The sequence below is a fragment of the Rhodococcus sp. NPDC059969 genome (assembly GCF_042738325.1).
In the GTDB taxonomy this organism is placed as follows: domain Bacteria; phylum Actinomycetota; class Actinomycetes; order Mycobacteriales; family Mycobacteriaceae; genus Rhodococcus_F.
Genome location: NZ_JBHWUF010000010.1, coordinates 170,068 through 225,610 on the forward strand (window position 1 = coordinate 170,068; position 55,543 = coordinate 225,610).

The window sequence follows — 55,543 nt, forward strand, 5'->3', positions numbered from 1 at the left end:
ACGGGACATCTTCCGTAGCCGGCTGTTTCGTTTCTATCTGGTGGGTGGCGCAAGTGCTGGTGTGTATCTGCTGCTCTTCCTGATCCTCCGTGTTTACTGCGCATCGCAACTCGCGAATGTGTTGGCGCTGTTGATCTCTGCGATAGCGAATACAGCGGTGAATCGGCGATTCACATTCGGGATTCGTGGTACCGCAGGAATCATCAGGCAGTATCTGCAAGGACTGGTCGTCTTCGCTCTGGGATTGGTGGTGACCAGCGGCGCACTGTTGGTGCTGCATTCCCGAACAGCGGAATCTTCTCGGACGCTGGAGGTGTCAGTTTTGATTGCCGCGAACGTGATTGCCACGATCGTGCGGTTCCTCGGGCTACGACGAGTATTTTCGGGTGCGCATGTCCCTCGCGAGTAGTGGTCAGCGGGTGTGTGGTCCTTGTTCGATGTCTCGTTTGATGTTTTCGAGGGTTTTCTTGATGTTCCCACGTTGAAAATCGGCGAAAGTCTTGCCTCCTGTGGCGATCTTGTCGAACATGTTTGCCGCGAAATCGGGCCATGCCCGCCGGTCGTCAATCCATGTCTCCGTGACCCGCGTCCCGCCGGCGACCGGCTCGAACCGGTATCGCCACGTTGCGATGGCTGCGGGAATTCGGGGCCTGGAGATGCCGATCTTGTGTACTCGAAATTCGAACAGTCGTCCGCTTTCCGCCGCGGTCACTGTGCACTGCGTGGTCCACCGCGCGCGCCCACGTTTGTTGTGGCCGTCGAATCCCATTCCTGGGTACGCTTTTGCCCGGCGTATATGCATGGATGCTCCCAGATTTTCCGGACTCCACGTGCCCATGCGCGTCGGATCACTGATGAGGTCGTACAGGGTCGAAGGCGCTTCTTCGATCACGATGTTGTCGGATATCGTGTATTCACGTGCCATGTCGTTCACCTTTGTCGTCGAGGGTTAGGCAGAGCTTCCGTGGTTGAGCGAGTGTACGGTCCTGCGGAATTGGCTTGTCGGTGAGCAGCGGGCCGCAACAGCGCGAAGATCGGCCAGGTAATCGACATCGCGCAGCGTCGCCACAGGCAATACCCGTACTCCGATGTCTCTCAGCGCTGCTCTGGTTCGCTCACCGGTGTCCGGCCGCGAAGTGGGGACGGTTGCAATGGCAGCGGCAACGACTGCGTTTTGTACGCCGAGCACCCACCAGCCGCCATCTTCGGCCATTCCGAGTACCGCTGTAGGAGAGCTGCATTGCAGCGTTCTTCCCGCGTGCAACAGCAGCTGCGGTGTCAGTTGCGGTGTGTCCATGCCGATCTGGACTATCGGTCCGCTGACGATCGCAGCGGTGTCAGAGTGCGCGTGAGCGAGACGGTGACCGAGATCGTGTCCACGTTGCTCGATGACGATGAAGTCCTTGAGTGCATCTCGAACGTCGTCGCCTCGCACCGCGTCGGCGAGGTCTCCGGTGATCGCGACGATCCGGTTTCCTGCTGGGACTGCCGCGACGACACGCAATGTGTCGAGCAGAGCGGCGGCAGCGATTTCCGCAGCAGCAAGATCACCGACGTCTGCCGCCAGTCGCGTCTTCGCCAGCCCTGGTACCGGTGCCTTCGCCACCACCAGAACGGCGAAGTCGTCGTGGTTCGGTGTTGTAATCATCCGATCACCTTCCAGAAGTCGCGAATCGCTCGGATCGTGCCCAACGGTGATCCGGACACTTTCGAGTGGCCGGCGGTGCGGTTCCGGTAGGCGATGTCCCGCTCGGTGACTGTCCAGCCGGCAACAGCGGCCCGGACGAGAAGCTCGAGAGGATATCCGGATCGACGATCGGTCACTCCGAGATCGATCAGTGATCGCGTTCGGGCCACCCGGACAGCCCCGATGTCGTGCACGGGTAGCCGATATTTCGTGCGCAGTCGCGCGGCGACGAGCGCGTTTCCCCAACGCGCGTGGAGCGGCCACCGGCAACCGCGTTGCGGGATGCGTCGTCCTACGACGAGGTCGGATCCGGCCAGGTCTGCGATCATTGCAGGCAGTTCCCGTGGATCCATCGAACCGTCGCCGTCGAGTACACACACCACAGGAGTGGTCGTGGCCAAGATTCCGGTGTGGACAGCTGAGCCGTAACCGGGCACCGGCTGGCGCATCACACTGGCACCGTGGGCACGTGCGACCTCGGCGCTTCCGTCGGTGGAGTTGTTGTCCACCACTATCACCGTGTATCCGTGAGGTATAAGGGCGAGCACGCCGGGAAGCGACCCGGCCTCGTCCAGGCACGGAATGACGACGGTGACGTCGGCCGGTTCGATTGCGGCAGCCTCAGACATGTGGAGGCCCCGCAATCTCGCAGTCTCGTAACGCCATCGTCGCGAAATCGCGAAGTCCGTTGGCCGGCATGATGCTCGCCCGAAAACCCAGCTCACTCTCGGCGCGCACAGGGCTGGCCACCACATGCCGGACATCTCCGGCCCTGTAGTCGCCTGTGATCGCAGGGGGCGGCCCTCCGCAGGCTTCGGAGAGCACGTTAGCGACGTCACCGATGGTGATCGGCTGTCCGGAGCAGATGTTGAAGGCACCGAAGCCGGGCAGCTGTGCCTCGATGGCAGCGACATTGGCGCCCGCCACGTCACGAACCTCGACGAAGTCCCTCGTTTGCTTGCCGTCCTCGAATACTTGCGGTGCCTGACCGGATTCCAGGGACGAGCGAAACATGGCGGCGACTCCGGAGTACGGAGTGTTGCGCGGCATGAATTCTCCGTAGACATTGTGATAGCGCAGCGCCGTGACCGAGCCGCCTGTCGACAATGCCCAGGCGAGAGCGTAGTTCTCTTGGGCGAGTTTGCTTGCTGCATAGGTGCTTCGGGGCCGGAGCGGAGCCTCTTCATCGACCGCTTCCCAGGTCAATGGTTGTCCGGTGACCGGGTCGCGATTGTCGAACATGCCCGCGTCCAGATCCTGCCGTGTGCGTGCAGGCGGAATCACCGTCACACCGGCGGCGTTGCGGTAGCGGCCGTCACCGTAGACAACCATCGAGGAACCGAGAACCAATCGCGTGCAGCCTGTTCGGTGCATCGCGGCCAGGAGGACGGCGGTTCCGAAATCGTTGTGACTGGCGTAGGCCGGGGCGTCTTCGGCATCGACGCCGGCTCCCACGACCGCAGCCTGATGACAGACCACATCAATCTCCCGGAGCACGTCAGTCAAGGCATCGGCGGATCGTACGTCGACGACGTTGATCCCCCGAGGTGTTCGGGGTGCGCTGCCGTGAGCGGAGGGCAGCAGCGCGTCGACGGCAACCACCTCGTGCCCCCGCGCTGCGAGGGCGGTGCGGATATGTCCTCCGATGAAGCCGGCTGCGCCGGTCAACAGCACCCTCATCGCGTCGGCAGTTCGATGGGGAGCGTGACTCCGTCGTGAACTCGGCAGCTCTCGCACGAACCGTCTGGTGCAGCGCTGATCGAGGCTCTGACCAGCTTTTTGAACGGTCCGAGGTTGCGCTCGAACTCGGCGAATACATCGATGGCACGCACCCCGTCACCGGCGTCGATGCCGGCGTCGAGATCGGTGACGAGTCCGATGGCGACGTAGCACTGCTCGAGCTCACGCGCCAGTACCGCTTCGGGGTGTCCGGTCATGTTCACCAACGTCCATCCCTGGCGGGCATACCATTGGCTTTCTGCGCGGGTGGAAAAGCGCGGGCCTTCGACGACCACCATCACGCCACCGTCGATTGTGTCGGGTTGCATTGCTGCGCTACGCAGTTGAGGGCAGTACGGGTCGGCGAATTGGACGTGCACGCCACCGTTGTCGAAGAACGTCTGTGCGCGGCCGCTGGTCCGATCCACGAGTTGGTCGGGCACCACCACTGCGCCCGGCCCGAGGTCTGCGGTCAAGCTGCCGACGGCGCACGGCGCGAAAATCTTTCTGACTCCGAGCATTCGCAGCGCCCACATGTTCGCGCGGTACGGAACGGTGTGCGGAGAAAATTCGTGGTTGCGTCCGTGTCGCGGTAGGAAGGCGACTCTGCGTCCTTCGACGTCTCCGACCGTGATTGGGGCGCTAGGGGTTCCGTACGGCGTGACTGGTGTGACGTCGATCGAGTCTGTGTCGAAGAAGGAATAGAAGCCGCTGCCTCCGATCACTGCGATGTCAGCAAAGGGGAGGTCGTGATCGCTGGTCTTCGTCATCGTGTGTCCTTAGGTGTGTTGTTGTCCGGGGTCTCGCGGGGTTATTCGCGTCACCAGTTGGTGAGGACGAGGTGGTTGATCGCCAACGCGGTGCTTGCTTGTACGGCCAACCAGAATCGGTGTGTCTGGCGTGGCAACAGCGCGGGCGCTGTCAGGATCCACATTTGGAAGGGCAGCCAAATGCGTTCTGTTTCGGCTTTGCTCAGTGCGCTGAGGTCGGCGACGATCACCGCAAGTAGGCCGGCGAGTGCCATCACGTTGACCGGGGAGAGGGCGCGAAGTTTCGACCACGTCAGAACCCGTGGCAGCGCCGCGGCGGAGGCAAGGCCCACCGCGCAGATGAGTGAGGCGAAATTCGCCCATCCCCAGTAGGCGAACGGCCGCGAGGATGCGATGCCTTGGTAGTAGCGCTCTTGGACGAGGAAGTAGCCGTCGAACCACCAGAACCCGTATGCGGTGAACACACCCGCCACCGCGAGGGCTCCCATCGAGGCGCCGATCAGAGGCCTGGCCGTGCGACTGACCACAAGTACGGCGACGGCAGGAACCGCCATCAGGGCGAGCCCGTAGTTCAGGTAGACACCCCACCCGAGCAGGACGCCTGCCGCAACCGACGACAGGAACCAGCGCCGGCCGCTTCCGCGTGCGGCGACGGCCAACAAAGCGATACCCCACGCGGCCACTCCGGCGAACAGTGCATCTGCCGAGACCGCCAACCAGATCGCCGCGGGCGACAAAGCCAGAAAAGGCGCCGCGCGGCGTGCCATGGTCTCGTCCCCGAGCGCGCGCACGGCGACGATCACCGCCGCCGCCGCACTCGAGCCCACCGCCACACACAGCGCGGATGCCCACGCACCTCCTCCAAGCCCGATCCGGTCGAGCCACACGAAAGTCAGCACCGCGGCCGGGGGGTGGCCGGAGACGTGTGTCGTCCACGAGTCGGGCTGGAAATCGAGTATCCGATCGCTGAATCCGGCAAGGGCGGAAGGGATATCCGTGATCCCGGGTACCTCGTGCAGATACTCATCGCGTGAGGTCAGCCGGCCGGCGAATCCGCGCTGCCACCCGTCGATCATCGCCAATGACATCGCCCAGATCGCGGAGGTTGCCCAGGTGCTCAGGACGAGACGGCACCACGGGAGCGCTGCGGCGACGCGCGGCCCCCACATCACGACCGCTACCGCCACTACGAGGGCGATCGGGGTGCCCCAACCGAGGTGGGCATCGACGAACCCGAAGAGCGGATTCGCGTCGGAAAAATCCTTGTAGGACTCGGTCGTGTTGTCGAGGATTGGGGTCACCGAGCCCAACCCGAGATGGGGCACGACAAACGCGGCCACTACAAGCATCAGGGCCAGTGCTGCACCGACGAAATCGCGCAGGAGAAAGTTGCGTGTGCCGTGAGTCGGTATCACTGCGGACTCGATGCTGTGAGCCAGACGAAACATCGATGGCCTACCTCCACCGTGCGAGCAACTCGCAGTCCCGCGTCGGTAGCGATCGCGGGGACGGCTTCCAATCCGACGGTGGCCCAACTGAACCAATGTCCTTGTAGAACGTCGGTTTCCCACCTCATCTTTCCGACCCGGATGCCATGTGCGGCGGCCGGCGGTTCCACTTCGGCAATGACGACGCCGCCCGTTGCGAGGAGTGTCGCCGCCCGGCGCAGTACCCGTAGTGGGTCTCCGTCGATGCCGATGTTTCCGTCGGCCAACAGCACGTGCGCCCAATGCCCCACGAGCGGTAACGGATCGAAGATGTTTCGGTTGACCGCATGTGCTCCGCGGCTGATCGTCATCGCCACTGCGATTTCGGAAGTGTCCACGCCCAGAGCGTTGACCCCTCTCGCTGTCAAAGTTGCGGTGAGTCTTCCTGGGCCGCAGCCGAGATCGAGAGTGGGGCCGGTGCAGTGTGCCAGCATGATGTCATCTGCGTGTCGGTCAGCCGGTGTTGTGCGTGTGTCGCCCATCCAGCGTTCGAGCGGTGCCTCTCGGCGGATGCCGGAGTCGCTTGTCATCCAGCACGGGAGTCCTTTGCCGGCGCGTTGAAACACGACATCTGTCGACACCGGGTCTACGGCTGATGTGATTGTCCGTGTCATGGTGCACCTGCTTTCGTGCTTCGAAGGCTTTCAATGGCAAGTCGGGCGGAATACGCAAGTGCACTTGCTGCGAACATCGCTGCTGAGAGAAGCAACCAACGCGCAAGAAACGGCTCCTGCGTCAATCCTGTGGCGGCTACGTAAGTTGCGCTGCCTTGCTTGATGATTCCGGGGAAGAACAGGACGAATGTCAAAGCCGTTCCTAGGCAAGGGACCCGGATGTAGTTGATTGCAGGCACCGACGTCGGCCGCGTAACGCGGCGGCCTCGCAGTGCGTCGATACCAGCCGAGAGTGATCTGTCTGCGAGTGCATAGAGTGGAAACAAGATGAAGTCATGAGCGATGAGTGCGCCGACGAACCACACTGCGATCGACTGCCACCACACTCCGGTGTTCCAGAACGCGTCCGGACCGGTGACCATGACCGCGTACCCGACGAGCGCGAAGCACAACAGCACTGCCAGCAGATGAAGCGGGTTCGCGCCGTAGAATCGGATGAACCTTTTCATCTCACGCCCCCCTGAACGCGATGGACTGCACCCATTTGGTGTTGTGTACCCCGGGCAGAGCAGGCACGATGATCCTGGCGGGGTAGCCGTGATCGAGCGAGAGATCGGCGCCGTTGACTCGAAGAGCGAGCAGCGCGTCCGGATCAGTGGCCTGGTTCCCTTGCAGCGTTGCCGTGCTGAACGGGCCATTGCGTTCGAGCGAGGACACGAGAGCCGAGTCGGGCTGCGGCACACCGGCTATCACGGCTAGATCGCGCAGGCGCACCCCACTCCAGTCCTCGGTCGTCGACCATCCCTCCACACACGCGATGGGAAGCTGAGCACTGTGCTGGGACATCGCCAACAATGCGGTGCGGCTGAACTCCACGGGCGGTCCGCTCCCGCTCACCGTCAGTCTCCAACCATCACCGGTCTGATCGTCAGTGATCTGCGCGGCGGATGCCGTCCTGTTGATCTGGAAATCGTTCGGCCCCGTCCCGTACGAGCGTCCACGTGGCAGCAGCAGAGCTGCCGGTCGCAGAAATCCGCCCACCGTTTGTCCCACCGACAGCACCCCCACCAACAGAGCGCCACCGCCGACCAAGGCGAGCACTCCACGGCGGCTGATGGTCGCCGGAGCGGGTTCCTCTGTCAGCAAACCAGTTTCGTCGTCGTCTTCCGGCCGAGTGTCGGCGAGAGAGGTACGCATTTCCGCGCGGAACGAGCGCCGACGCAGGGACCGAATCATCGTCGGGATCTTGATGACGACGTGGGTGAGGAAGCCGGCGATGAACACCCACGCACCCCAATAATGTGCGGTGTAGAAGCTGAACCCGAAAATGTAGTCGTACTGGATGTTCAACACGCCGGTGATGATTTCGAAGAGAATTCCACCGACCAACGCGATCAGCGACAACCGTTCGAGCGCCTGAGCCGGCGTACGAACTGGCGGGAATACGAACAGCTTCGGTATCACCGACCACAGCTTTGCCAAAACAATAGGTACCAGAATCAACCCGAGGCCCACATGCAGGCCCTGAGTGAGTCGGTAAAGCCAGGGCGGCCGCGTCGGCCACTGAAAATACGGCAGGCGCAGCCAACCGACATCACTGGGCATTGCCTGCCCGAATTGGGGACCGTACGCGATGAAAGACAACAATCCGGTGATGATCACGATCGGCAGACCGATCAGCAAGACGGCACCAAATACCGAGGTCAGCCACGGACCTCGGACGGAACTCCGAGGCCGCAACCGCGAAGGCGCGAAGGAATTGAAGAATTCCTTGACCTTCGCAGTTACGAAACTCATCGGATTACTTCGTTGCGATCGTGATGGTGGCGATACCGACCAGCAAGCCCGGAGTCACTGCATCGGTATTGAAGGTCTTGTTCAACAAGGCCGCAGCGTCAGAGGAAATCTTCACCTCGGTACCCTGCAGGATCGCGGTGTCGTTCGGACCTGTTTGCAGCGGCTTCAATGTCCGACCGTTGAGGTCGAACAGGACGGCGTCGCTCGCCGCCGGAGCGCCGTTGACCAGCACATCTCCCTTGAGGATCGATGTACCCGGATCGATGTCGAAGTTGGTCAATTCGACTGTGGTGGCGCCGGCGGCCAATGAGAGACCGCTACCGTCGTGCAAAATCTTTCCCTGCACGTAGGGATCCACGGTGCCAGGCGTCCAGTACTTCACGTTTCCGCCGGTGATGGGGAAGCTGATCGAGCCATCTGCCAGCGTGGCCGATCCCACGACACCGGGAGTCAAACCGAGGGTCGTGAGAGCTCCCGTGAAACCTGCATCGAGCTTGACGGCCGTGCTCACACCGGTCAGGTTGTCGACCTCGGCGGCCGGCGGCGGTTGCGTCGTCGTTGCGGCGGCAGAACTCGACGACGTCGATGTCCCGGAGTCGCCGTTCGATGAACACGCCGCCAAGGGAGTGAGCACCAAAGCTGCGGCAGCCACCGCGACGAGTGATTTGCGGTAGTTGATCATAATATTCAACCTTCCATATCTACAATGAGTGTCGGAAGGCATTCGGCGCCGATACGGTTGCGGATTGGCCAAGCAGAAATATTTGGTTCCATCGAAATATTTCAAACCCAAAGAATTAGATAAGTCGACGCAAAGAAAATGCAATATTGAGTTTGTTATTGGGAAATTTGGGTACACCGATCGGTGAAATCCGATAAAATTTCATATTCGATTATCATCGAGTAGTGACGAGCATTAGCCGCGCCCGACGCAAAATAGTAAGACGTCGCCCTGAAACAGGTGCACGCGATCTCCACGGCAAATCAGGAAATGTGGAGCGACCGCAGCGTCGACGAATAGTCGGTCGCATTCAAACCATGCTCGATGGCGACGCTGCAGCGATGTTCGGAGTCCGACCCAGACGAAGACACCGGGAATGCACCTACCTCGCAAAGGCACTCGGATCGGATGTTTTCAGACGAGTAACGATCACGGGTCCCGAGGCGTCAGTATGGGTAGGAAACAGTGTTCTGGCACGCAGCTCCGACCCACAGAAGGCTGAGAGTGGGCTCAGCCTGCATTTGTCTCAAATTGGCAAAAATGCAGGTGTTTGTCTCGAAATCTCATGATGTCCGATTTTTGTATCATCATCGAGATATGGCGGCAGAATTCATTTGCGCGACGACCGACCACAACTGACCAGCCACGTGATTGTGTGTAGCTAGTCAGCCGAAAGGTCGGCGATATCAAGCTTGGCGCGCGGCAGCATGGGCGCCGGCAACCCGGCCGAACGCCAAGGCATCGGCGATATGGAATCCACCGTCCTTCGCCGCGCTGTACGTGGAACTGACGGCGCCCGCCGCATACAGTCCTGGAATCGGATTGCCGGCAGTATCGAGAACGCGGGAATGACCGTCGCGGCGCGGTCCGCCGTTACTCCAACCCAGCAGTGGCGGTGCGGCGACGGCGTAGAACGGAGCCGTGGCCACCGGGGCCAACGTCTCGGGATTGCGACCGAACGAATGATCTACGCCGTCCGCGCACGCCTCGTTGTAGCGTCGCACGCTCGTTTCCACGACGGTTGGGTCCAGTCCGAGCTTCCCGGCGAGTTCGGTGAGCGTGTCTGCCTTGACGATCCATCCCTTGTCGATCTCAGCTTGATTGTCCGCACTCCACTCGTACCCTTCGTCGAGAACTCTGTGGCCGACGGGCAGTGCGTCGCGACCGGGGCTCAGTTGTCCAGCCAACCTCATCGTCTCGTCGAAGACGATGTTCATCGGTTGCACTGGAAAGTGTTGGTAGGAACCTTCTCTGAACACATGACCGTGCCGCATTTCGGCCGACTCGTCGGTGAAGCGTCGACCTTCCCGGCTGAGGAACACATAGTTGTGGGCATTCCACAGCGCCAGGAAGAAACCCGTCGGATTCTCGGGATCACCAGGGATTCCCGTAATGGTCATCATGTTGTTCATGTGCCACAGATCTGCGCCTACCGCTTGCGCCATGCGGTGACCGTCGCCGGTAGCCGATGGTGAGCCCCAGATCTTCGGATTCTCCAGGCGCAGGTAGTCGCGCACCATCGTCGGATTTGCTTCGAATCCTCCGGTGGCAAGGACGACACCCCGGCGCGCCTGGATCTGCGAAGTTTGTTCACCCGAACGGATCTCGACTCCGGTCACCGCTCCGGATTCATCCGTCAGGAGTCTGGTGGCCTCGGTGTCGAAAAGAGTTGTGATGCCGCGTTCCGCGAGAGCGGAGACGAGGAACCGGTAGAGAAGTTCATTGCCCATCTTCCCTTCGACGGTGTCCATCCCTGCGTAACAAGAACTTCCGTCGAGTTCGGCGAACTCTGCTGTGGAATGGAAATCGCCGGTCATCGCTACAGTTGCACCCAGACTGCGGAGCCAGTCGGACAGCCCGTGAGTGTTCTCGGCCCAGGCATCGATGACGTCGTCGGCAACGGGGAACTCCCCGTTCAACGAACGCAGGAAGGTTCGGGCGGCAGCGGGGTCCTGGTTGACGAACCATCCACTGCCGGACAATCGAGTGTTGCCGCCCGCGGAATCGGGTCCGCTCTTTTCCAGAATCACGATCGATGCGTCGTCGGCGTGCGCTTGGAGCGCTGCGGCCGATCCGGCAGCGCCCGATCCGATGACGAGTACGTCGACAATGTTATCCATGTCACAGAAGGTATTGCGGAATGGTGGTGCGGCGAACTCACCTTCCCGATGAGCGAGAAAGCCAGTGGTCGACGCCGCAGAGACGCCGCCCCGCAGGCACGTCGGGGGCCAGGCGAGGTGTATGCGTTCAGTGCGTCAGGGGTAGCGCCAAAAGTGCGATATCGCGCTGTGACATTTTCGAGACTCTAGCGTTACAGATCTGGATGTGTTGGTGAAACCTGCCGTTGGCAGAGTTCGTCTGGAACGCAGTGACCGACACGGTTGGTTATCCGAAGCACAGTGTTTCATCGCTGATTCCGGCGGTGGGGCACGACGAGTCCAGACAAGAGGGTTTCATGACTACGATCAACGAACGTTCTTCAGCTGCAAATGTTCTCGATCTATTTGACAGCGCCCTCCGAGAAGGGCATCGGTACAGTATCGACGTGGAAAGCTACACCCCTTCGTATGCGGTATTGAGGCTTTCCGGGGAATTGGACATGGGTCAGCGTGTGGAATTGGTGCATGCTCTCGACCGACTTCTTCTGGTCGGCACCGATATTCACGTCGATCTCTCCGGCGTGACCTTCATGTCGTCCGGAGTGGCGAATGCCGTTGTCGATGCTGCGGGGCGTGGCAACAACCGCATTCGCTTGTTTGCCCCGACGCGAGCGGTCTCCATGATTTTTCAGGCTCTCGGCGCCTCCGAACTCATTGCGGGCGATGCCACGTCGACCGCTGATGCACTCGGTGCTTGAGCCGGAAACAAATCCCACGAACGATGTGAAGTGAGCAGCGCTCGATACGCGTTGACTTGGTTCCTGGTCTGATCTGCGTCTCGATGTGCATTTTGCGGCGCGGGATCAGGTTGTCGTCACCGGGTTGCGCCGAGATTTGCGATAGTCTCGTTCAGTGTCGAGCAGCCGGCGCCGCCATCGACGCGTCCGGCCGCATGAACGCTTGGTGGTCCCGACTCGTAGTGAAGAGCCACACCATGGCGAATGACACCAACCACGGTTCGACAGCGTCGAATCCTCCGATCACCCTGTTCTCCGATGTGATTGGCCTGGAAGTAAGCATGCAGTTCGCACCGATACGCCGCCTCGACGACAACGCACTTGCAGGTGTCGAGCTGCAATTGCGTGGGCCTGACAATTCCTCTCTGTGTTCGGCGCATGCCCTTCGCCGCGCCTCGCAATTGATGCAGCAACGCTCGGAATTCGACAGTCACAAACTGACCATGTCCCGTACTGCACTCGCATGCACCGTCGCGGATCGCCTGCCGTTACTGGTGGCCGTCGACTCGGCTTCCCGCGCAGCTCTGAACGCTCCTGGTATCGAAGGAGCGACGAGAAATCTGCAACGGATCGTCATCACGGTTGACAGCGCATCGGTGCTTACCGATCCCCACAACTCTCTGGCAGTGATCAGAGAAGCCCGCGCGGGCGGGCGTCTGATTGCACTCGACGGCGTCGGCATCGACAGGCACTCGGCGACACTTCTGTCTTTGGTTGAACCCGACATCATTATCACTTCCGCTGAATTGCTTTCCAAGGCAGCATATTTCGAAGTCGGAACGACAGTGCACGCGCTCGGCGCCTACGTCGAGCGATCGAACGCGATTATCCTTGCCGAGGGTGTCGACTCGGAATCGTCCCGTCTTGCCGCAATCACCATCGGAGCCACATACGGAACGGGTGAGTTGTATCCCGCAGTCGCCGATCCGAGTTCATTGTTGTCCGAACCGGTCGTCGCGATGCCCGATACTCCGGTGTGGAGTGATCCCATCCCCGAAGTGGGCACTCCCTACTCGATCGTGTCTGCTCACAGCCAGATCCGGCGCGGTACCAAGCGTCTGTTGATCCAACTGAGTAAGTCCCTCGAAGCACAAGCCGCCACATCGGGTTCCTCGATGCTTGTTCTGGGCACTTTTCAACAAGCCGAGCATTTCACTGCATCCACAACTGCACGGTGGCGTCATCTCGCCGATACCGTGGGGTTTGCCGGTGTCTACGGTGTCGGTCTGTCCGTGATGCTCGACGGTAAAGTTCAACACGCACCGCTCGAACCGGGTGATGATCTCGTCAACGAGTGGACGGTCGTCACTCTGGGGCCACACCATGCCGCGATGCTGTCGGCGCGAGATCTTCATGACAACGGTCCAGATCTCGAACGGACCTTCGACTTCGTGCAAACCTACGATCGCACCAGTGTCACCCAGGCAGCGCACTCTATTCTCCGTCGCTACCCCAAGACGAATTCGTGAACCCAGTACCGATGTCCTCGAAGTTCGCCGCGAGCGCTGCTTGACCGGCGATCGTGGCTAAGGATTGGACGGGCGCCGCGCAAGACGTCTCTTTGCTGCAGTGTTGAGTAGATACCTTTCGGCGACCGTGTAGTCCGTGACGGTTGCGCCATCCGGCGTTGTGGTGTGGGTGAGCAGTTCGAGATAGCGGCGACGGAAGATATGGGCGTCTGATTCTGCAAGTAAGAACTCCGCCGCTGCGACGACCTCTGGTTTCGGAGCAGCGTGTGTGTGCCGGTTTCGGGCAGGCTGAGTGCTCATGTTTGCCTCTTGATTTCGAAAGCTTCTGTGCCGGTGGCCATGTGCAAGGAGATCTTCGTTTCATCACCGGTCATGAGAAGTGGTGAGTAGCTTCAGATCGATCGGCTGTCCGTCGGGGGAACGGCATTTGTGCCGCCTCCACCGAACGGTTCCCAGGCACACCAGTGCACCTTGTCTTCGAGTCGGTTCTGGAGAACTTCTTGGCATGCATCGGATCCGAGGACTGCGACCCATCGTCTACCGGCCATCGAGAACCACGGGGCTTCGCCGCAACGATCCCAGCCGTTTTTGTATCAAAGCAAGAGGTTCGCGGATGTATTCGAAAAGTTTGATCTATTCCGGGTAGTCCCGAATTGCCTGAGATGGGACGCAAGCGCGACAGGATGGGTGGAGCAGCCAGGATCTTCGACATCACGTACCTGCCTTCCGTTTACATCTGACAGTGATTCCTGTCAGATTGGGCAGTCTGCGTCACATTCGCGTCGTCTGTCAACATCGACACGCTGCTTCTCCGACACTCCGCCGGTATGCCGGTCTGAGTGGTGGGCAGCGGGCATCGCTTCAGCGTGAAGCTTCCTCGCCGCAGGACTGGAAGTCTGTGCTGCCGCGGCAGACAGGGGGCGACCGTGACCGCCAGCGGTTTGCATGCCAAGCTGACAGAGCGATATTTCTACGAGAGTTTCACCAGTAGAGACCCACTCCTCCAGCAGTTTTCGACGGAATCGTCGACGCGGCTGCACTCTGTACGGCGACCGAGCTTGGCCTCCCCATCAGGGTGCGATCAACGGATTACTTTTCGTGGGCGGCATGTGTCGTGATGTGCGGCAGGCGCGGGTCGGCGTTGTCGATGACGCAGTCGGCCCGAGTCCAGGGCTTCGCAGCGGCGAAGTACAGCCGTTGGCCGCCGACATATCTGTTCATCGACGGATGTTCCGGATCTGCGTTTGTTCCGTCGCGAAGGTTCATACGCTGGGCGGTGATCCCGAAGGGCACGTCGAGGAAGATCGAGTAGTCCCATCGTCCGGCGAGTTCGTCACGATGCAGGAAAAGGCCTTCGACGAGGACGATCGCTCCATCGGCTGCAACGAGGTATGCGTCGCTGTCCCGTCGTTGTCGGTACTCGCGGCTCCCTCGCGGCGTCAGTGGGTCGAGAACATGTCGTTCGAGGGCGTCGTAGTCGTAGCTGTCGAGCCAGAACCCTTCCGGTGATTGTCGCCCTCTACGATGGCGAATCTCCGACGGATTGAGGAAGTCGTCGACGTGAATCACGATGACGGGGCGTGCATTCAGCTGTGCCGCCAGGCTTTTTGCGAAGGTCGTCTTCCCGCTCCCGTCGACGCCGTCGATCGCGACGAGAGGCGAGCCGCGCAACGCGGATACTTCGGCGGCCAAGATTTCGAAGACCGACGCAGTGCTCATCGATCAGTTCCTACAGCACTCGCAGCAGCACGAAGAGACCCCGTGTCGTACAAAATTCGGTGGCCGTCTTCGAGCACGCGCCTCGTGCCCCCGTCGAGCGGAACGTCCGCCCAGCTTTCAGTCGCGAAATTCAGTTCGACGAGAAGACCGGAGCCCAGGCGGAAGCGTCGCTCTCGGATCGGTCCCCAGTTGGCTGCTCGGACGAAACGCGCGTCGGGACGGATCTGCACGAACCAGCCTTCATCGGCCAGTGCCTCCGGGTTTTCGGCCAGGATCATCAGATCGAGATCACTTGCCATACGCTCCGCACCGCGCGCGTACGACCCGACCAGCGCTACAGCTTTGACGCTGTCGTGCTCACCGGCCCATCGTTCAACGTCGACGAGCAACGAGTTGACTGCGCGTTTTCGCCCCTTCAATCGTGCTGACATGACGGGTATCTTTCCTCACCAAAGGGAAGTCGAGCGCAGTCCTGCCCATATCCTTGGTGGAGTTACGTGACAAACCTATGGGAGAAGATGCACATGTCCACGACCAATGAAGGCAGTCGATGAAGACGATCATCGTGTGTACCTCTGTCTCCCACGGCAATACGCGGCGGATCGCCGACGTCATCGGCGAAGTTCTCGATGCTCGCGTGGTCGAACCCGGCGACATCGACGCCGCGGAGCTCGCCGACTACGACCTCGTGGGCTTCGGATCCGGGATCTACCTGCGCTCGTACCACGAAAACCTACGTGCGTTCATCGAGTCGCTCCCCGAAGAACGCCGATCCAAGGCATTTGTCTTCGCCACCAGTGGTTTTCCCGACAAGGGGATTCACCGCTTCTCACGCCCACTGGTTCAGCTCCTCGAACAGAAGGGCTTCGATGTGGTCGCAGCCTTCTCGTCGCGTGCGTGGGATACGTATCTGCCGTTCAAACTCGTCGGCGGCATCCGGAAGGGGCGGCCGAATGCCGCCGATTTGGAATCGGCGCGCATGTTCGCCGAAGTGCTACGCGGAAGCGTTCAGGACAGCTTGCCTGGCACCGGGTAACTGCGAAGGCTCATCTCGAGCTCTCCGGCGTCGGCAAGGTCGTTGATCGTCTGACGCAGAGCGCCACACGTCCGCTGAGCGTTGGCACGGCTGTTCGCGCGCCCCAGCTCCGGGCACACTTCCTGCGACTCTTCGAGCCATTGAACGCTGGTGTGCGCGTCGCTGTACTTCTCGACCAGGACACGATTTCCGCAGTTGCGGCAACTGACCTGCCGCATCAGCGTGCAATCAGATCGGCCGGTGACCAGAAGGCGCGCATGCTCGTGATCTTCGCGTCCGCATCGAAAGTCATGACGTCGATGGGTTCGACCTCGTAGACCTGATCGCCCACCGGCGTGATGACGCGGAAGTGGAAGGCCGCGCTGGATCCGCTCACCCGCAGGGTAAGCAGCTCCGTCTCTTGCGAACCGCCCTCGAGAGCGCCGTAGAACTCGGTGATCGCAGCTTTGCCGACGCGGGGTTCGCTGCCGACCGGGTCTTCGAGCGTTGCGTTCTCGGCGTAGAGGGCGGCGATGTCCGCTGACGATCCGCGAGCCACGGCGTCGAGGTAGGTGGTTACCGTCGCCGTGATCGCGGCCGTGGTGTCTGGTTCGAGAGTGGTCATCGAGTTAGTCCGATCAGTCGAGAAGTTCAGGGTCTGACAACTACTTCGGACGCTATCGGTGCTGTCTCGATTCGGCGCCGCAATCTCCCACGCAGCGGGACGGACACAACAAACTCAGGCGTCGAAGCGTCCGAATCCACCGCGATAGAACAGAAGCGGACCGTCGTGGCGCAGCACGTTCAGGTCGGTGATGCGTGCGACGACGATGGTGTGATCACCGGCGTCGTGTTCTTGCTCGACGGTTGCCTCGATGCGGGCCAGCGCGCCGCTGAGCGCTGGAGCACCGTTGCCGGCGGCACCCCACTCGATGCCGAGGAACTTGTCGGTTCCGCCGCGCGCGAAGGCGGAACACATGTCCTGCTGATCGTGGGCGAGAACATTGATGCAGAGAGTTCCGGATTCACGAAGCTTCGGCCAACTCGTCGACGTCTTCGCCGGGCAGAACGAGAGCAGCGGGGGATCGAGCGATACCGAGACCAGGGACTGGCAGGTGAAGCCCAGTGGCGAATCTCCGTCGTGAGCGGTGATGACGGTGACGCCGGTGCAGAAATTGCTCATCACGTTACGAAGTGTGCGCCCGTCCAGAACTGGCGGCTCGGCGTTTTCCACGGACATGTCGTCTCCTTGTTCGAACTCTGCAAACAACTTCAGAAGCAACGATGTGTGGCGTCGCGGCCGTAATCCAGCGGCAGTCCCACTCAATGGCAGTAATGCCGTCTCTGCCCGGATCCGGACCGCCGAGTGCCAGGTGAAGGGGTCTCACACAAATTTGATCCCGCTCAGCGGTCGGTTCGGATTCTACGAAACCAGCAAATCACCAGTGATTGTTAGACTTCGGGCATGTCCGAACCTGATGACGTGTCCCGAGGACTTCCCGCTACCAGCTGGGCAGTGCTCGGAATGCTCACGTTCGGGGAGGAACTGACCGGAAACGATCTGAAGAAGTGGGCTGACTGGAGCGTCGGCTTCTTCTACTGGAGCCCGTCCATCAGCCAGGTCTACGCAGAGCTGAAGAAGCTCGAAAGCATCGGGTTCGTGGAGTCCCGGGTCGTCTCCGAGCCGGGTGTACGCGGCAAGCGCCTCTACTCGATCACTCAATCAGGAACCGACGCAGTCCGGACGTGGTCACGCGAAGCTCCAGTGGAGGTTCCGGTGCTCAAGCACGGCGTGATGCTGCGTCTGTGGATGGGGCATCTCAACGAGCCCGAGCGACTGAAGGCCCTGGTGGAAGCTCACATCGCCAACGTCGAAGAGCAGATTCGACGCGCGAAACTCCACGCAGATCATGCCGAGAACGAGCCGGCCTGGTCGTTCCCGGTCATGACGTTGCGCTGGTCGGAGCGTTACTTCCGAGCAGAGATCGAACTTGCTCGCGAACTTCTCGAAGACATCGATCGTGCGTCCGCCGAGTACGCGAACGTCGCCGAGCACGATCGACTGGGGTCGCCGTTGCCCTCGACGCCTGGCAGATGGAAGAACGTCGAGGAGTACGTGTTGGCGCTCGAGCAGGCCGGGCTCACCGGTAACGGCTCGACTATCTAAGTCAGGCCCCGGCTGCGGTCGGCATGTTGCGCAGCAGGTGACGACGCTGCAATGTCGGAGTGACGCTCAGCGATCCGCCGTCGATGCCTCGCCAAATGGCAGCGGCTGCCATCCGAACCGGTGCTGCGCTGACGTGGTCGAGGCGGAGAGCCTTCGACGGCGCGCAGATGGATACCGCGGCAACGGCGCGCCCGATGGGGCCGATCGGTGCCGCAAGACAGCTGAATCCCGGTAGGCCGTTTCCGGTTTCGAATGCAACCCCGGATTCGCGAATCCTGGCGAGGTGGGGCAGCGCGTAACCCGATGACTTCGGCGAACCGAACGCGAGCAGCGCCTGACCGATCGCAGTGGTCTCGGCCCGGCGTCGACCACCCACACGCGTCGGCACCGCGGCTGCGAGGCGTCCGCCGATCTTCTCCATGTAGACCACATCGGGGCCGTCGAGGATGCCGAGGTGAACCACAAAGCCGGTGACGCGGTAGAGCTCGTGGAGAAGCGGCATGGCTGCGGCGTGGAGGCGGTCCTGATGAACCGCGAGCGATCCCAGCTCGACGAGGCGCATACCGAGTTCGTAGTCGCGGCCGTCGCGACGCAGCCAACGCATCGAGACGAGACGTTCGAGCATGCGATGGGCAGACGAGCGGGGAAGGCCCGTGCTCCGAACGACTTGAGCGAGCGTCAACCTGCCGGGACCGTCGAAGGCGTCGAGAACCAGCGAGACGCGATCGAGAATTGCCGTCGGGGCCGAATCGGCGCCTAAAGCATCTACAGCCTGCAGTGTCATCGTGTACCTCACTTCTCCTAGAGCTCCACAACCAGTGAACTGGCTATTTCAATTAGAAATAGTGTCATAGACTTCCAAATTTGTGAAGTGGATCACCGGTCTGTTTTCGGGCGCGCCACCGGAGAAACGACGAAGGGGGCTTGCGCGAATACTCGCGCAGGCCCCCTTCGTTCAACTACTGGCAGGTACTACATCGCTGCCGGCAGGTACTACATCGCTGCCAGCGGCTCGCTACCCGACCAGTCGTGGCCCCAGTAGCTGTCTGCTGTGATCTCCTCGGAGGAGTACGAGTCCTGATCCACCTTCGAGCCCTCGGTGCCGAACTCGATGTCCCAGCCGCCGGGTGCGCGGACGTAGAAGGAGATCATCTTGTCGTTGGTGTGACGACCCAGGGTCGACGACACGGAGAACCCGTCCTTCATCACTCGGTCGAGTGCCTGGCCGACGGCGTCGAGGGTGTCCACCTCGACCATGATGTGAATCAGGCCGGGTGCGCCGCCGTGCGGTGCCGGGCACAGGGCCAAGCTGTGGTGACGCTCGTTGACGCCCATGAAACGGATTCGCAGCGGCCCGAATTCGGGCGGAGCCGGCAGACGGAACGCGCCGCGCGGGTAGAAGCCGAGCACCTCGGTGTAGAAGTCGAAGCTCGCCGCGCTGTCCATTACCGGAAGCACGACGTGGCCGAGACCCTGTGAGCCGGTGACGAATCGAGCGCCGAAGGGCGTCACCACCGGGCTGTGGTCGAGGATCGCTCCGTGGAAGACCTCGACAGCTGCTCCGCCGGGATCGGTGAAGGCGATGACTTCTTCGACCCGTCGAGCGTCCGCCTCGGCGAGCGAAAGCTGCTCCACCTCGGTGCCGTTCTTCTCGAGCGCTTCCTGAACGCGGCGCAGTGCGGCGTGATCGGCGACCTCCCAACCGATGTTGACGATTTCGTCGCGCTCACCCTCGACGACGACGATGCGAGCAGCGCGCTCGTCGAGCCGCAGGTACAGAGCGTTCTCATCCGGCCCACTGCCCTTGGCGAAGCCGAGAACGTCGAAAGCGAAAGTGCGCCAACGTGCCATGTCGTTGGTCGAGATCTTGACGTAGCCAAGTCCCTTGATGTCAGTGTGTGTCATCGTGTCTGGTTCCTGTCGATTTCTTGTGTCGAAGTCTGATCAGATCATCGCCCGCAGCGGACCCTGCGGGTCGGCGCCGAGGCGGCTCAGTGAGGCGGCGTGGAATACGGTGCCCGGTACGTGAATTGCGTGATGCTGCCCAGCGTGAGCGTCGCGCCAGAATCGCTGGAGCGGCTTGTCCATCCGCAGTGCGTTGCCGCCGCAGCGTGGGTAGACCTGATCGATCGCGTTGATCGCGCGCCAGGCGGCCTGCACCTGAGTCTGACGTCCCTCGGCGCGCTGCTCGAAGGTCACTTCCTTGCCGGCGTCCACTCGATCCCACATGCGGTCGACGTTGGCAAGCAGGGTGTCGCGCGCGGCCCGGATATCGGCCGTTGCCTGACCGATCGCGAACAAGGTGTACGGGTCGTCCTTGACGGCCGTGCCCTGTGCGTTGATGCGATCGGCCTGGTACTCGTTGGCGTGGAAGAGCATTCCCTCGCAGATGCCGATCGTGGCGGCGGTGATACCGAGGGGGAACATGTTCGACCACGGCATCAGGTACAGCGTCTCGGTGCGTCCGTACTTGCGCACTGCCGTGCCGTCGATGACCTCGTCGCAGTCCATGACGCGGTAATCGGGGACGTAGGCATCCTTGACCACGAGGTCTTTGGAGCCGGTGCCGCGAAGTCCCATGACATCCCACGAATCTTCGATGATCTCGTAGTCGGTACGCGGAATGATGACATGGAGCATGCGCGGCGGCATTTCCATGTTGCCGTCCTTGTCACAGGCCATCGCGCCGAGGAATGCCCAGTCGCAATGGTCTGTGCCGGAGGAGAACTGCCAGCGACCGGAGAACTTGTAGCCGCCGTCGGTCGGGATGCACATTCCGCCGGGCATGTACGGCGAGGCCATCCAGGTATCGGGATCCGATCCCCAGATCTCCTGCTGCACCTTCGGATCCGCGAACGCGAGCTGCCACGGGTGAACTCCGACGATCCCGTGCACCCAGCCGGCCGAGGGATTGAGCGAAGCCATGCGCATGACGGTCTCGGCGAATTCGCGAGGATGCGCCTCCATGCCGCCGTGTTCCTTGGGTTGCAGCATGCGGATGGAACCGATTGCCTTCATCTTCTTGGCGGTGTCGTCGGCCACCCGGCCGATCCGCTCGGCCTCGATGCCTTCGGCGAAGATGTCGTCGGCCATCGCGTTGATCTGTTCGAGCACTTCGTACGTCATGTTATTCCTTGCGTCCAGTCCGGTTGTTTCAGCTGTGTTTTCGACTGCGGATCAGGAGGTTGTCTCAAGCGCCTGGGCGTCACGTGCGGCAACGTTTTCGGCGACTTCCCGCTTCCAACTCTCCACTGCACGGGTGGTGTCGATCTCGAATTCGAAGCGCTTCGTCATGTCTTCCGTGACGTTTTCGACGTCGGTGTAGAACTGGTTGTACCAGCGCCGCAACTGGTAAACCGGGCCGTCCTCCTCGGAGAGCAGCGGGTTGTCGATGGGGGCCTTGTTCTTCCAGATCTCCACGTCCTGAAGGAATCCCATCTCGACCCCCTCGGTGAACTGCGCGGCCATCGCTGCAGTGGACTCGTCGTCCATACCGGGAAGCTTCTTGACCATCGCGCCGTACTGCAACACGAAGGCATTGTTCGAGATGGGGTAGTGGCAGTTGATCAATACGGTCTCGATGATCTGCCCGTTGGCTTCACTCTTGATCCAGTCGATCATGTACGACGGACCGAAATACGATGCATCCGAACGAAGCACAGCGTTGGGATCGCCGTAGTTGGTACCGCTGATGATGTCCTCACGTCCCACCGATTCCATGTACTGGCTCGCGACGTGACCTTCGAAGATGTTCTTGAAGTACTTGGGGAACGAGTAGTGAACGTAGAAGAAGTGGGCCATGTCCACGACGTTGTCCACGATCTCGCGGCAATGCGAGCCTTCGATGGTGAGCGTGTTCCAGCTCCAGTCGCTCCACTCATCGCTTCCGAAGCCCTCGATGTCGGGAATTGTGACCTCGGCGGGCGGGGGATTTCCCTGGGGATCGTGCCAGACGAACAGCTGACCGTTCTTCTCGAGTGTGGTCCACGCCCGCGTCTTGGCCAGCGGCGGAACGCGTCGTGCGTAGGGGATTGCCGTACATTTTCCGTTACCGCCCCAACGCCAGTCGTGGAACGGGCAGGCGATCGAATCGCCCTTGACCGTGCCCTGCGCCAGGTTGCCGCCCATGTGGCGGCAGTAGGCGTCGAGGATCTTGATGTCGCCCTTACTGTCTGCGAAGACGACAAGGCTGGTGCCGAATGCGTCGATCTGGTGGGGTTGACCGTCGCGGTAGGTCTTGCTGAGTCCGAGGCAGTGCCATCCACGCGCGAACCGCGCGGGAGGCGCTGCCGCTTCGATTTCTCGAATTTCCTCGCCGGCGCCCGACTGCGTCGGGGCGTCCGTAGTGGTGAGTGGGCCGGTTCCGAGTGCCATGTCTTCCTCCGAGCCGCGTCTTGCGACGCTCCAGTGATGTGATCCGCCTCATACAACGACGAAGCGTCCGCTGGAGATACGGCAGTTCCCGCTGGATGGAACGCCTACCCGGTGACCTGCAGAGATTCAGCTCGCGAGAGTCGCCGCATTGTCGATCGCGTAAGTCGCCCAGGCGCGGGCGGTGACGACCCCGGCGGAATCGGTGGCGACCAGAGCTACGTCGGTGACGCTCTCGTGGTCCTTCTCGTACGTGGCGAGCACCGTCACGGAGCAGTTCAGATCTGTTCCTACGGAGGTCGAGGTGCAGCGTCCGCGGAACCGGCGAAGCGACGCGGAGCCGTAACGCCGAGCGGCAAAATCGGCAAGCGCAGCAACGGAATCGGTTCCGGCGCCCGCTGTCGGGGCTTCCCGGACGAAAACCGCCGGGGCTTCACGGACGAAGACCTCGGCCACCAGATGCCCGGTCTGATCGTGGTATTCGGTGATCCGCTCGAGCGTCGAACCCAGCGACCTCACGGATCCGGTGAGCAGCGCGCCGGGGTCGGGGCGTCCGAAGAACACGACGTCCTGCTCGACGACGGACCCGTCGGGTGCGGAGCGCACGGTTCCGTACAACGAGTCGAAATCGGACAGGAGCGTGGTGGCAGCACGGGGAGCAGTTGCCGTGAAGTGGGCGGTACCGAGGTTGGTAGTCATGACACTCTCCGTTGGACGCGACCGAGACACGGTCGTCTCGGTGGGTACATCGACGCTAACCACCGCTCTGGCGGGTGACGACGGGCTTCCCGCTGATCGGGAGCATTCTCGGATTCGATCGAAGAGGTGGAACCTGTTCCAGTTTTGTGCAATTCTGGATATCGTATCCGTGACCGGGAGCACATCTCGATGACTGCACGCGCCGAGCAGAAGGAAGACCAGATGACAGACGAGTTCGCTGACCTGCACCGACCGGTTTACGGTCCGGACCTGCTCATCACCGCTCTGGAACGCAATCACGACAAGCCCGCGCTGTACCTCGGCGACGTGATCCTCACCGGCGGTCAGATGCGCGATCAGATCAGCTGCTTCGCCCAGGCGCTCGCGTCACTGGGAATCACTCAGGGCACCAGCACCGCAATGCTGTCGAAGAACCGCCCCGAGGTCCTGATCAGCATGGGCGCGACCATGATCACCGGGTGCCGGGCAAGTGCCCTGAACCCGATGGGATCGCTCGACGATCACAAGTACATCGTCGACGACGCCGAGATCGAGACCCTCATCTTCGATCCCAACGCCTTCGAGGAGCGTGCCGCCGAGTTGAAGGCGTCGTCGCCTTCGTTGACCAACGTGCTCTCGATGGGGCCGTCCGAGGTGGGAATCGACATCCTCGCGCTGGCTGCCACGTTCGAGCCCGCGCCGCTGAAGGCTGCGCACGTCGACGCCGAAGACGCCAGCAGCATGGTCTACACCGGTGGAACGACCGGCAAGCCCAAAGGTGTTGTGGGGTCCTTCCGTTCGGGTGCGGCGCTCAATCAGATCCAGATGTCGGAGTGGCAGTGGCCCGAGGACAACCGCTTCCTCATCTGCACGCCCCTCTCTCACGCGGGTGCAGCGTTCTTCATCCCGACTTTGCTGCGCGGCGGCGCGTTGATCGTCCTGCCCGCCTTCGAACCAGGCGCGGTGCTCGAGGCGATCGAGAAGCACAAGATCACGGCAACCATGCTGGTGCCCACCATGATCTACATGCTCATGGATCACCCGGATCTGCCCAAGCGTGACGTCTCGAGTTTGCAGACGCTGTTCTACGGAGCGTCCGCGATGTCTCCGGCGAGGTTGCAGGAGGGCATCAAGAAGTTCGGTCAGATCTTCTTCCAGTTCTACGGTCAGACCGAGTGCGGCATGACTATTTCGGTGCTGCGCAAGGAAGAACACCTCGCCGACGATCCGGCCCGCCTCGCCACGTGTGGGCGTCCGGTGCCGTGGCTCGACGTCCGGTTGCTCGACGACGACCTCAACGAGGTGCCGCAGGGAGAACTCGGTGAGATCTGCGTGCGCGGTCCGCTGATCATGAAGGGGTACTGGAAGAAGCCGGCCGAGACTGCCGAGGCGTTCCGTGGTGGTTGGCTGCACACCGGCGACATCGCGCGTAAGGACAAGGACGGGTTTATGTCGATCGTCGATCGCAAGAAAGACATGATCGTGACCGGTGGTTTCAACGTGTTCCCGCGCGAAATCGAGGACGTGATCTCGGCGCACCCGTCCGTCGCATCGGTTGCGGTAGTCGGTGTGCCCGACGACAAGTGGGGCGAAGCCGTCAAGGCGTGCGTGGTGCTCCGTGCCGGACTGAGCGTCGACACCGAGGAACTGGTCGAGAAGGTGAAGGCAGCCAAGGGTTCGGTTCACGCGCCCAAGAGCATCGACTTCGTGGATTCCCTTCCGCTGACGCCGCTGGGCAAGTTGGACAAGAAGGCACTGCGCGCGAGGTACTGGGAGACCAGCGCCCGCGCGGTCTAGCAACCAGCGTCGTGTAGCGCAGGTTCAGCGTTTCCAGACGTATCGACGCTCCGGGCGGCCCACCACTCCGTATTTCAGCGAGGTGGTGGATCGCCCGGTTTCGTACAGGTACTCGAGGTAGCGCCTCGCGCTCGCCCGCGAGATGCCGACTCTCTCGGAAATGTCTGTAGCCGAGGCGGGTTCGGTTTCGTCACGCAGTGCTGTCTCGACCAGCTGAAGGGTCTCGGGACTGAGTCCTTTCGGTAGACCCTTGAGGGACGATGCCGCGGTCGCGCCACCGGCCACGCCGAAAGCCTCGTCCACCGCTCGCTGTTCAGCTTCTCCGATGCTGTCGAGGTTCGCGTACGTCGATCGGTACCGCTCGAGACGCTCACGTAGAACCTCGAACGTGAATGGCTTCATCAGGTAATGCACGACGCCGCTGCGCAGTGCCTTCTTGACCGAGCCCGCCTCGCGTTCACTTGTGATGACAAGAACATCCAACTCCGGTGCCAGCTCGCGAAACGGGGCGATCAGATCGAGTCCGGTGGTGCCGGGCAGGTGGACGTCGAGAAGAACCAGGTCGGGTTGCAACTCACCGACTGCGGTCAGGGCGGCCTCGGCCGAATGGGCAACGCCGCACACTTCGAAACCGTCTATCCGCGAGACGAATCCGCTGTGCACCTTCGCCACCATGAAGTCGTCGTCGACCACCAGTACCCGGATCATGCGCCCTCTCCGTCGTGCAGGACTGCCGTGAAGACAGTCCACTCGATGCTTTCTGCCGAACGAGTGCTCACGGTGACATCGCCGCCTCGCCGACGACACGTCAGGCGTACCAGCGCCAAGCCGAAACCGTGTCCGTCACTCGATTGTCCCTTGGTGCTCCAACCCTGGCCGAACACCCTGTCGCGATTCTCCGACGCGATACCGGGGCCGGCGTCTTCCACCCGCACTTCGACGGCGGTGCCACGGTCGCGAATCGACAGCCGAACCTTGCGACGCGAGGCTTCCGGCATCTCACCGACGGCGTCGACGGCATTGTCGACGAGGTTTCCGACCACCGTCACGAGATCTCGTCCGAGTCTGCGGTCCACCGTCTCCAGATGCGTGTCCGGCGCCAGCTCGACCGTGACCAACCCCTGTGCAGCGGCGCCTATCTTGGCGATCACGAGTGCGGCGGTGCCGACGTCGGCGATCTTCTCGGTCACGGTCGCACTGACCTGCGCGCGCTCCATGGTCAGACCCTCGACGTAGCCGACCACCTCGTCGTATTCGCCGAGTTGGATGAGGCCGGAGATGGTGTGCAGTTGATTGTCGAACTCGTGGATGTGAGCGCGTAGTGCGTCGGTGCTGGTTTTGGTCACGTCGAGTTCTTCTTCCACGGAACGCAATTCGGTGCGGTCGCGGAAAGTGGTGACCGAACCGATGGTGCGGCCCTTCGATTCGATCAAGACGGTGTTGAGGACAAGTAGTCGATCACCGACAAGAACCAACTGATCGGATTCGGTTGTGCCGGAAGTCAGTACACTCTGGAGGCGGTCGTCGAGACCGAGGTCCCGCACCGATCTACCGGCGCTGCCGCGTGGGATGTCGAGGAGTTGGTGGGCACTGTCGCTCATCAGCACCACTTTTCCCTGTGCGTCGAATGCGATGACGCCTTCCTTGAGGCCGCGCAGCATTGCTTCACGTTGGCGAACCAGGTCCAGGATCTCGCCGGCTTCCATGCCGAGGGTCTGCCGTTTTACCCTGCGGGCCAACAGGATCGACCCGACGCCGCCGAGAAGGGAGGCCACCGCGAGGTACACCAGGAGATTCGGCGCAGACTGCCCTAGCCGCGTCCAAATCGAGGGGTACTCGATGCCGACGATCGCGGTTCCGGTAATCGCTCCTTCGCTGCCGAGAATCGGAACGTGCGCCTCCACGGCCTTGCCGGAGGGGGTGTCGACCAAACCCGTCCATGACCGATCCTGGGTCTGACGTGCGTCGATGCCGACATCGCCGGGACGCGTCGAAATCACGACACCACCGTCGGCGTCGGCAAGCGAGACGTAGGTGACGCCCGAGATGGCGCGCACCGAGTCGACCGAACCTTGTAGTCCGGAGCGGAGGCGGGTCTGAGCCTGGGGGAGCAGTTCGCGTACCGCCGGATTGGCGGCGAGCGATTCCGCTGCCGAGAGTGCGCGGCGTCCTTCCTCGCGTTGGAAACTCGCGGACGACTGCGCGAGGGAGAGGGCAGTGACGCACACGAGAACCGCGACGACGATCAGAAGTTGCAGTTCGAGAAGTTGTGTCGCCAGAGTGTGCCGGCGCCGACGCAGTCGCGCACGCAGAGGCAACTTGCGCTCTCGCTCCGCCTGCTCGTTTCCTGAGGACACCAGCCAGACCCTAGCCCTCAGTTCGATGCCGGGAAAGCGGCCGTTCGTGAGCACAATGAGCACAAATCAATTTGCTTTCCCAATGGTGACCCCAGTCACAAAGTGCGTCAGTATGAAACCTGTTCACACATCGGTACCGGCAGACAAGGACAAGGCCATGAGCGCATCGAAGCGGCTGAGCAGGCGTATCGCCCTGCTCGGTGCCTGCGCGATGACTCTCGTGCTCTCGACCGGATGTACTCCGCTCGAGTCCTTTCTTGCCGGTGGCCGAGCGGGTGAGAGTTCCGAAGAACTGCGCGTACTGGTGCCCTCGGTGGCCGGTGGTGGTTACGACCTGACTGCCCGGACCATGGTGCAGGCACTTGCCGACGAAGGAACCGTCGACGCCGACGTCGTTGTGTTGCCCGGATCGGGCGGCATCGTCGGACTCAACCGGTTGGCTCTCGAACGCGGAAACCCCGACCTTCTCATGGTCATGGGACTCGGAGTTCTCGGTTCGCTCGAGATACTGCCATCCGAGCACACACTTGCCGACGTGACGCCGATCGCGAGACTGGTCGAAGAACCGGAAGCGCTACTGGTTCCAGCAGATTCACCGTACAAAACTCTCGCCGATCTGACGCAGGCGTGGGTGGCGGATCCGTCGTCGATCTCGATCGGCGGTGGTTCGAGTGAAGGTGGACCGGACGGGTTGTTCCGCCTTCTGTTCGCCCGCGCGGTTGGTGTCGATCCGTCGCGCTCCCCGTACCGCATCTACGACGGCGGCGGAGAACTGCTTCCCGCACTGCTCACGAGGCAGGTCGACGTCGCTGCTACGGGTATCGGTGAGTACCTCGATCAGATTGCGGCAGGCACGGTTCGGGTCCTTGCGGTCAGCTCGCCCGCCCGCACCCCGGCGGTGGATGCGCCCACGATGGCGGAGTCTGGCGTCGACGTCACGTTCACCAATTGGCGCGGGCTCATGGCGCCGCCGGGGCTGACGGACGATCAGCGTCAGCACTTGCAGAATTTGGTAGGGGATCTGGCGGCAAGCCCGCGGTGGAACGAGCTGTCTCGCCGAAACGGTTGGAACAGTGCAGTTCTCACCGAACCCGAGTTCTCCGCATTCCTCACCGATCAATCCCGGTTTGTCGACGCAACACTCGATCCGCCCGGCATCAACTAAGCACAACCGAAGTTTCGTTTCACCTCAACGAAGGTCACCGGCTCGATTTGCCGTGCCGTTTTTCTCGGCAATTCAGCACAAAAGGAGTTCATCATGCTCGTCACACTCGGCTTCCTCATGGTTGCGGTGTTCATGTTCCTGATCCTCACCAAACGCGCGACCCCGGTGGTGGGACTGACTCTGGTTCCGGTGGCCTTCGGACTACTTGCCGGGGCCGGCCTCGGAATCGGCGACATGATCACCGACGGCATCAAGTCGCTCGCACCCACCGCGGCGCTGTTGTTCTTCGCGATCATCTTCTTCGGAATCATGATCGACGTCGGACTCTTCGATCCGCTGGTCAAGCTCATCCTGCGGATGGTGCGTGACGATCCGATGCGGCTCGTGGTCGGAACCGCAGTGCTCGCGATGGTTGTCTCCCTGGACGGCGACGGTTCGACGACCTTCATCATCGTGACCTCCGCGATGCTCCCGCTCTACCTCAAACTCGGCGTCAGTCCCGTCGTCCTGACGGTGATCGCCGGCCTGTCGAACGCGACGATGAACATCATTCCGTGGGGTGGCCCGACCGTCCGGGCCGCGAGCGCGCTGGGACTCTCACCTTCCGACGTCTTCGTCCCGATGGTGCCGTCGTTGATCGTCGGACTGATCATGGTGCTCGGGTTCGCCATTCACCTCGGGATCATGGAGCGCCGAAGGATCGGGACTTTGGTCCTGACTTCTGAGCGCATCCTCGAAAAGGTCGGAAACGGTGGAAGTTCCAGCACCGGAAGCGCCGGCACCGGCGGCTCGAACGAGCCCGAAGACGACGGCGGCGACACCGGACGCTTCATCGACGGACTTGCCCCCGGGCGTGACACCCTGCGGCCGAAGCTGCTCTGGTTCAACGCAGCGCTGACGACGATCCTTCTCGTTGTGCTCGTGATGGACATCCTGCCCATTCCGGTCCTCTTCATGATCGCGTCGTCGATCGCCCTCGCGGTCAACTTCCCGGCGGTCAAGGATCAGGGTGAAGCAATCGCACGCCATTCGTCGAGCATCGTCTCGGTGGTCGCGATGGTGCTGGCAGCAGCCGTGCTGACCGGCGTTTTCCAGGGAACCGGCATGGTCGAAGCCATGGCCGAGTGGCTTCTGCAGGTCATTCCCGACGCGATGGGCCCGCACCTCGCCGTCATCACGGGCGTCCTGAGCATTCCGCTCACGTTCTTCATGACCAACGACGCGTTCTACTTCGGTGTGCTCCCGGTGCTGTCCGAGACGGCAGCGCAGTACGGCATCGAGCCGGTGGAAATGGCACGTGCGTCGATCACCGGGCAGGCAGTGCACATGCAGAGCCCGCTGGTCCCGGCGATCCTGCTCCTGGTCACACTCGCCGGTGTTTCACTGGCGGATCACCACAAGAAGGTCCTGTGGCGAGCCGGTCTGATCTCGATCACGATGCTCGTGGTCGGCGTCGGATTGGGGCAGATCCCCTTCTGAGCGCGATCAGTTGTGGAAGGGGCACCGGCCTTGGTCGGTGCCCTTCTTCTTTTTTGTCACGAAGTTGGGCCGGATGTCGAGATCGGGCTCGTCGTATAGGCGGTGGAACGTCGGCGTGAGCGAACTGGACATGGGCGGGTTCACCCATGACCAGTCGGTGGGGCACTTGCGCCCGGCCTTGTCCTCACGCGCGATGTGATCGATGAATTGCTTTGCGACAGTGTGGTGATCGACCATGATGACGCCGGCCTTGCGGTAGCTGTGAATAACTGCGCGGTTCAGTTCGACCAGTGCGCGGTCCTTCCAGAGCGTGCGGTCGTGGCTCATGTCGAGCTCCATCATCGCTCCGATGGTGGGCAACATGTTGTAGCGATCGCCGTCGCTGAAGTTACGGGCTCCGACCTCGGTGCTGACGTACCAACCGCTGAACGGCGTGCAGGGATACACGATTCCGCCGATGTCGAGGTTCATGTCCGCGACCGCAGGGACGGCATGCCATTTAAGCCCCAGATCAGCGAACCAGCTGTATTCGGGATGCTCGATCTCGACCTCGAGAACGAGGTCGGCCGGGACGTCGAAGTACTGCAGGGGTTCGTCGGGAACCGAAATCAGTACGGGGAGAACGTCGAACGGCGTACCGGCGCCTTTCCATCCCATCGCGGTGACCTGAGCGGTCAGATCGACGTGCCACGGGTCGCCGAGGATGGTGCCGTCAGGCTGCCGGTAGCCGGCGTAGCGGATCAGTTGCGGGCTGAGAATGCGGTACTCCTGACCGTCCTCGCGGGGGAGCGGCCCGACCGTCACGACCGACTGCAGAGCGCCGCCGTTGGTCGACATACGCAGGTGCTCCCAGCATGCTTCTGCGAGAGCGGAAGCCGTGACGGCATCGCGCGCGTCGATGAGTTTGAGGGTCCGCCAATGCGCGCGACCGACACACCTGGCGTGGTTTCGCCAGGCGAGTTTGGCGCCGACGAGCAATTCCTCCGCTGTGTGCGTGTAGGTACCGGTCCGATGGAGCTCACGCAGGGCTTCGCGCCGCCGAGACGTCGGGAGGTGGCCCAGTTCCGGAGAGTCGAAAAATTCGACGCACTCGAGTTCCCGACGTTGAAGCTCGGTCAGCGTCGGGGTAGTGGAGGCGATCTGGGACGTAAGCCCGCTATCGGTGGGCAATTCGTCCTGTCGAACAAAATCCACGGCACGACTCCTGTTTGGCTGGTTGAGATTTCGCTGAACGTTAGCTCGGCGATCGAGAGTGTCGAAGCTCTTGTTTATCTTGCACGCAAGAATAAGAAAGGGACGGTCACACCGCGAAATGGGGTCGCATTGTGACACTTGTCCAGAATGATTTACGAGTCAGACATTTGTGACATAAGCTGCAGACGAAATTCCGCGGCGGGTCTTGCCGCGTCTAGTCGGGACGAGGATGAGCGTGGATTCGCAAGCAATTTCTCTGGTCCGGTCGAGCTTCAAATCCGTCGCTGCGGTAGAAGATGGTCCGGAACGGCTCGCCCGTACCTTTTATTCGATTCTGTTCGCTCGATCGCCCGAAACCCGTGAGTTTTTTCCGGCAGCGATGGATGTGCAGCGGGATCGGCTCGTCAGCGCTATCGCTCACGTCGTCGAACGTCTCGACGAGTCCGACGCGATACTCGAGTACCTCGCGCAGCTCGGCCGCGATCACCGTAAGTACGGAGTCACCGACGAGCACTACACGGCTGTCGGTAATGCCTTGATCGAAGCGCTCGAGACGTTCGGCGGTGCCGAACTGTGGACAGACGAGGTCGACAGCGCGTGGCGCAACGCGCTCGCGATCATCTCGGCAGCGATGATGGACGCCGCCAACGCCGAGGACGGTCCGCCCGCCTGGAGTGCCACCGTCATCGAATGCCGCCCGGTCATCAAGGGCGTCGCCGTCGTGCGGCTGCAACTCGACCAGACTATGGAGTACCGCGCCGGTCAGTACGTCAGCGTGCAGGTCGCCGCGAGGCCGCGGATGTGGCGCTACCTCTCACCGGCCACGCCGTACGACGGAACCGGAATCCTCGAGTTCCACATCCGTCAGGTCACCGGCGGTTGGGTCAGCCCGGCGATGGTCAACCAGACCGCTGTCGGCGATACCTGGGTGGTCGGCTCGCCGATCGGTGCTCTCGGGATTCCGGAGAACTCCAAAGATCTGCTGATGATCGCGTCGGGAACCGGTGTCGCACCTCTTCGCGCGCAGATACTCGAGCTGATCCGACGCGGAAACACGCGCAAGGTTCATCTGTTCTATTCCGGTCAGAATCCGTGCGATCTCTACGACCTTCCACACCTGTGGAAGTTGGCCGAGAAGCACCCGTGGCTCACGATCGTCCCCGTCTCCGAAGAGGACGAGAATCCGTGGTGGCACACCGAAGCGGAGCCACTCCCGCCGATCGGCATGAAGCGGCGCATCGTCGGCAAGGTCGGCAAGGTCGTGACCTCGTTCGGGGACTGGGCGGGCTACGACATCCAGGTCGTCGGCAGCGAATCCATGGTCAACAGCACCAAATTCAGGCTTCGCGCAGTGGGCATCGACGTCGACACCGTTCGCAATGATCCGACGTACTGATCGTCAGTACGGGTCGAACTGAATGACGTCGGCCGGGGTGCCGGCCTCGATCAACCGATCACGCGTCGATCGAACCATGGCCGCGGATCCGCACACCAAGACCTGATGTTCGGTGAACGCGCCGTACGACGCGACAACGTCGGCGAGCGTTCCCTCGATGAGATGATCGTCGCCGAATCCGATGTCGACGTTCAACCGGTCGAACCATCCGTCGGGCGGGCCGCCGTCTGAGAGATCTTCGACGACGGGAATCGGCTGCAACCACGGAAACTGGTCGGCCAGCAGCCACAGCATGTCCGCTGCGTAGAGATCACGAAGCGTTCGGCCGCCGAAGAAGAGGTACACCTGCGGCGGGTTCGGGGTCTGAGCCAGATCGAGAATGATCGAGCGCAGTGGGGCCAAACCGGTTCCGCCCGCGACCATGATGACGGTGGGGCCGTTCTCGTCGACCGACAGATTGCCGCGCGGGTCGAGTATCTGCCAGACGTCACCGGGTTGGGTGTCCTTGACTATCGAACCGCTGACCCAACCGCCGGGAACCGTCTTGACGTGAAACTCCAACTTCCCGTCGTGTGAGGGAGGCAGGGCGGGGGAGAGCCGGCGGAGCAACCGCGAATTCTGCGGAACGCTGACGTCGACGTACTGGCCGGGGCGGAACGGGACGACGTCGCCGACCAGGCGGACAACCGCCAGATCCTCACGGAGACGGTGATGTTCGACGACTGTGCTCGACCAGGTTCGCTGGGCCATGAAAGTTCTCCTGTAGTCAGTAGAGCGGGTCGTGCCGGATCTGGTCGAGCGGAGTTCCGCCGGCGCGCAAGGCGTAGACGGTCGTCTTGATCATCGACGGTGACCCCGAGATCTGGACCTGGCGGTCGGCCCACGAGCCGAACTGCGAAACCACTTTTCCGATTGGTCCGATCAGTCGGCTGTGCATTCCGAAGGGGGGTTCGAGTACCGGTCCGTTGTGCCACCAAGGGTTTTCGGGTTCTTCGGATACCGGTACGACGGTCAACCACGGGTTGCTGAGCGAGATGTGCCAGAGCGTTTCGAGGTCGTAGAGGTCGCACGGATACCGTCCGCCGACGAACAGGTGCACGCGCGGATTGTTCGCGCGCTGAGACATTTCCATCACCTGGGCTCGCAGTGGGGCGATGCCGGTGCCGGAGCCGATCATGAGAACGTCGCGGTCGCTGGTGAAGTCGACCTCCAAGCCGCCGAGGGGAGTGGACATGACCCAGCGGTCACCGACATTGGTTTCACCGACGATCGCCGGGCTGACCCATCCTCCCGACACCTTGCGGATGTGGAACTCGAGCTGACCGAAAGGGTTGGTCGGAATCGCCGGCGAGTAGTACCGCCACATCTTCGGGCGTTGGGGAATCTGAACGCCGAGGTATTGCCCCGCCCCGTACGGAATGGGTGGGTCGGCTTCGAGACGCACTATCGCCAGATCGTCGAGCACTCGTTCGTGGCTGACCACGGTTCCACCCCAGAGTGCCGGGGACGTATCGGATTCGGCGCCGTCGGCCATCGTGCTGACGATGAGGTCGGTGAACTGAGACCAGGCGTCCTCCAGTTCCGGTGTCCACTTGTAGCGACTGTGCGCGCTGGTTCCGTACATCGACCGAACCGCGCGCTCGAGTGCAACACCGGCAGCCTCGTAGTGCTCACGCTCGACGCCGTAGCGGCGATGATCGCGGCCGAGTTGGGTGAGGAACTTCCGGATCCGACGATGCTGGGGGAGGTTCTTGACGACGAACTCGATCGCTCTGAAGAAACGGTGCCCCTGCGATTCCATCCCGGCCGGGAACAATGAGCGGTACAGAGGATGTTCCGCAAAGAGGCCGGTGTAGAACACGGCCGAGAAGTGCGCACGGCTCTCTTCGTCGTCGGTCAGAGAATCGAGGCTGGATTGCAGACGGGCAATCACTGTCGGATCCAATCCATCCCCCTTTCACACCAGCTGCAACTCTCGCCACAATTCTAGTACGGCTGAAAATGTGACCTACGAAACCAACTCGGCCTGGCGAAAACAAACTTGAGCGGAATAGACTCAAGTTTGTCCGCGTTGAGCATATTGACACAGTCGCAATACCAACCGGTCGCGGCTCTTCCCGTTCGACTTCGCCAGAAAGGTGACAAGTGGACTCGTTCACACCAACAACCAAGACCCAGGCTGCGATGACGGCTGCACTGCAGTCGGCGTCGTCGGCGGGTAACCCCGATATCCGGCCTGCCCATCTGCTGGTCGCATTGCTCGACCAGACCGACGGCATCGCTGCCCCACTACTCAAAGCTGTAGGCGTCGACCCCACCGTCGTACACCGAGAAGCGCAGGCAATCGTCGATCGCCTGCCCAAGACAACCGGCGCAAGCTCCACTCCGCAACTCGGGCGTGAGGCACTCGCGGCACTGACCGCTGCTCAGCACCTCGCCACCGAGATGGACGACGAGTACGTCTCCACCGAGCACGTCCTCTACGGGCTGGCCGGCGGCGACTCCGACGTCGCACAGTTGCTCGTACGCCACGGCGCCACCCAGGACGCACTGCGTGAAGCCTTCACCACCGTCCGTGGCAGCGCCCGCGTCACCAGCCCGGAGCCCGAAGGCACCTACCAAGCGCTGGAAAAGTACTCGACCGACCTCACCGAAGCCGCACGAAGCGGCAAGCTCGACCCGGTGATCGGTCGCGACACCGAGATTCGTCGTGTCGTGCAGGTGCTCTCGCGTCGTACCAAGAACAACCCGGTACTCATCGGTGAGCCCGGCGTCGGCAAGACCGCGATCGTCGAGGGCCTGGCCCAACGCATCGTCGCGGGTGACGTCCCGGAATCGCTGCGAGGCAAGACCGTCGTGTCCCTGGACCTCGGGTCCATGGTCGCGGGCGCCAAGTTCCGCGGTGAATTCGAGGAGCGCCTCAAGGCTGTCCTCGACGACATCAAGAACAGCGCCGGACAGGTCATCACCTTCATCGACGAGCTGCACACCATCGTCGGCGCCGGTGCCACCGGTGAATCCGCGATGGACGCAGGCAACATGATCAAGCCGATGCTCGCCCGCGGTGAGCTGCGGCTGGTCGGTGCCACCACGCTCGAGGAATACCGCAAGTACATCGAGAAGGACGCCGCACTCGAGCGTCGCTTCCAGCAGGTGCTCGTCGGTGAGCCCTCGGTCGAGGACACCATCGGCATCCTGCGCGGCCTCAAGGAGCGCTACGAGGTGCACCACGGCGTGCGCATCACCGACTCCGCGTTGGTGGCTGCTGCCGCGCTGTCGGACCGCTACATCACGTCGCGGTTCCTGCCGGACAAGGCCATCGACCTCGTGGACGAAGCCGCATCGCGACTTCGCATGGAGATCGACTCGCGACCCGTCGAGATCGACGAGGTGGAACGCACTGTTCGCCGACTCGAAATCGAAGAAGTGGCACTCGAGAAGGAAACCGACGACGCGTCCAAGGCACGGCTCGAGAAGCTGCGTCAGGAACTCGCCGACGACCGCGAAAAGCTCAATCAGCTCAGCACCCGCTGGCAGAACGAAAAGCAAGCCATCGACTCGGTGCGCGTGCTGAAGGAACAGCTCGAAACCCTGCGAGGGGAGTCCGAACGCGCTGAGCGTGACGGCGATCTGGGCAAGGCAGCCGAGTTGCGCTACGGCCGCATCCCGGCGCTCGAGAAGGAACTGGAAGAGGCAGCAGCCGCTTCCGGAGCTGCCTCAGACGGTGACGTGATGCTCAAGGAAGAGGTCGGGCCCGACGACGTCGCAGACGTGGTCGCAGCCTGGACCGGAATCCCCGCCGGCCGGATGATGGAAGGCGAGACCGAGAAGCTGCTCCGCATGGAGTCCGAACTCGGCAAGCGGGTAGTCGGGCAGACCGACGCCGTCGTCGCCGTCTCGGATGCGGTCCGCCGCGCCCGAGCAGGTGTCGCCGACCCCAATCGGCCGACCGGTTCCTTCCTGTTCCTCGGCCCGACCGGCGTCGGTAAGACGGAGCTCGCCAAAGCCTTGGCGGACTTCCTCTTCGACGACGAGCGCGCGATGATCCGCATCGACATGAGCGAATACGGTGAGAAGCACTCGGTGGCCCGACTCGTCGGTGCCCCTCCGGGATACGTCGGCTACGAAGCCGGTGGCCAGCTCACCGAAGCAGTTCGGCGACGCCCGTACTCGGTGGTCCTCTTCGACGAGGTCGAGAAGGCACACCCCGACGTGTTCGACGTCCTGCTCGCAGTGCTCGACGAAGGCCGACTCACCGACGGTCAAGGCCGCACGGTGGACTTCCGCAACACCATCCTGATCCTGACCTCCAACCTGGGATCCGGTGGAACACGTGAGCAGGTCATGGACGCGGTACGCCACGCGTTCAAGCCCGAGTTCATCAACCGTCTCGACGACGTCGTTGTCTTCGACTCGCTCTCCGAAGAGCAGTTGGAGCACATCGTCGACATCCAGCTCGAGCAGTTGCAGAAGCGTCTGGCTGCGCGTCGTCTCACCCTCGAGGTGAACGGTGCGGCCCGGATGTGGCTAGCCGTGCGCGGCTACGACCCGCTGTACGGCGCTCGGCCTCTGCGTCGACTCGTTCAGCAGTCGATCGGCGACCAGCTCGCCAAGCTGCTCCTGGCCGGCAAGGTCCAGGACGGCGACACCGTGCATGTCGGTGTCAGCGAGGACGCGGATCAGTTGGTTCTCTCCTGATCGGTTCTGCCTCGATTCGGTAAGCGGAATGCCCCGTCGATCCAAGTGGATCGGCGGGGCATTCGCTTTTTGTTCTACCCTGGATGGCTGGATGCTCGAACTGGGGAAGTCTGCACCCGCGCCTCTCCGAACGACTTCGACGCTCTTTCGTCCTAACCGAAGGTGGCCAGGCATGACCGATCAGAACGATCCGCGTAATTCGGGTGGGCCGCGCCGTGAGGATTCCGAGGCGACCGAGGTGTGGGGGCGTACGCCCGACCAGCCCACGGAGCAATACGGGACGGTGTCCGGCCCGTCGAATCCGAACCAGCCGACGGAGTATTTCGGTCAACCGCCAGGGGCACAGCAGTACCCCTACGGTGGTCCGGATCAGAACACGGAGTACTTGGGTCAGCAGGGTCAGCAGCCGAATCCCACTCAAGCCTTTCCCGCTTACAACCCGCAGTTCGATCCGCAGGCCCCGCCACCCGGTGCGACGCAGGCTTATCCGCCTTACACGGCCCAGCAGTACGGGAACACGCAGCAGTACGGAAATACACAGCAGTACCCGGTTGCCGGTGGTGGCGGCGGGGTTCCGCCGGAACAGCCGTTCATCGAAGACGGGTCGCCTGGAGGCGGCAAGAAGCGCAAGCTCGGGACGTGGGTGGCCGCCGGCGTGGTCGGGATCCTCGTCGCCGTGATCGCGATCATCGCGTTCTCGGCGTTCGGTTCGAACGACAAGGGCACCCAGACCGCTTTCGTCCCCCCGACCACCACGACGCAGGCACCGACCACCACACCGCCGAAGGCGAGCACAACTGCGCCGACTCCGACGACGGATTCCCCGCTCAGCCAGCTTCCGGGCGGGCTCGGCGAAGTGATCGGTGACGCCGGGGGAGCCGTCGGCACCGTGAAGTCGAACGACGGCGGCACGTTGATCATCGATTCGATCGGCGGCTCGCAGGTGACGGTCCTGACAACCTCGGACACCACGCTCATCGCGCTCAACCGCGCGACCATCGCCGATCTGCAACCGGGAGACAACATCGTCGTCGACGGAACTCCGGTGGAGAACGGCACGATGACCGCGAACACGATTCTGAGTACGTCGTTGCCGAAGTTCGGCAACTGAGTCGTTCACGACACATCGGGCGAGTCCACCAGGGTGTCGCGGGAGGTTGAGGCCGTGAGTCGCTACCCTGGAGGGTGATGACTGGAATGTGGTTCGGACTGGCAGTAATTGCACTCGCAGGCGCGGGTGCGCTTCTGTACGTCGACAGGACGAGGCGAGATCAATCGGGGCGAGTGCGCCAGATCTGGGCAAAGGCGCAGGGCTACACGTACACGGCCACTGATGATCAGCTGGCAGGCGAATGGCACCGCGCGGTCATGGCCAAGCAGGACTACCTGACTGCCACCGACGTCGTCCGAGGCCGCCGTCGCGGAGAGCAGTTCGTGCTGTTCGACCTGGAAGAGACCGCAACCATCGTGGCCGTTCGCCGCGAGATCGGGTCGGACGTCGACATCGATCTTCGGTTGAAGTCGACGGCTCCGCCCAAGGACGGCGACCTGAACCTGCTGGGTGCGATCGGTTCCCGGGTGGTTTTTGCAACGGACCTCGAGATTGCTCGTCGCGTCTGTGATCAGCGCATGGTGGCGTTCACCGAATCGGTTCCGCCGTCGATCAGCATGCTGTGGAGCGAAGGGCAGTGGACGCTCGGTTCGCTCCCGGTGACCAGCAACGGCCGGGATTGGGACGCTGCAATCGAGTCGGTTGCGCGCCTGTCCGGCATTTTGCACGTACTGCCCCCGGTCACGGATCCCAACGAACTCGAGGTCGATCACGATCCGAGCCGCCCGCGGCCGGGCGTCGAGAAGTCTCGCCCCACTCCGGATCCGGTAGAGCAGCCCCGTACGCGTCAGGAGCAGCCGCCTCGTGAAGCTGCGCCGCGTGAATTTTCGCCGCGTGAGTCTGCATCGCGTGAGTCCGGACCGCGTGAATCTGCGCCACGTCAGGACCAATCGCTGCGCAAGCCCGAGGCGGCTGACAAGCCGGCTCAGCGTCCGGCGTCGCAGCGCTCGGGCACAATCCGTCCGGTCGACTGACCTTTTAGGGTTCCCGTCCAGTAGCAATAACCACTAGCGTGGCCGGTATGTCGACTTCCCACTCGGATCGCCCTGTGCGTCCCGTTGCTCTGGTGACCGGACCTACTTCTGGTCTCGGCGCCGGTTTCGCCAAGAAATACGCCTCCCTCGGATACGACCTGGTTCTCGTCGCACGTGACGAGGTCAGATTGCACGACCTCGCGTCCGAGTTGAAGACGATGTTCGGCACCGAGTCGGAGATTCTGGTTGCCGATCTCGCATCGGAGGCCGGACGCGACACGGTCGCGCTGCGTCTGGAGAAGGGCGTCGAGGTGTTGGTGAACAACGCCGGATTCGGTACCTCCGGCGAGTTCTGGACCGCAGATCCGGCGCTTCTTCAGTCGCAACTCGATGTCAACGTCACCGCCGTGATGCGGCTGACTCGCGCGGCGCTGCCCAGCATGATTGCGTCGGCGCACGGAACGATTGTCAATGTGGCGAGCGTCGCGGGCCTGCTGTCCGGGCGCGGTTCGACGTATTCGGCAAGCAAGGCATATGTCATTTCGTTCACCGAGGGACTGTCCGGCGGGTTGGCCGGAACGGGAGTGCGTGTGCAGGCGCTGTGCCCCGGCTTCATCCGCACCGAGTTCCACGAGCGTGCGGGTATCGAGATGTCCACGATCCCCAAGCCGATGTGGCTGAGCGTCGACCAGGTGGTTGCGGCGTCGATGAAGGATCTCGGTGATGACAAGGTCATCAGCATTCCGGGAATCCAGTACAAGGTCCTCACGACGGCCGGGCGTCTGGTTCCCAAGGGACTGGTTCGCCGGATGACCAACATCGTCGGCAGAGGCCGAGGGCGAACGTAGCCCAGAGGATGAAGCCGAACGTAGCCCAGAGGATGAAGCCGAACGTAGCCCAGAGGATGAAGCCGAACGTAGCCCAGAGGATGAAGCCGAACGTAGCCCAGAGGCAGAAGCTGAACATAAGGCAGTGGTCGGTAGGCTGAGCACTCATGAGCGATCGTGAGGATTTGGCTGCGCTGGTGCGCGAATTGGCTGTTGTACACGGGAAGGTGACGTTGTCCTCGGGTAAGGAAGCCGATTACTACGTCGACCTTCGCCGCGCGACACTCCACCACAAGGCAGCGCCGCTGATCGGCTCGCTGCTGCGTGAACTGGTCGCGGACTGGGATTTCGACGCCGTCGGCGGTTTGACGATGGGCGCCGATCCGGTTGCGATGGCGGTGATGCATGCTCCCGGACGCCCGATCGACGCGTTTGTCGTCCGGAAAGCTGCCAAGGCGCACGGGATGCAGCGTCAGATCGAGGGCCCGGACATCGTCGGCAAGCGCGTCCTGGTGGTCGAGGACACGACTACGACGGGCAACTCGCCGTTGACGGCAGTGAAGGCGCTGCGCGAGGCAGGGGCCACCGTGGTCGGAGTTGCGACGGTCGTCGATCGTGCGACGGGTGCGGACGCGGTGATCGGTGCCGAGGGCGTCGAGTACCGCTCGCTGTTGGGCCTGGAAGATCTGAACCTGAGCTGACGCCCGTGAGTGGTTAAGGAGTCCCTGCACTCCCCAACCACTCACAGGGGGTCAGTCGCCGACGGTTACGGCGAGTGCTTCGTCGACGCTGTGCGGCGCGGGATCGTGGTCGTCGACGTGAGCGAGGACTTTGCGTCCGCTCGACAGGACGAACACGGCGGCGAGGGTGAGAACCGCGCCGACCCAGAACGGCATGTGGACATTGGATTCGCCGAGCTTGCCGGCTACCCACGGGGCTGCGGCTCCGCCGACGAATCGAACGAAACTGTAAGCGGCCGAGGCAGTCGACCGTTCCACGGGAGCCGAGATCATGACGGTCTCGGTGATGAGTGTGTTGTTCACGCCGAGGAACAATCCGGCGAGGACGACGCCCACGATCAGAACGATCTTGTTCTCGGTGAAGAGAGCCATCATGCCCAGGTCGAGTGCGAACAGTGTCAGTGCCAGCATCATCATCGGCAGTGTGCCGAAGCGACGTTGCAGGCGTGGGGCGAGGAAGACCGACGAGATCGCCAGCATCAGACCCCAGCCGAAGAAGATGAATCCGATCGCGTACGCCCCCATGTCGAGGGGGAACGGTGTGTACGCGAGCAGGGTGAAGAATCCGTAGTTGTAGAGCAGCGCGGTGATGGCGACGGTGAGTAGTCCGCGGTGTCGCAGCGCCTGGAAGGGCGCGGCGATCGACGTGTGGTGTTCTGGCTTGGGTGCGCTGGGAAGCATCACGACGATGAGAATGAAGGCAACCGCCATCAGGGCCGCGACGCCGAAGAACGGTGCGCGCCAGCTGATGTCGCCGAGAACCCCGCCGACCAACGGTCCGACCGCGATACCGATTCCCAATGCAGCCTCGTAGAGGATGATCGCACGTGCGACACCGCCACTGGCCGCGCCGACGATGGCCGCGAGTGCCGTTGCGATGAAGAGCGCATTGCCGAGTCCCCATCCTGCACGGAATCCGACGATCTGCCCGATGGTGCTGGAAGCGCCTGCAAGAGAGGCGAACACGATGATGATTGCGAGGCCTACGAGGAGCGTCTTCTTGGCGCCGATGCGGCTCGAGACCACACCGGTGATGAGCATCGCGACGCCGGTGACGAGCATGTAGCTGGTGAACAGGAGTGAAACCTGGGACGGTGTGGCGTCGAGTTGTTCACCGATCGGCTTGAGGATCGGGTCGACCAGACCGATGCCCATGAAGGCGATGACGCTGGCAAAGGCTACCGCCCACACAGCTTTCGGTTGCTTGAGGAGGCTCGGCGGAGCCTCGTTCTGGTGCGTTGATGTCGCGGTCGTGTTGCTCACGGCCACCTCCTTTTTCAGTGGTGGGTATTTCAGCTGGGATCGGAAGTTTTGATGATGGAACGCAATTCGGCCAATCCTTCGGCCAGCTTCTTGATCTGTTCGGGCTCGAGTTCGACGAAGTGGGGGACCAGGGCGTCGGCGATCTCGTTTCGCCCTTCGTTCAGGATCTTTCGCCCCTTGTCGGTCATGGCGACTCGCACTGCCCGGGCGTCCTCCGGGTCGGCGCGGCGTTCGACGTAACCGTGTTCACCGAGTTTGCGCAGTAGCGCGGTGGCGGAGGGTTGCGAGCATCTGTCGAGGCGGGCGAAATCGCTGATCCGCATTTCGCCGTACTCCTCGAGGAGTGAGAGTGCGCGCAGCCAGGCGCGTGGGTACTGATCGGACGCGAACGAGCCTGCCAGCTTCGCGAAGCGGTGCGTGTTGCTCACGAGGTCGACGAGTAGGTCATGCAGTTGCTGCTGGTCATCTGCCACGTGAAATATTATTGCATAGGTTAACTATGTAAATCAACGAGTGTGTGGCAGATGATCCGTCACAGTCGTGGTGACCAGCGCGGCGATATCGAAGTCTGGGGCGACGAGCGCGAGGCTTCGATTTGCCGCCAGCACGGCGACCCCGTGGGTTCCCGTCCAGATGCTCAGTGCGGAAGTAGTGGGATCGGACGCTCTTGCCGATTCGGTCAGTGTCCGGAGAGCTGTCAAGAGGGGGAGTGAGGACTCTCGAAGGTTGCTGCCCGCACCCTCGAGGAGGTCGTGGCGAAACATCAACTCGAACATCGCCGGTCGCTCCTGGGCGAATGACACGTATTCGATTGCGGCCGAGATCAATCGGTCGCGTGCCGATTGTTTGCCGGTGAGGATGGGATCGAGCCTGTCGGTGAGGTCGACAAGCCCGTGGAAGGCGATCGCGGCGAGCAGGCTGTTGTGCGTCGGAAAGTATCTCCGCGGGGCTCCGTGCGACACGCCCGCCCGACGCGCTATCTCCCGTAGCGTCAGTTCCGTGGGGCCGTCGGCATCGAGAATCTCGACGCCGGTGGCGACGAGCGTTTCGCGAAGGCTGATGACGGTCATAGAAGACAGTGTCTACTATTGCGGACGTAGACAGTGTCTACCCGCGTGTGGAGACGGTTCTCGGTGATGTGCAGAGAGGTGATGCCCAGTGCTCTATTGGTTGTTCAAATTCGTCCTGATCGGCCCCGTCCTGTGGGTGTTCGGGCGACCGACGATCGAGGGCCAGCACAACATCCCCAAGAAAGGGCCGGTGATTCTCGCGGGAAACCATCGGGCAGTCGTCGACTCGTTCTTCCTGGTTCTCATGGTTCGCCGACGCATCACCTTCGTCGCGAAGAGCGAATATTTCACCGGGACCGGTGTGAAGGGCGCGATGCAGCGCTGGTTCTTCGGCGGTGCAGGTCAGGTGCCGATCGACCGTAGCGGCGCCGACGCCTCCCGTGCGGCGTTGGACACGGCCATCGGGATTCTCGACAAGGGCGGCGTCTGGGGGATCTACCCCGAGGGAACACGATCACCCGACGGATGCCTGTACAAGGGAAAGACCGGAGCGATTCGTGTCGCCCTGGAAACCGGGGCGCCGGTCATTCCCGTCGTCGTGCACGGCGGCGACGCCGTCAACCCGCCGGGTACGCGGATGTGGCGCTTCAGCAAGGTCCGGATCACGGTAGGGGAGCCGATCGACTTCTCGCGATATCGCGAACTTCGTGGCTACCAAGCCGTCGTGCGCGCGGCGACGGACGAATTGATGACGGTGCTCTGTGAGCAATCGGGGCAGGAATACGTCGACGTCTACGGCGCGGACGTCAAATCCGGCGATGCCGCTTGAGTGACCCAGTACGGTCGCTGTTGGACGTGTAACCAACAGGAGGATTGTGATGGCGGGCAAGTGGGGCATCGAGCACGCAGTTTTTGCGGCGGCGACGGCAGCGACCGTGGCCGGGGCAGTAGTCGGTAACGAGCGGGTTCAGCAGATCGCGAAGCCGTTGATCGCACCCGCCCTGGCTGCCCGAGTGCTGCGCAAGCGTTCGGAGACGGAAACCGCCGATACCGCACTGCTTCTGGCCGGCCTCGCCGCTGCAACCGTCGGCGACGTGTTCATGATCGACCCGGACAACGACGCCCGCCTGATCAAGGGAGCGTCGTCGTTCGCGGTGATGCAGGCAAGTTACTCAGCGCTCCTGCTGCGCCGCGGCGCTCGCCCGACCCGAGCTGCCCTGCGGCCCCGCATCAGCGGTTGGTCGACGGCGTCCGGTCTGCTCCGTGCCAAGGCGCCGAGCGTGTCGACGCCGCTGACCGGATACGGATTGATGTTGGGAACCACCTCGACGTTGTCGGCGGACCCCGCTCTGGCGCCGCAGGCGAAGGCCGTGCTCGACCTGGTCGTTCCCAACAAGGATCGACGCTCCTGGCTCGGTTTGGGCGGAGTGCTCTTCACCGCGTCCGACGGACTGATCGTGGTTCGTCGACTGTTCATTCGCGGGACTGCGGGCCGCGCCGCTGCCGAGGGCGTGATCTTGGCGTCGTACGCGGGCGCACAGTTGATGCTGGTGGAGGGCATGTTGGCGCTGGGACGCAAGAAGAGCGTCTAGTTTTTCACGGGCACAGCATGATTCGGTCTCGGTTCTTCGGGTCCACCAGGACGGTAACCGTGGATCCGGGAGTGATCTTGTCTTTGTACTCGGGTCGGATCTCGTATTCGATCCGGCCCGAGTACGAGTCGGAGCCCGGAACCGTGAGATGAAGTGCGAGTTTGGCCAATTCACCGTCGACGGTTCGGCGCAGGGGAGTGACCGTGTCTATTCGTGCCCATCCTTCGAGGCCGTGCTTTTCGAGTTTGCGTTCGGCGCGGGTCGGGCGGTTGGCCCAGGCCATTCCGAAGCCGAGAACCGAGCCGAAAGCGGCGAGCAGTCCGCCGATCTGATAGGGCAGCGTGCCAGGGGGAGTGTGCTCGACCAGCCATCCGAGCCACACCGCGAGCACGATCAGATACCCCACCGCGATGAAACACACGGTGTGTACGACGCGACGGTGATTCATCAGATTTCCTCCACATCCAGGATAGCCTGACCGCATGAGCGAACCGAACGTCTTCATCACCGGTGCTGCGGCGGGAATCGGGCGGGAGACGTCGCTGTTGTTCGCGCGCAACGGATACCGCGTCGGTGCGTTCGACATCGACGACGCCGGCCTTGCCTCCTTGAAGGCCGAGATCGACGGTTTCGGTGGCAGTGTCGTGACGGGAGTCCTGGACGTCACGGATCCACTCGGCTGGGCGCAGTGCTTGGCCGAATTTGCCGGGGAGTCAGGGCGTCTGGACATCCTGGTCAACAACGCGGGCGTGCTCTCCTCGGGAAGATTCGAGGATATTTCTCTTGCGGCACATCGCCGAATGATCGACATCAATGTCACCGGCACCCTCAACGGCACGCACACGGCTTTTCCGTACCTCCGCGATACCGCCGGGGCGCAGGTGGTCAATCTGTGCTCCGCCTCGGCGATCTACGGCCAACCCGAACTCGCGACCTACGGCGCCACCAAGTTCGCGATCCGCGGCTTGACCGAGGCGCTCGATCTTGAATGGGCGCAGCACGACATCCGCGTATTCGCCCTCTGGCCCCTGTTCGTCCAGACGGCGATGGTCACGGGAATGGACACCGGTGCCACCAGATCGTTGGGCATCAAACTCACCGCCACCGACGTCGCCCAGGAGTTGTGGGCGGCCACGCGCGGCGCTGGACGCATCCACAAGGTTCACTACCCGGTCGGAACTCAGGCGAAGCTCTTCCTCAGTGCGTCGCGGTTCTCGCCCGCGTGGCTCTCACGGTTGATGAACAAGCGCGTCACCAGCACTTAGTCGGCCACACGATAGAGTGCACTGTCGGCTGTTGCTGGGCCAAAGGTCACGTGTGTGGAGGTAGTCGGGTGGTTCGTGTTCGGGTGGGGTTCGTGTTGTTGAGTGTCGGGTCGGTGCTCTTGCTTGCCGGGTGCGGCGGCGAGGCGGATTCAGCGCCGACGGTAGCGGCGCAGCCCAGTTCGGCCACCACGACCGCGGTGCCGACGACGACAACCACCGTCGCGCCCGTCGTCACCACGACCACCGAACCTCCGACCACGACACTGCCTCCGACGACGACGCTGACGGACGTGCAGTTCGAGCGCAACGAGTCGTACTACTTCACCACGCCCGACGGGAACTTCCAGTGCGGCATCATCAAGTTGCCCACCAGAATCGAAGCCGGGTGCGAGGGTACGACCACCCCGGTTCCGCCGCGACCGGAGAGTTGCATGGTCAATTGGGGCAACGGCATTCGCGTCACCGACGAGGGTGAGGGTGCTTTCATGTGTTCGGGCGGTGAGGTGTACACGTCCGGCGGCCCCGATGCCGATCCGGTGTTGGCGGCCGGCCAACCGCTGAGCAAACTGGGTTTCATCTGCACGACCACCGCGACAGACGTCTCGTGTGTCAACGATCAGACCACGCACGGCTTCACGGTGGCTGCAAATTCCAACGAGGTGTTCTGATGACCGAAGTCGCTGCCGAAGATGTTTCCGGCGGGGCCGGCGAACCGGGACCCACCGAGTGGGGCGAGAACCCCAACGGCGTGGGGCCGTGGACCGAGGAGTACGACACGGAACCTCCTACCGACGAGCGCTACGACCCGGTACTTCTGGCCGAGGGGGATCGTCGAAACGTCTTGGACGAGTACCGGTACTGGACGCGGGAAGCGATAGTCGAGGACATCGACTCGCGTCGTCACACCATGCATGTCGCCATCGAGAACTTCGCGCACGACGCCAACATCGGCACGGTGGTCCGCACAGCCAACGCGTTCGCCGCAGCCGCTGTTCACATCGTGGGGCGTCGGCGCTGGAATCGGCGGGGCGCCATGGTGACCGATCGATACCAGCACATCGTTCACCACGCCGACATCGGCGAGCTCGTCGAGTACGCCCGTGAGAATTCACTCACGATCGTGGCTGTGGACAACACTCCCGGGTCGGTGCCGCTGGAGACTGCCAGCCTGCCGCGAGAGTGCATCCTGCTGTTCGGCCAAGAAGGGCCTGGGGTGACCGAACACGCGAAAGAGGTTGCGTCCATGACGGTCTCGATCGCACAATTCGGTTCGACTCGCAGCATCAACGCCGGAGTCGCGGCCGGCATCGCGATGCACGCGTGGGTCCGTGAGCACGCCGATCTCGCCGATTCCCGCTGATCCCGCTCACGTATTCCGGCTAGCGCGTAGCGCCTCGACCAGACAGGATAGATAGTTATGCAGGAAGTGTGGGCAGAGCGGGCCGATGCGGCTGAGGGCGCGATAGTCAGTCGTCACCTTCGGCGCCTGTGGGGGATGCCCCGGACAGCACTCGGCGTGGTTGCCTGGCCTGCAGTTCGGCGCGAGCGGATGTTCAAGCCGTGGCACTACTGGTGGCAAGCACACCTGCTCGACACTGCAATCGACGCACTCGAACGTGACCCGACACCCAAGCGTCGTCGCCGGGTGGCGAAGGTTGCCCGCAGTGTTCGGGTCCGCAACGTCTCGGCGTGGACCAACAATTACTACGACGATATGGCATGGCTGGGTCTATCCCTCGAACGTGCTCAGCGCATGTTCTCGGTCGATCACCGGACTGCGGTCCAGGCGCTCGAATCGCAGCTCTTCGATTCGTGGTCCCCGGCCGACGGCGGCGGTATTCCGTGGTGCAAGGGCTCCGATTTCTACAACACCCCGGCAAACGGGCCCGCCGGAATCATGCTGGCGCGCACCGGAAAACTCTGGCGTGCGCAGGCAACAGCCGACTGGATCGACGAGACGCTGCGGGATCCGGACTCCGGACTGATCTTCGACGGTATTCGACGCGACGGCACCCTCGAGCGCGCGATCTACTCGTACTGTCAGGGCGTCACGCTGGGGTTGGAAACCGAATTGTCGACGCGATTGGGCGAACCGCGTCACCGCGAGCGAGTCCACAAGCTGGTCGACGCCGTGTACGACGGCATGACCGAGTACGGAGTCATCACGGGCGGTGGCGGGGGCGACGGCGGATTGTTCAACGCCATCCTGGCTCGTTATCTCGCGTTCGTGGTGGTGAACCTGTCGTGGGAGACCCACGAGGACCTGCGAGCGCGAGAACTTGCAGCGCAGATTGTTCTGTCCTCCGCGGAAGCTGCCTGGAACAACAGACTGCAGATCGAAGGCCTGCCGCTGTTCGGACACGACTGGACCAAGGACGCTCAGTTGCCGAGTCTGTCCGGCGACATCGCCACCTTCGCCGCCGGGACGGTGCGCTCGTCGAGTGTGCCCGAGCGAGACCTCTCGGTGCAGGTGGGCGGGTGGATGCTCATGGAAGCCGCATTTGTCGTCTCGGCGGCGGGATACCCCCGTAAGCGTTAGGCTTCTCCGTCATGGAATCCCGGCACGTGATCGACACTGACGGCGTTCGTCTTCACATCGACGTCGGTGGGTCAGGGTCGGACGTTCTGGTTCTCTCCGGCGGCCCGGGATGCGTTCACTATCTTGCTCACGACGCGCTGCTTCCTGAAGGAATGCGTGCGTGGTGCCCTGAGCCGCGTGGAGTCGGACGGTCCGGTGGCGGCGCTCATACGATGGCGCAGGCTGTTGCGGACCTCGAACTGGTCCGGCACATGTTCGAGATCGACAGCTGGGTCGTACTGGGTCACTCGTGGGGATCCGACTTGGCAGTGAGGTACGCACTCGACTGCCCGGAATCGGTGTCCAGCGTCGTCGGAATCGCGGGGCACGGCCTCCACAAGGACCGGCACTGGTCGAAGCAGTACGAAGCGGGGATCGAGCCGGACCCGCAGATACCTTGGGAACCTGTTGTCTGGCAATCGCTTCAAGCGTCGTTCATCGAATGGATTCATGAGCCACAGCTGTTTCGGCAGTTGGCCGACTCACCCGTGCCCATGACATTTCTCGCGGCGGCCGACGACATTCGCCCGTCGTGGCCGTTGCAGCAATTGGCCGCGCTGGTGCCGAACGGTAGTTTCGCGGTCATCGACGGTGTTGCACACAACTTCTGGCAGTCTCACCCGGACCTGTGGAGGAAGATCGTCACCGAGGCGTGTGCGATGCAATCTCCACCAGGATTCGCTCCGCAACAGTCTGGTATCCCAGTCTCCGATTGACGGTCAGCATCGGGTGGTTTTCCGCGTTCACCGTTGTGTAAATCTCTCTCAGCAAAGGAAATTCAGCTGCCAACACAGACGCTTGTTGCTCCTTGACCCACTGAGCGAGACCATGCCCGCGGTGTCGGGGGAGTACCACGGTGTCGTGCTGCGAAGCGTGGGCGCTGTCATTTTCGTCCACCGTCACCACTGTCGCTGCGGCTACTTCGCCGACGGCGTCGTCGACCGCGCAGCACACCAGGAGCACCTGAGAGCCACCGGTCATCTTCTGTTCCCACGATCTGAGCTCCTCGACTCCCCAATTACGTTCGGGCATCTGCAGTCCGGCGCCCGGTGCGTCGAGGAGTCGGTTCAATGCCTCCGAGAAAGAGTGGACAAATTCGTCCGGGGTTCGGTTGCGCCAACTGACGATTCGATAGCCGGGGCGGGTGCTGTGTGCGGTGGGAGGGCTGAGGTGCTGAACCTGGTTGGCCAGTCGAAGCAGCACGCGATGGCTGTCGAACTGCTGCAGGAAGTGTTCGGCTGCACTTCCCGTGCGCGCAGTCACCCTGATTCTGCGCACGCGGTACCCGGCAATGTCGGCCTCGACGAGTTGGGCAAGTGCCCGTCCCGCTCCTCGTCGTTGCGCATGGGGACTCACGTACATCCGAAACTCCGCGAGATCGGCGTCCGCTGAATTTCTTCGCGCCTGGGCGATACCGAGAACCTCGTCGGTGCCGGCGTCGCGTGCGATCCAACGCCACACGTCGACCGAATCGTCTTCGGTCTCGATCATTTCCGCCAGCGCAGTCGCTGTCGGCGACGCTCCGGAGAGGCGGCGCTGGCCTTCGGAGAACAGTTCGCACCATTGCCGAAGAACGGGTGATGTCCTCAGAGACGGTACGAACTCGGCTACAACTACAGAGGTCACCCATGTGACGATACCGAGCACCCACTCGGAGTTGGAATCACACGAACCGTAACCCTGTCGGAGGAAGGTGGTTGTTGCCAGCATTCAGGCATGTCTGATTCCTCGCGCCAACTGAGCCTCAACGCGTTCATTCACCCTGCCGGCCATCACGAAGCGGCGTGGCGTCATCCGTGGACGACACCGGAACGTCTGTTCGACGTCACGTACTTCCAGGAGATCGCTCGTACCGCCGAGGCTGCGAAGTTCGACGGAATCTTCTTCGCCGACGGTCCGGCATTGCGCAGCGACGTCGAGCACGGCCCCGCAGGGACTTTGGAGCCGATCACGTTGCTGACTGCCATTGCAGTGGCGACCGAGCGGATCGGTTTGATCGCGACGGCGTCGACCACGTACTACGAGCCGTACAACCTGGCTCGGCTGTTCGCCTCGCTCGACCACATCTCCAACGGACGCGCGGGGTGGAACATCGTCACCACCGGCACCGATCTGGCAGCAGCCAACTTCGGGCTGGCCAAGCACCCGGATCACGGTGACCGGTATTCGCGTGCACGGGAATTCGTCGACGCGGTGGTGCGGCTGTGGGACAGCTGGGAGGACGACGCGATCAGTCTGGACCGCGAGAGCGGAATCTACGCGGACAGAAACAAGATTCACGAGATCAACTACGTCGGGCGGCATCTGCGGGTGCGGGGACCGTTCAATGCACCACGAACGCCGCAGGGATACCCGGTGCTGGTGCAGGCCGGTGCGTCCAACGACGGTCGTGCGTTTGCCGGACAGTACGCAGAGGCGATTTTCACAGCGCACCAAAGGCTTTCCGACGCTCAGGCGTTCTACACCGACATCAAGTCGCGGGCTGCTCAGTTCGGCCGCAACCCCGACCACGTCAAGATCCTGCCCGGAATCAGCCCCTTCATCGGTGACACCGAGGAGCAGGCCAAGGCGCTCGAACGGGAGTTCAACGAGTTGACTTCGCCGGAGTACGGGCTCGCGCAACTCGGTGCACTCACCGGGACCGATGTTCGGAATCTGGAACTGGATGCACCGGTTCCCGTCGAATTGTTCGCGGCTGCAGGCGATGTCACCGACAACAAGCAAAGCAGATTGCAGGTGATCGCCGGCATCGTCGAGCGCGAGCGTCCGACGGTTCGGGGCCTGCTTCATCGATTGGCGGGTGCTCGCGGACATCGGGTGTTCGCCGGAACCGCCGAGCAGGTGGCCGACACTATCGAGGAGTGGTTCACCAGCGGTGCTGCCGACGGATTCAACGTCATGCCGCCGTACTACCCGGGTGGACTCGAGATCTTCGCCGAGCGAGTGGTCCCGATCCTGCAGGACCGCGGGCTGTTCCGGACCGAATACTCGGGTACGACGCTTCGCGATCATTTCGGTTTGCCGAGGCCCGAGAGTCAGTTCTCGGGTAGTGCGTCCGCAGTGCAGTAGGCCCGATAACCGTTGTCGATAACGACAACGGTTATCATTAAGGGATGAAGCAGCTACCAGTAACTGTGCTGTCCGGATTTCTGGGCGCAGGCAAGACCACACTCCTCAACCACATCCTCGCCAACCGTGACGGTCGACGCGTCGCCGTCATCGTCAACGACATGAGCGAGATCAACATCGACGCGGCCCTCGTCGCGGGCCAGGGCCACCTCGATCGCACGGAGGAGAAGTTGGTCGAGCTGACCAACGGATGCATCTGCTGCACGCTGCGTGAGGATCTGATCGACGCCGTCGGCGCTCTGGCGCGAGAAGGACGGTTCGATCAGTTGGTGATCGAGTCCACCGGCATCTCCGAACCGATGCCGGTGGCAGCCACCTTCGACTGGGAATTCGAGGACGGCTTCAGCCTCGGCTCGCTCGCGAAGCTCGACACGATGGTGACCGTGGTGGATGCGTCGACCTTCCTCGGCGAACTGGCAAAGGGCGAACGACTCGACGAGCGCAACCTCGAAGCCGGGGAGGGGGACGGACGAAGCATCTCCGATCTCCTGGTCGATCAGGTGGAGTTCGCCGACGTCGTCTTGCTGAACAAATCCGACCTGGTGAGCCCGCGGGCGGCAGGAACAGTCGAGGCAACGCTCCGCAGGCTCAACCCCACCGCTCAACTGATTCGGACGGACCACGGAAAAGTCACCCTCGATCGCGTCCTCGAAACCGGTCTCTACAACCCGGAGCTCGCTGCGCAGGTACCCGGTTGGGACGAGGAACTGGCCGGTGGGCACACCCCGGAAACCGAGGAATACGGAATACGCAGCGTCACGTATCGCGCCTCGCGCCCCTTTCATCCGGCCAGGCTCGAGGCTGCGCTCGGTCAATTCGCCGGCCTCTTGCGAAGCAAAGGATTCTGCTGGATCGCCAGTCGGCCCGAATTCGCCGCGATCTGGTCACAGGCAGGCCCCAACCTCGTCATCGAACCGGCTCAACTGTGGGCGTCGGCGGCGGAGGTGCCAGGGCAGGAGATCGTGTTCATCGGAGTGAAACTCGACCCGGCGGCGCCGTCACGAATCCTCGATCCGGCACTGCTGACCGATGACGAACTACGCGAAGGACCGCGGGCCTGGACTCGCTACGAGGACCCGCTGCCGGCGTGGGACCAGAGCCACCTGCACTGAGCAGACAGCTTCTAGTCGAGGACCTCTTCGACCTCGACGTCTTCGGCCGGACGGGCCATCTCCTTGCGGTACTGCCAGATGCCCAACGCGGTACCGATGACCAAGCTGACCATCATCACGATCAGTACGGCGGGCAGCAACCACGGGACACGATCGAGGAACGAGCCTCCGTAGAAACCGAGCAGCAAAAGCACCGGTGCCCAGATGATCGCGCCGATGGTGCTCGCGATGGTGTAGCGCGTGTGGTTCATCTTGGCTGCGCCCGCGACCATCGGGCACAGGGTGCGCACCCACGGAACCCAGCGGGCAATCAGGACCGCCCAGAACCCGTGCTTTTCCAACAGGATGTTGACGCGATGCAGGTTTTTCTCGGTGAAGTACTTGCCGCCCTTACGGGCTTTGATGTGGTTGCCCGTCCGGTGGCCGATGACGTACCCGACCTGGTTGCCGGCAATGGCAGCGATCATCGCGCCGACAGACAACGCCCACACGTGACCTGCACCGGACTCGTGGCCGGCAAGAACGATTCCGGCTGTGATGAGTAGCGAATCACCGGGGAGAAACAATCCGAGGATGATCGCGCACTCGATGAAGACGAACGTGACGACGATGATCCAGACCAACAGAGGCCCGGCAGTCTCGAGCGGGGAGAAACTGCCGGATGCGAGCGTCATCGTCGTCAGTTCTTCGCCTCGTTCTGCAATCAGGGGGTGGGGTCTTCGGGGACTGTCACCGTCGAATTATCCGTAGTGGAAGTATTCGCCGGTTCACTGCGTCTCGACGACAAAAGTCGCTTTCCGATTTCGAAAATGATCGGCAGAACCGACACCAGAACGATGCCGATGAAGATGATGTCGATGTTGTCACGGATGAAGCCGATCTGCCCCAGCCAGTAGCCGAGAAGCGTGACGCCTGCACCCCACACGATGCCGCCGACGATGTTGTACGTCAGGAAGACCGAATACTTCATGCGCGAGGCACCGGCGACCAGCGGAGCGTACGTGCGCACGATCGGAACGAAGCGTGCGAGGAAGATCGTGATCGGGCCGTGCTTCTCGAAGAACGCATGCGACTCGTCGATGTACTTCTTCTTGAAGATGCGCGCGTCGTTGTTCTTGAAGAGAGCCGTACCGCCCTTGATGCCGATGTAGTAACCCACCTGATCGCCAAGAATCGCGGCGATCGGAATGGTGAGGAGCAGCAGCCACAGTGGTGCGAATCCTTCGACCTCACTGGCTCCGGAACCTGCCGCTGCGACCAGACCGGCCGTGAACAGGAGCGAATCACCCGGGAGCAGCGGGAACAACAGCCCTGATTCGATGAAGACGACCAGGAGGAGACCCAGCAAGAACCAGGTCCCGAACGAGTTCAGGAGATGGACGGGATCGAGGAAGTCCGGCAGCAAGGCCAGATTGGTCACGGATTCAGTTGCTGCCAGCACATTCACGGAGGCCAGAGTACCGGCCGAATCTGAGTGTTTCCCACCCCCGCAGGTAATCGCGTCGGTCTCGGTGGCTGATGCCGGGGTTGTACGACGGCCGAGACCGCAAAGAGACGTGGCGAGTAGGACTTGCCATACTGCTTGGACCACACGAAGCGCTTTCACATCGACGAGCGCTCCGAACGACACGTATATGGAGGACTCCCGCCGTGCCTATCGCAACTCCCGAGGTCTATGCCGAGATGCTTGGTCGGGCCAAGGAGCATTCCTTTGCCTTCCCCGCCATCAACTGTGTCGGCTCCGAATCCATCAACGCAGCCATCAAGGGTTTCGCGGACGCCGGCAGTGACGGCATCATCCAGTTCTCGACGGGCGGCGCCGAGTTCGGTTCCGGTTTGGGCGTCAAGGACATGGTCACCGGCGCTGTTGCGCTCGCCGAGTTCGCACACGTGATCGCGGCAAAGTACGACGTCACCATCGCGCTGCACACCGACCACTGCCCGAAGGACAAGCTGGACACCTACGTGCGTCCGCTGCTCGCGATCTCGCAGGAGCGAGTCGACGCGGGCCGTAACCCGCTGTTCCAGTCGCACATGTGGGACGGCTCGGCCATCCCGATCGACGAGAACCTGGCCATCGCCAAGGAACTGCTCGCCCTCTCGAAGGCTGCACGCATCATCCTCGAGGTCGAGATCGGTGTTGTCGGCGGCGAAGAAGACGGCGTCGAGGCCGAGATCAACGACAAGCTCTACACCTCGAGCGAAGACTTCGAGAAGACGGTCGACGCCCTGGGCATCGGCGAACAGGGCAAGTACCTGCTCGCTGCCACCTTCGGCAACGTCCACGGCGTCTACAAGCCGGGCAACGTCAAGCTCAAGCCCGAGGTTCTCGAAGAGGGCCAGAAGGTTGCCGCTGCCAAGCTCGGCCTGGCTGCCGGCTCTCAGCCCTTCGACTTCGTCTTCCACGGCGGATCGGGATCGCTGAAGTCGGAGATCGAGGATTCGCTGAACTTCGGCGTCGTCAAGATGAACGTCGACACCGACACGCAGTACGCGTTTTCCCGTCCGATCGCCGGACACTTCTTCTCCAACTACGACGGCGTCCTCAAGATCGACGGCGAGGTCGGAAACAAGAAGGCGTACGACCCGCGCAGCTACCTCAAGAAGGCCGAAGCAGGCATGACGGCTCGCGTCGTCGAGGCGTGCAACGACCTGAAGTCGGCCGGACGCTCGGTGTCCGCAGGCTGATCGGTTTCACAACTGAGCTTCACAGAACAAAATGCTG

At 62.3% G+C, this 55,543-nt stretch carries 58 protein-coding genes (1 of these 58 cut by a window edge); 24 read left to right on the forward strand and 34 right to left on the reverse strand.

The genetic code is table 11. The annotated features are described in order from the left end of the window. On the forward strand, positions 1-409 hold the 3' portion of the coding sequence (locus ACFWAD_RS24130) for a GtrA family protein (protein WP_378548470.1). 65 nt of this gene lie to the left of the window's left edge; only the last 409 of its 474 coding nucleotides appear in the window; its start codon lies off the left edge, out of view; its stop codon occupies positions 407-409. A 3-nt stretch (positions 410-412) separates the two neighbouring features. On the opposite strand, the gene ACFWAD_RS24135 is transcribed toward ACFWAD_RS24130, so the two are convergent. The 11 genes from ACFWAD_RS24135 to ACFWAD_RS24185 all read right to left on the reverse strand — a co-directional run bounded on the left by ACFWAD_RS24135 (position 413) and on the right by ACFWAD_RS24185 (position 10,915). Beyond that, positions 413-925, reverse strand: coding sequence for an SRPBCC family protein (locus ACFWAD_RS24135; RefSeq protein WP_378548473.1), 513 nt, complete (start codon positions 923-925; stop codon positions 413-415). A 24-nt stretch (positions 926-949) separates the two neighbouring features. Then, entirely contained in the window at positions 950-1,648 is a 699-nt protein-coding gene (locus tag ACFWAD_RS24140; RefSeq protein ID WP_378548476.1) for a DUF2064 domain-containing protein, read from the reverse strand. After that, positions 1,645-2,316, reverse strand: coding sequence for a glycosyltransferase family 2 protein (locus ACFWAD_RS24145; RefSeq protein ID WP_378548479.1), 672 nt, complete (start codon positions 2,314-2,316; stop codon positions 1,645-1,647). The genes ACFWAD_RS24140 and ACFWAD_RS24145 overlap by 4 nt, the downstream gene beginning before the upstream one ends. Then, complete coding sequence (locus ACFWAD_RS24150) at positions 2,309-3,367, reverse strand: NAD-dependent epimerase/dehydratase family protein (RefSeq protein ID WP_378548482.1); 1,059 nt, start codon at positions 3,365-3,367, stop codon at positions 2,309-2,311. The genes ACFWAD_RS24145 and ACFWAD_RS24150 overlap by 8 nt, the downstream gene beginning before the upstream one ends. Then, on the reverse strand, positions 3,364-4,176 hold the full coding sequence (locus ACFWAD_RS24155; RefSeq protein WP_378548485.1) for an S-methyl-5'-thioadenosine phosphorylase: 813 nt from the start codon (positions 4,174-4,176) through the stop codon (positions 3,364-3,366). Before ACFWAD_RS24155 ends, ACFWAD_RS24150 begins: the two co-directional genes overlap by 4 nt. A 50-nt stretch (positions 4,177-4,226) precedes the next feature. Further along, the gene (locus ACFWAD_RS24160) at positions 4,227-5,624 is read right to left on the reverse strand and encodes a hypothetical protein (protein WP_378548488.1); all 1,398 of its coding nucleotides are present in this window, start codon (positions 5,622-5,624) and stop codon (positions 4,227-4,229) included. Continuing rightward, complete coding sequence (locus tag ACFWAD_RS24165) at positions 5,588-6,193, reverse strand: methyltransferase domain-containing protein (RefSeq protein WP_378548491.1); 606 nt, start codon at positions 6,191-6,193, stop codon at positions 5,588-5,590. Before ACFWAD_RS24165 ends, ACFWAD_RS24160 begins: the two co-directional genes overlap by 37 nt. 80 nt (positions 6,194-6,273) lie before the next feature. Continuing rightward, complete coding sequence (locus ACFWAD_RS24170; RefSeq protein ID WP_378548494.1) at positions 6,274-6,786, reverse strand: hypothetical protein; 513 nt, start codon at positions 6,784-6,786, stop codon at positions 6,274-6,276. Between the two features lies 1 nt (position 6,787). Then, on the reverse strand, positions 6,788-8,074 hold the full coding sequence (locus ACFWAD_RS24175) for a molybdopterin-dependent oxidoreductase (RefSeq protein WP_378548497.1): 1,287 nt from the start codon (positions 8,072-8,074) through the stop codon (positions 6,788-6,790). 4 nt (positions 8,075-8,078) lie between these two features. Beyond that, a complete protein-coding gene (locus ACFWAD_RS24180; RefSeq protein ID WP_378548500.1) occupies positions 8,079-8,756 on the reverse strand; it encodes a hypothetical protein in 678 nt (225 codons plus the stop codon). A gap of 725 nt (positions 8,757-9,481) precedes the next feature. Continuing rightward, entirely contained in the window at positions 9,482-10,915 is a 1,434-nt protein-coding gene (locus ACFWAD_RS24185) for an FAD-dependent oxidoreductase (RefSeq protein WP_378548503.1), read from the reverse strand. A 425-nt stretch (positions 10,916-11,340) separates the two neighbouring features. On the opposite strand from ACFWAD_RS24185, the gene ACFWAD_RS24190 reads away from it, so the two are divergent. Together ACFWAD_RS24190 and ACFWAD_RS24195 are read left to right on the forward strand one after the other, a co-directional pair. After that, positions 11,341-11,652, forward strand: coding sequence for an STAS domain-containing protein (locus ACFWAD_RS24190; RefSeq protein ID WP_378536049.1), 312 nt, complete (start codon positions 11,341-11,343; stop codon positions 11,650-11,652). A gap of 236 nt (positions 11,653-11,888) precedes the next feature. Further along, positions 11,889-13,160, forward strand: coding sequence for an EAL domain-containing protein (locus ACFWAD_RS24195; protein ID WP_378548506.1), 1,272 nt, complete (start codon positions 11,889-11,891; stop codon positions 13,158-13,160). Between the two features lie 57 nt (positions 13,161-13,217). Here the strand turns inward: ACFWAD_RS24195 and ACFWAD_RS24200 are convergent, their stop codons facing one another. From ACFWAD_RS24200 to ACFWAD_RS24210, 3 genes are all read right to left on the reverse strand, one after another. Continuing rightward, positions 13,218-13,460: a hypothetical protein gene (locus tag ACFWAD_RS24200; protein WP_378536053.1), complete on the reverse strand. Its 243-nt coding sequence runs from the start codon at positions 13,458-13,460 to the stop codon at positions 13,218-13,220. 789 nt (positions 13,461-14,249) lie between these two features. Beyond that, positions 14,250-14,879: a uridine kinase gene (locus tag ACFWAD_RS24205; RefSeq protein WP_378536055.1), complete on the reverse strand. Its 630-nt coding sequence runs from the start codon at positions 14,877-14,879 to the stop codon at positions 14,250-14,252. Then, complete coding sequence (locus tag ACFWAD_RS24210) at positions 14,876-15,310, reverse strand: nucleotidyltransferase domain-containing protein (RefSeq protein ID WP_378536057.1); 435 nt, start codon at positions 15,308-15,310, stop codon at positions 14,876-14,878. The genes ACFWAD_RS24205 and ACFWAD_RS24210 overlap by 4 nt, the downstream gene beginning before the upstream one ends. A gap of 119 nt (positions 15,311-15,429) precedes the next feature. Here ACFWAD_RS24210 and ACFWAD_RS24215 point away from each other — a divergent pair, with 119 nt between their 5' ends. Further along, the gene (locus tag ACFWAD_RS24215; protein WP_378548509.1) at positions 15,430-15,915 is read left to right on the forward strand and encodes a flavodoxin family protein; all 486 of its coding nucleotides are present in this window, start codon (positions 15,430-15,432) and stop codon (positions 15,913-15,915) included. On the opposite strand, the gene ACFWAD_RS24220 is transcribed toward ACFWAD_RS24215, so the two are convergent. The 3 genes from ACFWAD_RS24220 to ACFWAD_RS24230 form a co-directional block, all read right to left on the reverse strand. After that, positions 15,888-16,133: a hypothetical protein gene (locus tag ACFWAD_RS24220; protein ID WP_317552662.1), complete on the reverse strand. Its 246-nt coding sequence runs from the start codon at positions 16,131-16,133 to the stop codon at positions 15,888-15,890. The two genes, ACFWAD_RS24215 and ACFWAD_RS24220, sit on opposite strands and share 28 nt — an antisense overlap. Further along, entirely contained in the window at positions 16,133-16,519 is a 387-nt protein-coding gene (locus ACFWAD_RS24225; protein ID WP_378548512.1) for a nuclear transport factor 2 family protein, read from the reverse strand. The genes ACFWAD_RS24220 and ACFWAD_RS24225 overlap by 1 nt, the downstream gene beginning before the upstream one ends. 114 nt (positions 16,520-16,633) lie before the next feature. Further along, the gene (locus ACFWAD_RS24230) at positions 16,634-17,134 is read right to left on the reverse strand and encodes a flavin reductase family protein (RefSeq protein WP_378548515.1); all 501 of its coding nucleotides are present in this window, start codon (positions 17,132-17,134) and stop codon (positions 16,634-16,636) included. Between the two features lie 225 nt (positions 17,135-17,359). On the opposite strand from ACFWAD_RS24230, the gene ACFWAD_RS24235 reads away from it, so the two are divergent. Next, entirely contained in the window at positions 17,360-18,061 is a 702-nt protein-coding gene (locus ACFWAD_RS24235) for a PadR family transcriptional regulator (protein ID WP_378448547.1), read from the forward strand. Between the two features lies 1 nt (position 18,062). On the opposite strand, the gene ACFWAD_RS24240 is transcribed toward ACFWAD_RS24235, so the two are convergent. The 5 genes from ACFWAD_RS24240 to ACFWAD_RS24260 all read right to left on the reverse strand — a co-directional run bounded on the left by ACFWAD_RS24240 (position 18,063) and on the right by ACFWAD_RS24260 (position 23,131). After that, entirely contained in the window at positions 18,063-18,845 is a 783-nt protein-coding gene (locus ACFWAD_RS24240) for an IclR family transcriptional regulator (protein WP_020968790.1), read from the reverse strand. 209 nt (positions 18,846-19,054) lie between these two features. Next, positions 19,055-19,966: a biphenyl-2,3-diol 1,2-dioxygenase gene (gene bphC, locus ACFWAD_RS24245; RefSeq protein ID WP_378536064.1), complete on the reverse strand. Its 912-nt coding sequence runs from the start codon at positions 19,964-19,966 to the stop codon at positions 19,055-19,057. Between the two features lie 39 nt (positions 19,967-20,005). Continuing rightward, positions 20,006-21,187, reverse strand: a complete 1,182-nt coding sequence (locus tag ACFWAD_RS24250) for an acyl-CoA dehydrogenase family protein (RefSeq protein WP_019749417.1) — start codon at positions 21,185-21,187, stop codon at positions 20,006-20,008. Positions 21,188-21,238: 51 nt separating this feature from the next. After that, positions 21,239-22,435: a Rieske 2Fe-2S domain-containing protein gene (locus ACFWAD_RS24255; RefSeq protein ID WP_378448545.1), complete on the reverse strand. Its 1,197-nt coding sequence runs from the start codon at positions 22,433-22,435 to the stop codon at positions 21,239-21,241. Between the two features lie 126 nt (positions 22,436-22,561). Next, positions 22,562-23,131 (reverse strand): hypothetical protein, encoded by a 570-nt coding sequence (locus ACFWAD_RS24260; RefSeq protein WP_378548518.1) that lies wholly within the window; start codon positions 23,129-23,131, stop codon positions 22,562-22,564. A gap of 222 nt (positions 23,132-23,353) precedes the next feature. Here ACFWAD_RS24260 and ACFWAD_RS24265 point away from each other — a divergent pair, with 222 nt between their 5' ends. Continuing rightward, the gene (locus tag ACFWAD_RS24265; protein ID WP_378548575.1) at positions 23,354-24,928 is read left to right on the forward strand and encodes an AMP-binding protein; all 1,575 of its coding nucleotides are present in this window, start codon (positions 23,354-23,356) and stop codon (positions 24,926-24,928) included. 24 nt (positions 24,929-24,952) lie between these two features. Here ACFWAD_RS24265 and ACFWAD_RS24270 read toward each other — a convergent pair whose 3' ends face one another. Both ACFWAD_RS24270 and ACFWAD_RS24275 read right to left on the reverse strand, forming a co-directional pair. Beyond that, positions 24,953-25,636: a response regulator gene (locus tag ACFWAD_RS24270; RefSeq protein ID WP_378548521.1), complete on the reverse strand. Its 684-nt coding sequence runs from the start codon at positions 25,634-25,636 to the stop codon at positions 24,953-24,955. Beyond that, the gene (locus ACFWAD_RS24275) at positions 25,633-27,285 is read right to left on the reverse strand and encodes an ATP-binding protein (RefSeq protein WP_378548524.1); all 1,653 of its coding nucleotides are present in this window, start codon (positions 27,283-27,285) and stop codon (positions 25,633-25,635) included. The genes ACFWAD_RS24270 and ACFWAD_RS24275 overlap by 4 nt, the downstream gene beginning before the upstream one ends. A gap of 157 nt (positions 27,286-27,442) precedes the next feature. Here ACFWAD_RS24275 and ACFWAD_RS24280 point away from each other — a divergent pair, with 157 nt between their 5' ends. Both ACFWAD_RS24280 and ACFWAD_RS24285 read left to right on the forward strand, forming a co-directional pair. Next, positions 27,443-28,450: a Bug family tripartite tricarboxylate transporter substrate binding protein gene (locus tag ACFWAD_RS24280; RefSeq protein ID WP_378548527.1), complete on the forward strand. Its 1,008-nt coding sequence runs from the start codon at positions 27,443-27,445 to the stop codon at positions 28,448-28,450. 93 nt (positions 28,451-28,543) lie between these two features. Next, on the forward strand, positions 28,544-29,929 hold the full coding sequence (locus ACFWAD_RS24285; RefSeq protein ID WP_378536079.1) for a CitMHS family transporter: 1,386 nt from the start codon (positions 28,544-28,546) through the stop codon (positions 29,927-29,929). Between the two features lie 6 nt (positions 29,930-29,935). On the opposite strand, the gene ACFWAD_RS24290 is transcribed toward ACFWAD_RS24285, so the two are convergent. After that, positions 29,936-31,123, reverse strand: coding sequence for a nitric oxide synthase oxygenase (locus ACFWAD_RS24290; protein ID WP_378548530.1), 1,188 nt, complete (start codon positions 31,121-31,123; stop codon positions 29,936-29,938). Positions 31,124-31,358: 235 nt separating this feature from the next. Between ACFWAD_RS24290 and ACFWAD_RS24295 the strand changes: the two genes are divergently transcribed. Continuing rightward, the gene (locus ACFWAD_RS24295; RefSeq protein ID WP_378548533.1) at positions 31,359-32,519 is read left to right on the forward strand and encodes a globin domain-containing protein; all 1,161 of its coding nucleotides are present in this window, start codon (positions 31,359-31,361) and stop codon (positions 32,517-32,519) included. Between the two features lie 3 nt (positions 32,520-32,522). Here ACFWAD_RS24295 and ACFWAD_RS24300 read toward each other — a convergent pair whose 3' ends face one another. Both ACFWAD_RS24300 and ACFWAD_RS24305 read right to left on the reverse strand, forming a co-directional pair. Further along, positions 32,523-33,269, reverse strand: coding sequence for an FAD-binding oxidoreductase (locus tag ACFWAD_RS24300; protein WP_050656278.1), 747 nt, complete (start codon positions 33,267-33,269; stop codon positions 32,523-32,525). A 16-nt stretch (positions 33,270-33,285) separates the two neighbouring features. After that, on the reverse strand, positions 33,286-34,464 hold the full coding sequence (locus tag ACFWAD_RS24305; protein WP_378548536.1) for an FAD-binding oxidoreductase: 1,179 nt from the start codon (positions 34,462-34,464) through the stop codon (positions 33,286-33,288). 200 nt (positions 34,465-34,664) lie between these two features. Here ACFWAD_RS24305 and clpB point away from each other — a divergent pair, with 200 nt between their 5' ends. The 5 genes from clpB (at position 34,665) to pyrE (ending at position 40,830) form a co-directional block, all read left to right on the forward strand. Continuing rightward, positions 34,665-37,217 (forward strand): ATP-dependent chaperone ClpB, encoded by a 2,553-nt coding sequence (gene clpB, locus ACFWAD_RS24310; protein ID WP_230816327.1) that lies wholly within the window; start codon positions 34,665-34,667, stop codon positions 37,215-37,217. Positions 37,218-37,389: 172 nt separating this feature from the next. Continuing rightward, the gene (locus ACFWAD_RS24315) at positions 37,390-38,328 is read left to right on the forward strand and encodes a hypothetical protein (RefSeq protein WP_378548539.1); all 939 of its coding nucleotides are present in this window, start codon (positions 37,390-37,392) and stop codon (positions 38,326-38,328) included. A gap of 86 nt (positions 38,329-38,414) precedes the next feature. After that, positions 38,415-39,302, forward strand: a complete 888-nt coding sequence (locus tag ACFWAD_RS24320; RefSeq protein ID WP_378548577.1) for a hypothetical protein — start codon at positions 38,415-38,417, stop codon at positions 39,300-39,302. 47 nt (positions 39,303-39,349) lie between these two features. Continuing rightward, positions 39,350-40,150, forward strand: coding sequence for an SDR family NAD(P)-dependent oxidoreductase (locus ACFWAD_RS24325; RefSeq protein ID WP_378448534.1), 801 nt, complete (start codon positions 39,350-39,352; stop codon positions 40,148-40,150). 146 nt (positions 40,151-40,296) lie between these two features. Then, positions 40,297-40,830, forward strand: coding sequence for an orotate phosphoribosyltransferase (gene pyrE / locus ACFWAD_RS24330; RefSeq protein ID WP_003944385.1), 534 nt, complete (start codon positions 40,297-40,299; stop codon positions 40,828-40,830). A 51-nt stretch (positions 40,831-40,881) separates the two neighbouring features. On the opposite strand, the gene ACFWAD_RS24335 is transcribed toward pyrE, so the two are convergent. Genes ACFWAD_RS24335 through ACFWAD_RS24345 form a run of 3 tightly spaced genes read right to left on the reverse strand, consistent with a single transcriptional unit; the run spans position 40,882 to position 43,202 of the window. Beyond that, entirely contained in the window at positions 40,882-42,138 is a 1,257-nt protein-coding gene (locus ACFWAD_RS24335; protein WP_378536091.1) for an MFS transporter, read from the reverse strand. Positions 42,139-42,161: 23 nt separating this feature from the next. After that, on the reverse strand, positions 42,162-42,605 hold the full coding sequence (locus tag ACFWAD_RS24340) for a MarR family winged helix-turn-helix transcriptional regulator (RefSeq protein ID WP_378548542.1): 444 nt from the start codon (positions 42,603-42,605) through the stop codon (positions 42,162-42,164). 33 nt (positions 42,606-42,638) lie between these two features. Next, entirely contained in the window at positions 42,639-43,202 is a 564-nt protein-coding gene (locus ACFWAD_RS24345) for a TetR/AcrR family transcriptional regulator (protein ID WP_378548545.1), read from the reverse strand. A gap of 88 nt (positions 43,203-43,290) precedes the next feature. Between ACFWAD_RS24345 and ACFWAD_RS24350 the strand changes: the two genes are divergently transcribed. Both ACFWAD_RS24350 and ACFWAD_RS24355 read left to right on the forward strand, forming a co-directional pair. After that, on the forward strand, positions 43,291-43,971 hold the full coding sequence (locus ACFWAD_RS24350; protein ID WP_378448531.1) for a lysophospholipid acyltransferase family protein: 681 nt from the start codon (positions 43,291-43,293) through the stop codon (positions 43,969-43,971). Between the two features lie 49 nt (positions 43,972-44,020). Next, positions 44,021-44,734 (forward strand): lysoplasmalogenase, encoded by a 714-nt coding sequence (locus ACFWAD_RS24355; protein ID WP_378548548.1) that lies wholly within the window; start codon positions 44,021-44,023, stop codon positions 44,732-44,734. Positions 44,735-44,738: 4 nt separating this feature from the next. Here ACFWAD_RS24355 and ACFWAD_RS24360 read toward each other — a convergent pair whose 3' ends face one another. Continuing rightward, a complete protein-coding gene (locus ACFWAD_RS24360) occupies positions 44,739-45,182 on the reverse strand; it encodes a hypothetical protein (RefSeq protein WP_378448530.1) in 444 nt (147 codons plus the stop codon). Between the two features lie 34 nt (positions 45,183-45,216). Between ACFWAD_RS24360 and ACFWAD_RS24365 the strand changes: the two genes are divergently transcribed. The 5 genes from ACFWAD_RS24365 (at position 45,217) to ACFWAD_RS24385 (ending at position 49,293) form a co-directional block, all read left to right on the forward strand. Beyond that, a complete protein-coding gene (locus ACFWAD_RS24365; RefSeq protein WP_378548551.1) occupies positions 45,217-45,999 on the forward strand; it encodes an SDR family oxidoreductase in 783 nt (260 codons plus the stop codon). A 68-nt stretch (positions 46,000-46,067) separates the two neighbouring features. Continuing rightward, positions 46,068-46,667 (forward strand): DUF6636 domain-containing protein, encoded by a 600-nt coding sequence (locus ACFWAD_RS24370; RefSeq protein ID WP_378548554.1) that lies wholly within the window; start codon positions 46,068-46,070, stop codon positions 46,665-46,667. Further along, positions 46,667-47,359 carry a TrmH family RNA methyltransferase gene (locus ACFWAD_RS24375; RefSeq protein WP_378548557.1) on the forward strand — a complete coding sequence of 231 codons (693 nt, stop codon included), beginning with the start codon at positions 46,667-46,669 and terminating at the stop codon, positions 47,357-47,359. Before ACFWAD_RS24370 ends, ACFWAD_RS24375 begins: the two co-directional genes overlap by 1 nt. Before the next feature lie 57 nt (positions 47,360-47,416). After that, entirely contained in the window at positions 47,417-48,538 is a 1,122-nt protein-coding gene (locus ACFWAD_RS24380) for a glycoside hydrolase family 76 protein (protein WP_003944321.1), read from the forward strand. A gap of 11 nt (positions 48,539-48,549) precedes the next feature. Then, entirely contained in the window at positions 48,550-49,293 is a 744-nt protein-coding gene (locus ACFWAD_RS24385; RefSeq protein ID WP_378548560.1) for an alpha/beta fold hydrolase, read from the forward strand. Here the strand turns inward: ACFWAD_RS24385 and ACFWAD_RS24390 are convergent. Continuing rightward, positions 49,220-50,203, reverse strand: coding sequence for a GNAT family N-acetyltransferase (locus tag ACFWAD_RS24390; RefSeq protein WP_378548563.1), 984 nt, complete (start codon positions 50,201-50,203; stop codon positions 49,220-49,222). The two genes, ACFWAD_RS24385 and ACFWAD_RS24390, sit on opposite strands and share 74 nt — an antisense overlap. A 90-nt stretch (positions 50,204-50,293) precedes the next feature. Between ACFWAD_RS24390 and ACFWAD_RS24395 the strand changes: the two genes are divergently transcribed. Both ACFWAD_RS24395 and ACFWAD_RS24400 read left to right on the forward strand, forming a co-directional pair. Continuing rightward, a complete protein-coding gene (locus ACFWAD_RS24395; RefSeq protein ID WP_378548566.1) occupies positions 50,294-51,646 on the forward strand; it encodes an LLM class flavin-dependent oxidoreductase in 1,353 nt (450 codons plus the stop codon). Between the two features lie 44 nt (positions 51,647-51,690). Next, on the forward strand, positions 51,691-52,818 hold the full coding sequence (locus ACFWAD_RS24400) for a GTP-binding protein (RefSeq protein ID WP_378548569.1): 1,128 nt from the start codon (positions 51,691-51,693) through the stop codon (positions 52,816-52,818). A gap of 11 nt (positions 52,819-52,829) precedes the next feature. Here ACFWAD_RS24400 and ACFWAD_RS24405 read toward each other — a convergent pair whose 3' ends face one another. Together ACFWAD_RS24405 and ACFWAD_RS24410 are read right to left on the reverse strand one after the other, a co-directional pair. Continuing rightward, positions 52,830-53,492, reverse strand: coding sequence for a DedA family protein (locus tag ACFWAD_RS24405; protein WP_003944306.1), 663 nt, complete (start codon positions 53,490-53,492; stop codon positions 52,830-52,832). 29 nt (positions 53,493-53,521) lie between these two features. After that, positions 53,522-54,265 (reverse strand): VTT domain-containing protein, encoded by a 744-nt coding sequence (locus ACFWAD_RS24410; protein ID WP_378536116.1) that lies wholly within the window; start codon positions 54,263-54,265, stop codon positions 53,522-53,524. Between the two features lie 203 nt (positions 54,266-54,468). On the opposite strand from ACFWAD_RS24410, the gene fbaA reads away from it, so the two are divergent. Continuing rightward, positions 54,469-55,506, forward strand: coding sequence for a class II fructose-bisphosphate aldolase (fbaA, locus tag ACFWAD_RS24415; RefSeq protein ID WP_021343256.1), 1,038 nt, complete (start codon positions 54,469-54,471; stop codon positions 55,504-55,506). Positions 55,507-55,543: the final 37 nt, after the last annotated feature.

Bases quoted from the DNA above. Each gene is read 5' to 3' on its own strand.
- ACFWAD_RS24185 (WP_378548503.1), bottom strand. From the start codon at position 10,915: ATGGATAACATTGTCGACGTACTCGTCATCGGATCGGGCGCTGCCGGA.
- ACFWAD_RS24255 (WP_378448545.1), bottom strand. From the start codon at position 22,435: ATGGCACTCGGAACCGGCCCACTCACCACTACGGACGCCCCGACGCAG.
- ACFWAD_RS24200 (WP_378536053.1), bottom strand. From the start codon at position 13,460: ATGAGCACTCAGCCTGCCCGAAACCGGCACACACACGCTGCTCCGAAA.
- ACFWAD_RS24160 (WP_378548488.1), bottom strand. From the start codon at position 5,624: ATGTTTCGTCTGGCTCACAGCATCGAGTCCGCAGTGATACCGACTCAC.
- ACFWAD_RS24385 (WP_378548560.1), top strand. From the start codon at position 48,550: ATGGAATCCCGGCACGTGATCGACACTGACGGCGTTCGTCTTCACATC.
- ACFWAD_RS24235 (WP_378448547.1), top strand. From the start codon at position 17,360: ATGTCCGAACCTGATGACGTGTCCCGAGGACTTCCCGCTACCAGCTGG.
- ACFWAD_RS24225 (WP_378548512.1), bottom strand. From the start codon at position 16,519: ATGACCACTCTCGAACCAGACACCACGGCCGCGATCACGGCGACGGTA.
- ACFWAD_RS24140 (WP_378548476.1), bottom strand. From the start codon at position 1,648: ATGATTACAACACCGAACCACGACGACTTCGCCGTTCTGGTGGTGGCG.
- ACFWAD_RS24395 (WP_378548566.1), top strand. From the start codon at position 50,294: ATGTCTGATTCCTCGCGCCAACTGAGCCTCAACGCGTTCATTCACCCT.
- ACFWAD_RS24365 (WP_378548551.1), top strand. From the start codon at position 45,217: ATGAGCGAACCGAACGTCTTCATCACCGGTGCTGCGGCGGGAATCGGG.
- ACFWAD_RS24135 (WP_378548473.1), bottom strand. From the start codon at position 925: ATGGCACGTGAATACACGATATCCGACAACATCGTGATCGAAGAAGCG.
- ACFWAD_RS24325 (WP_378448534.1), top strand. From the start codon at position 39,350: ATGTCGACTTCCCACTCGGATCGCCCTGTGCGTCCCGTTGCTCTGGTG.
- ACFWAD_RS24360 (WP_378448530.1), bottom strand. From the start codon at position 45,182: ATGAATCACCGTCGCGTCGTACACACCGTGTGTTTCATCGCGGTGGGG.
- ACFWAD_RS24280 (WP_378548527.1), top strand. From the start codon at position 27,443: ATGAGCGCATCGAAGCGGCTGAGCAGGCGTATCGCCCTGCTCGGTGCC.
- ACFWAD_RS24300 (WP_050656278.1), bottom strand. From the start codon at position 33,269: ATGGCCCAGCGAACCTGGTCGAGCACAGTCGTCGAACATCACCGTCTC.
- ACFWAD_RS24180 (WP_378548500.1), bottom strand. From the start codon at position 8,756: ATGATCAACTACCGCAAATCACTCGTCGCGGTGGCTGCCGCAGCTTTG.
- bphC (WP_378536064.1), bottom strand. From the start codon at position 19,966: ATGACACACACTGACATCAAGGGACTTGGCTACGTCAAGATCTCGACC.
- ACFWAD_RS24265 (WP_378548575.1), top strand. From the start codon at position 23,354: ATGACAGACGAGTTCGCTGACCTGCACCGACCGGTTTACGGTCCGGAC.
- ACFWAD_RS24375 (WP_378548557.1), top strand. From the start codon at position 46,667: ATGACCGAAGTCGCTGCCGAAGATGTTTCCGGCGGGGCCGGCGAACCG.
- ACFWAD_RS24380 (WP_003944321.1), top strand. From the start codon at position 47,417: ATGCAGGAAGTGTGGGCAGAGCGGGCCGATGCGGCTGAGGGCGCGATA.
- ACFWAD_RS24320 (WP_378548577.1), top strand. From the start codon at position 38,415: ATGTGGTTCGGACTGGCAGTAATTGCACTCGCAGGCGCGGGTGCGCTT.
- ACFWAD_RS24145 (WP_378548479.1), bottom strand. From the start codon at position 2,316: ATGTCTGAGGCTGCCGCAATCGAACCGGCCGACGTCACCGTCGTCATT.
- ACFWAD_RS24170 (WP_378548494.1), bottom strand. From the start codon at position 6,786: ATGAAAAGGTTCATCCGATTCTACGGCGCGAACCCGCTTCATCTGCTG.
- ACFWAD_RS24270 (WP_378548521.1), bottom strand. From the start codon at position 25,636: ATGATCCGGGTACTGGTGGTCGACGACGACTTCATGGTGGCGAAGGTG.
- ACFWAD_RS24285 (WP_378536079.1), top strand. From the start codon at position 28,544: ATGCTCGTCACACTCGGCTTCCTCATGGTTGCGGTGTTCATGTTCCTG.
- ACFWAD_RS24165 (WP_378548491.1), bottom strand. From the start codon at position 6,193: ATGACAAGCGACTCCGGCATCCGCCGAGAGGCACCGCTCGAACGCTGG.
- ACFWAD_RS24230 (WP_378548515.1), bottom strand. From the start codon at position 17,134: ATGTCCGTGGAAAACGCCGAGCCGCCAGTTCTGGACGGGCGCACACTT.
- ACFWAD_RS24250 (WP_019749417.1), bottom strand. From the start codon at position 21,187: ATGACGTACGAAGTGCTCGAACAGATCAACGCGATGGCCGACGACATC.
- ACFWAD_RS24210 (WP_378536057.1), bottom strand. From the start codon at position 15,310: ATGTCAGCACGATTGAAGGGGCGAAAACGCGCAGTCAACTCGTTGCTC.
- ACFWAD_RS24195 (WP_378548506.1), top strand. From the start codon at position 11,889: ATGGCGAATGACACCAACCACGGTTCGACAGCGTCGAATCCTCCGATC.
- pyrE (WP_003944385.1), top strand. From the start codon at position 40,297: ATGAGCGATCGTGAGGATTTGGCTGCGCTGGTGCGCGAATTGGCTGTT.
- ACFWAD_RS24345 (WP_378548545.1), bottom strand. From the start codon at position 43,202: ATGACCGTCATCAGCCTTCGCGAAACGCTCGTCGCCACCGGCGTCGAG.
- ACFWAD_RS24155 (WP_378548485.1), bottom strand. From the start codon at position 4,176: ATGACGAAGACCAGCGATCACGACCTCCCCTTTGCTGACATCGCAGTG.
- ACFWAD_RS24220 (WP_317552662.1), bottom strand. From the start codon at position 16,133: ATGCGGCAGGTCAGTTGCCGCAACTGCGGAAATCGTGTCCTGGTCGAG.
- ACFWAD_RS24215 (WP_378548509.1), top strand. From the start codon at position 15,430: ATGAAGACGATCATCGTGTGTACCTCTGTCTCCCACGGCAATACGCGG.
- ACFWAD_RS24400 (WP_378548569.1), top strand. From the start codon at position 51,691: ATGAAGCAGCTACCAGTAACTGTGCTGTCCGGATTTCTGGGCGCAGGC.
- ACFWAD_RS24405 (WP_003944306.1), bottom strand. From the start codon at position 53,492: ATGACGCTCGCATCCGGCAGTTTCTCCCCGCTCGAGACTGCCGGGCCT.
- ACFWAD_RS24315 (WP_378548539.1), top strand. From the start codon at position 37,390: ATGACCGATCAGAACGATCCGCGTAATTCGGGTGGGCCGCGCCGTGAG.
- ACFWAD_RS24355 (WP_378548548.1), top strand. From the start codon at position 44,021: ATGGCGGGCAAGTGGGGCATCGAGCACGCAGTTTTTGCGGCGGCGACG.
- ACFWAD_RS24260 (WP_378548518.1), bottom strand. From the start codon at position 23,131: ATGACTACCAACCTCGGTACCGCCCACTTCACGGCAACTGCTCCCCGT.
- ACFWAD_RS24175 (WP_378548497.1), bottom strand. From the start codon at position 8,074: ATGAGTTTCGTAACTGCGAAGGTCAAGGAATTCTTCAATTCCTTCGCG.
- ACFWAD_RS24150 (WP_378548482.1), bottom strand. From the start codon at position 3,367: ATGAGGGTGCTGTTGACCGGCGCAGCCGGCTTCATCGGAGGACATATC.
- ACFWAD_RS24205 (WP_378536055.1), bottom strand. From the start codon at position 14,879: ATGAGCACTGCGTCGGTCTTCGAAATCTTGGCCGCCGAAGTATCCGCG.
- ACFWAD_RS24240 (WP_020968790.1), bottom strand. From the start codon at position 18,845: ATGACACTGCAGGCTGTAGATGCTTTAGGCGCCGATTCGGCCCCGACG.